This window comes from Stenotrophomonas sp. GW821-FHT02D01 (assembly GCF_059421765.1).
In genome coordinates this window covers 276,518-332,615 of the sequence record NZ_JBWKVP010000002.1, presented here as the reverse complement: position 1 = coordinate 332,615, position 56,098 = coordinate 276,518, and the positions used below count along the sequence as shown (strand labels likewise).

General features: G+C 66.8%; 52 protein-coding genes (2 of these 52 cut by a window edge). 27 read left to right on the top strand and 25 right to left on the bottom strand.

All coding sequences use genetic code 11. The features are described from left to right. The 3 genes from AC07UW_RS06400 to AC07UW_RS06390 all read right to left on the bottom strand — a co-directional run. Positions 1 to 371: the 5' portion of a DUF924 family protein gene (locus AC07UW_RS06400; protein WP_495211664.1), read on the bottom strand. Its footprint begins 169 nt before the window's first position; the window shows 371 of its 540 coding nt (coding positions 1–371); it begins with the start codon at positions 369 to 371; its stop codon lies off the left edge, out of view. A 43-nt stretch (positions 372 to 414) separates the two neighbouring features. After that, positions 415 to 1,191, bottom strand: a complete 777-nt coding sequence (locus AC07UW_RS06395; protein ID WP_025874105.1) for an AMP nucleosidase — start codon at positions 1,189 to 1,191, stop codon at positions 415 to 417. 127 nt (positions 1,192 to 1,318) lie between these two features. Continuing rightward, the gene (locus tag AC07UW_RS06390) at positions 1,319 to 4,960 is read right to left on the bottom strand and encodes an autotransporter domain-containing protein (RefSeq protein ID WP_495211663.1); all 3,642 of its coding nucleotides are present in this window, start codon (positions 4,958 to 4,960) and stop codon (positions 1,319 to 1,321) included. Positions 4,961 to 5,215: 255 nt separating this feature from the next. Between AC07UW_RS06390 and AC07UW_RS06385 the strand changes: the two genes are divergently transcribed. From AC07UW_RS06385 to AC07UW_RS06360, 6 genes are all read left to right on the top strand, one after another. Further along, positions 5,216 to 6,625, top strand: a complete 1,410-nt coding sequence (locus tag AC07UW_RS06385; RefSeq protein ID WP_495211662.1) for an amidohydrolase — start codon at positions 5,216 to 5,218, stop codon at positions 6,623 to 6,625. Next, positions 6,625 to 7,887, top strand: coding sequence for an amidohydrolase family protein (locus AC07UW_RS06380; RefSeq protein ID WP_495211661.1), 1,263 nt, complete (start codon positions 6,625 to 6,627; stop codon positions 7,885 to 7,887). The genes AC07UW_RS06385 and AC07UW_RS06380 overlap by 1 nt, the downstream gene beginning before the upstream one ends. A 19-nt stretch (positions 7,888 to 7,906) precedes the next feature. Then, complete coding sequence (locus tag AC07UW_RS06375; RefSeq protein ID WP_495211660.1) at positions 7,907 to 8,539, top strand: 2-hydroxychromene-2-carboxylate isomerase; 633 nt, start codon at positions 7,907 to 7,909, stop codon at positions 8,537 to 8,539. 95 nt (positions 8,540 to 8,634) lie between these two features. After that, positions 8,635 to 9,576 carry a DegV family protein gene (locus AC07UW_RS06370; RefSeq protein WP_223496515.1) on the top strand — a complete coding sequence of 314 codons (942 nt, stop codon included), beginning with the start codon at positions 8,635 to 8,637 and terminating at the stop codon, positions 9,574 to 9,576. Between the two features lie 78 nt (positions 9,577 to 9,654). Beyond that, positions 9,655 to 9,993 carry a hypothetical protein gene (locus tag AC07UW_RS06365; RefSeq protein ID WP_025874099.1) on the top strand — a complete coding sequence of 113 codons (339 nt, stop codon included), beginning with the start codon at positions 9,655 to 9,657 and terminating at the stop codon, positions 9,991 to 9,993. 171 nt (positions 9,994 to 10,164) lie between these two features. Next, positions 10,165 to 10,563 carry a hypothetical protein gene (locus AC07UW_RS06360; RefSeq protein WP_080149858.1) on the top strand — a complete coding sequence of 133 codons (399 nt, stop codon included), beginning with the start codon at positions 10,165 to 10,167 and terminating at the stop codon, positions 10,561 to 10,563. Positions 10,564 to 10,657: 94 nt separating this feature from the next. On the opposite strand, the gene AC07UW_RS06355 is transcribed toward AC07UW_RS06360, so the two are convergent. The 4 genes from AC07UW_RS06355 to AC07UW_RS06340 all read right to left on the bottom strand — a co-directional run bounded on the left by AC07UW_RS06355 (position 10,658) and on the right by AC07UW_RS06340 (position 15,770). Then, positions 10,658 to 12,067: an efflux transporter outer membrane subunit gene (locus AC07UW_RS06355; RefSeq protein ID WP_495211659.1), complete on the bottom strand. Its 1,410-nt coding sequence runs from the start codon at positions 12,065 to 12,067 to the stop codon at positions 10,658 to 10,660. Beyond that, positions 12,064 to 13,146, bottom strand: coding sequence for an HlyD family secretion protein (locus tag AC07UW_RS06350; protein ID WP_495211658.1), 1,083 nt, complete (start codon positions 13,144 to 13,146; stop codon positions 12,064 to 12,066). Before AC07UW_RS06350 ends, AC07UW_RS06355 begins: the two co-directional genes overlap by 4 nt. A 22-nt stretch (positions 13,147 to 13,168) precedes the next feature. Next, the gene (locus AC07UW_RS06345; RefSeq protein WP_495211657.1) at positions 13,169 to 14,698 is read right to left on the bottom strand and encodes an MFS transporter; all 1,530 of its coding nucleotides are present in this window, start codon (positions 14,696 to 14,698) and stop codon (positions 13,169 to 13,171) included. Positions 14,699 to 14,852: 154 nt separating this feature from the next. Beyond that, positions 14,853 to 15,770 carry a LysR family transcriptional regulator gene (locus AC07UW_RS06340; protein WP_025874094.1) on the bottom strand — a complete coding sequence of 306 codons (918 nt, stop codon included), beginning with the start codon at positions 15,768 to 15,770 and terminating at the stop codon, positions 14,853 to 14,855. Positions 15,771 to 15,911: 141 nt separating this feature from the next. Here AC07UW_RS06340 and AC07UW_RS06335 point away from each other — a divergent pair, with 141 nt between their 5' ends. Further along, entirely contained in the window at positions 15,912 to 16,352 is a 441-nt protein-coding gene (locus AC07UW_RS06335) for a universal stress protein (RefSeq protein WP_495211656.1), read from the top strand. 181 nt (positions 16,353 to 16,533) lie between these two features. On the opposite strand, the gene AC07UW_RS06330 is transcribed toward AC07UW_RS06335, so the two are convergent. Then, a complete protein-coding gene (locus AC07UW_RS06330) occupies positions 16,534 to 17,979 on the bottom strand; it encodes a GGDEF domain-containing protein (protein WP_336032090.1) in 1,446 nt (481 codons plus the stop codon). 227 nt (positions 17,980 to 18,206) lie between these two features. Here AC07UW_RS06330 and AC07UW_RS06325 point away from each other — a divergent pair, with 227 nt between their 5' ends. Next, entirely contained in the window at positions 18,207 to 19,070 is an 864-nt protein-coding gene (locus AC07UW_RS06325) for a PA4780 family RIO1-like protein kinase (protein ID WP_025874091.1), read from the top strand. Between the two features lie 96 nt (positions 19,071 to 19,166). On the opposite strand, the gene fghA is transcribed toward AC07UW_RS06325, so the two are convergent. From fghA to AC07UW_RS06305, 4 genes are all read right to left on the bottom strand, one after another. Continuing rightward, positions 19,167 to 19,997 carry an S-formylglutathione hydrolase gene (gene fghA, locus AC07UW_RS06320; RefSeq protein WP_495211655.1) on the bottom strand — a complete coding sequence of 277 codons (831 nt, stop codon included), beginning with the start codon at positions 19,995 to 19,997 and terminating at the stop codon, positions 19,167 to 19,169. 50 nt (positions 19,998 to 20,047) lie between these two features. Then, positions 20,048 to 21,157 carry an S-(hydroxymethyl)glutathione dehydrogenase/class III alcohol dehydrogenase gene (locus AC07UW_RS06315; protein WP_495211654.1) on the bottom strand — a complete coding sequence of 370 codons (1,110 nt, stop codon included), beginning with the start codon at positions 21,155 to 21,157 and terminating at the stop codon, positions 20,048 to 20,050. A 63-nt stretch (positions 21,158 to 21,220) separates the two neighbouring features. Continuing rightward, the gene (frmR, locus tag AC07UW_RS06310; RefSeq protein ID WP_005411009.1) at positions 21,221 to 21,496 is read right to left on the bottom strand and encodes a formaldehyde-responsive transcriptional repressor FrmR; all 276 of its coding nucleotides are present in this window, start codon (positions 21,494 to 21,496) and stop codon (positions 21,221 to 21,223) included. Positions 21,497 to 21,552: 56 nt separating this feature from the next. Beyond that, entirely contained in the window at positions 21,553 to 22,461 is a 909-nt protein-coding gene (locus AC07UW_RS06305) for a LysR family transcriptional regulator (protein ID WP_495211653.1), read from the bottom strand. Between the two features lie 130 nt (positions 22,462 to 22,591). Between AC07UW_RS06305 and AC07UW_RS06300 the strand changes: the two genes are divergently transcribed. Continuing rightward, complete coding sequence (locus tag AC07UW_RS06300) at positions 22,592 to 23,695, top strand: alkene reductase (RefSeq protein WP_495211652.1); 1,104 nt, start codon at positions 22,592 to 22,594, stop codon at positions 23,693 to 23,695. A gap of 108 nt (positions 23,696 to 23,803) precedes the next feature. Further along, positions 23,804 to 24,220: a VOC family protein gene (locus AC07UW_RS06295; protein WP_495211651.1), complete on the top strand. Its 417-nt coding sequence runs from the start codon at positions 23,804 to 23,806 to the stop codon at positions 24,218 to 24,220. Between the two features lie 9 nt (positions 24,221 to 24,229). Here the strand turns inward: AC07UW_RS06295 and AC07UW_RS06290 are convergent, their stop codons facing one another. Further along, positions 24,230 to 24,925 (bottom strand): DAPG hydrolase family protein, encoded by a 696-nt coding sequence (locus AC07UW_RS06290; protein ID WP_495211650.1) that lies wholly within the window; start codon positions 24,923 to 24,925, stop codon positions 24,230 to 24,232. A gap of 75 nt (positions 24,926 to 25,000) precedes the next feature. On the opposite strand from AC07UW_RS06290, the gene AC07UW_RS06285 reads away from it, so the two are divergent. After that, positions 25,001 to 25,663: a TetR/AcrR family transcriptional regulator gene (locus tag AC07UW_RS06285; protein ID WP_425541357.1), complete on the top strand. Its 663-nt coding sequence runs from the start codon at positions 25,001 to 25,003 to the stop codon at positions 25,661 to 25,663. A 110-nt stretch (positions 25,664 to 25,773) separates the two neighbouring features. Here AC07UW_RS06285 and AC07UW_RS06280 read toward each other — a convergent pair whose 3' ends face one another. Then, entirely contained in the window at positions 25,774 to 26,658 is an 885-nt protein-coding gene (locus tag AC07UW_RS06280; RefSeq protein WP_100462607.1) for a LysR family transcriptional regulator, read from the bottom strand. 107 nt (positions 26,659 to 26,765) lie between these two features. On the opposite strand from AC07UW_RS06280, the gene AC07UW_RS06275 reads away from it, so the two are divergent. Beyond that, positions 26,766 to 27,824, top strand: a complete 1,059-nt coding sequence (locus AC07UW_RS06275; RefSeq protein ID WP_223496540.1) for an NAD(P)-dependent alcohol dehydrogenase — start codon at positions 26,766 to 26,768, stop codon at positions 27,822 to 27,824. A gap of 119 nt (positions 27,825 to 27,943) precedes the next feature. On the opposite strand, the gene AC07UW_RS06270 is transcribed toward AC07UW_RS06275, so the two are convergent. Further along, positions 27,944 to 29,308, bottom strand: a complete 1,365-nt coding sequence (locus AC07UW_RS06270) for a glutamate--cysteine ligase (RefSeq protein ID WP_229290252.1) — start codon at positions 29,306 to 29,308, stop codon at positions 27,944 to 27,946. 152 nt (positions 29,309 to 29,460) lie between these two features. Here AC07UW_RS06270 and AC07UW_RS06265 point away from each other — a divergent pair, with 152 nt between their 5' ends. The 3 genes from AC07UW_RS06265 (at position 29,461) to AC07UW_RS06255 (ending at position 32,640) form a co-directional block, all read left to right on the top strand. Beyond that, positions 29,461 to 30,165, top strand: coding sequence for a VIT1/CCC1 transporter family protein (locus AC07UW_RS06265; RefSeq protein ID WP_033831997.1), 705 nt, complete (start codon positions 29,461 to 29,463; stop codon positions 30,163 to 30,165). Further along, on the top strand, positions 30,162 to 30,986 hold the full coding sequence (locus AC07UW_RS06260) for a helix-turn-helix transcriptional regulator (protein WP_495211649.1): 825 nt from the start codon (positions 30,162 to 30,164) through the stop codon (positions 30,984 to 30,986). Before AC07UW_RS06265 ends, AC07UW_RS06260 begins: the two co-directional genes overlap by 4 nt. Positions 30,987 to 31,659: 673 nt before the next feature. Beyond that, positions 31,660 to 32,640 (top strand): MBL fold metallo-hydrolase, encoded by a 981-nt coding sequence (locus AC07UW_RS06255; RefSeq protein WP_223496546.1) that lies wholly within the window; start codon positions 31,660 to 31,662, stop codon positions 32,638 to 32,640. A gap of 69 nt (positions 32,641 to 32,709) precedes the next feature. On the opposite strand, the gene yihA is transcribed toward AC07UW_RS06255, so the two are convergent. Next, positions 32,710 to 33,312, bottom strand: coding sequence for a ribosome biogenesis GTP-binding protein YihA/YsxC (gene yihA, locus AC07UW_RS06250; RefSeq protein WP_025878662.1), 603 nt, complete (start codon positions 33,310 to 33,312; stop codon positions 32,710 to 32,712). Between the two features lie 155 nt (positions 33,313 to 33,467). Here yihA and AC07UW_RS06245 point away from each other — a divergent pair, with 155 nt between their 5' ends. From AC07UW_RS06245 to AC07UW_RS06230, 4 genes are all read left to right on the top strand, one after another. Further along, positions 33,468 to 34,265, top strand: coding sequence for a c-type cytochrome (locus AC07UW_RS06245; RefSeq protein WP_336032146.1), 798 nt, complete (start codon positions 33,468 to 33,470; stop codon positions 34,263 to 34,265). Positions 34,266 to 34,371: 106 nt separating this feature from the next. After that, the gene (locus AC07UW_RS06240) at positions 34,372 to 35,022 is read left to right on the top strand and encodes a thiol:disulfide interchange protein DsbA/DsbL (protein ID WP_093818001.1); all 651 of its coding nucleotides are present in this window, start codon (positions 34,372 to 34,374) and stop codon (positions 35,020 to 35,022) included. Positions 35,023 to 35,128: 106 nt separating this feature from the next. Beyond that, positions 35,129 to 35,944 carry a thiol:disulfide interchange protein DsbA/DsbL gene (locus AC07UW_RS06235; protein WP_336032151.1) on the top strand — a complete coding sequence of 272 codons (816 nt, stop codon included), beginning with the start codon at positions 35,129 to 35,131 and terminating at the stop codon, positions 35,942 to 35,944. Positions 35,945 to 35,966: 22 nt separating this feature from the next. Further along, positions 35,967 to 36,734 (top strand): endonuclease/exonuclease/phosphatase family protein, encoded by a 768-nt coding sequence (locus AC07UW_RS06230; protein ID WP_032952088.1) that lies wholly within the window; start codon positions 35,967 to 35,969, stop codon positions 36,732 to 36,734. A gap of 146 nt (positions 36,735 to 36,880) precedes the next feature. Here AC07UW_RS06230 and AC07UW_RS06225 read toward each other — a convergent pair whose 3' ends face one another. Next, positions 36,881 to 37,756 (bottom strand): EamA family transporter, encoded by an 876-nt coding sequence (locus AC07UW_RS06225; RefSeq protein WP_025878667.1) that lies wholly within the window; start codon positions 37,754 to 37,756, stop codon positions 36,881 to 36,883. A gap of 72 nt (positions 37,757 to 37,828) precedes the next feature. Between AC07UW_RS06225 and AC07UW_RS06220 the strand changes: the two genes are divergently transcribed. The 5 genes from AC07UW_RS06220 (at position 37,829) to AC07UW_RS06200 (ending at position 42,673) form a co-directional block, all read left to right on the top strand. After that, positions 37,829 to 38,302: an Lrp/AsnC family transcriptional regulator gene (locus AC07UW_RS06220; RefSeq protein WP_025878668.1), complete on the top strand. Its 474-nt coding sequence runs from the start codon at positions 37,829 to 37,831 to the stop codon at positions 38,300 to 38,302. 43 nt (positions 38,303 to 38,345) lie between these two features. Next, positions 38,346 to 38,915, top strand: coding sequence for a M23 family metallopeptidase (locus AC07UW_RS06215; RefSeq protein WP_495211648.1), 570 nt, complete (start codon positions 38,346 to 38,348; stop codon positions 38,913 to 38,915). Between the two features lie 182 nt (positions 38,916 to 39,097). Then, entirely contained in the window at positions 39,098 to 41,257 is a 2,160-nt protein-coding gene (gene fhuE / locus AC07UW_RS06210; protein ID WP_495211647.1) for a ferric-rhodotorulic acid/ferric-coprogen receptor FhuE, read from the top strand. A 172-nt stretch (positions 41,258 to 41,429) separates the two neighbouring features. Then, entirely contained in the window at positions 41,430 to 41,921 is a 492-nt protein-coding gene (locus tag AC07UW_RS06205) for a hypothetical protein (protein ID WP_223496554.1), read from the top strand. A gap of 68 nt (positions 41,922 to 41,989) precedes the next feature. Beyond that, a complete protein-coding gene (locus AC07UW_RS06200) occupies positions 41,990 to 42,673 on the top strand; it encodes a hypothetical protein (protein WP_495211646.1) in 684 nt (227 codons plus the stop codon). 94 nt (positions 42,674 to 42,767) lie between these two features. Here AC07UW_RS06200 and AC07UW_RS06195 read toward each other — a convergent pair whose 3' ends face one another. Both AC07UW_RS06195 and AC07UW_RS06190 read right to left on the bottom strand, forming a co-directional pair. Next, positions 42,768 to 45,632: a TonB-dependent receptor plug domain-containing protein gene (locus tag AC07UW_RS06195; protein WP_495211645.1), complete on the bottom strand. Its 2,865-nt coding sequence runs from the start codon at positions 45,630 to 45,632 to the stop codon at positions 42,768 to 42,770. A 258-nt stretch (positions 45,633 to 45,890) separates the two neighbouring features. Further along, a complete protein-coding gene (locus tag AC07UW_RS06190; protein ID WP_495211644.1) occupies positions 45,891 to 46,298 on the bottom strand; it encodes an ExbD/TolR family protein in 408 nt (135 codons plus the stop codon). A gap of 151 nt (positions 46,299 to 46,449) precedes the next feature. Here AC07UW_RS06190 and AC07UW_RS06185 point away from each other — a divergent pair, with 151 nt between their 5' ends. Together AC07UW_RS06185 and AC07UW_RS06180 are read left to right on the top strand one after the other, a co-directional pair. Next, on the top strand, positions 46,450 to 48,435 hold the full coding sequence (locus tag AC07UW_RS06185) for a transglycosylase SLT domain-containing protein (protein WP_495211643.1): 1,986 nt from the start codon (positions 46,450 to 46,452) through the stop codon (positions 48,433 to 48,435). Between the two features lie 110 nt (positions 48,436 to 48,545). Continuing rightward, positions 48,546 to 49,766: a multifunctional CCA addition/repair protein gene (locus tag AC07UW_RS06180; RefSeq protein ID WP_492712229.1), complete on the top strand. Its 1,221-nt coding sequence runs from the start codon at positions 48,546 to 48,548 to the stop codon at positions 49,764 to 49,766. Positions 49,767 to 49,815: 49 nt separating this feature from the next. Here AC07UW_RS06180 and AC07UW_RS06175 read toward each other — a convergent pair whose 3' ends face one another. The 5 genes from AC07UW_RS06175 to AC07UW_RS06155 form a co-directional block, all read right to left on the bottom strand. Further along, positions 49,816 to 50,250: an SseB family protein gene (locus AC07UW_RS06175; RefSeq protein ID WP_059065110.1), complete on the bottom strand. Its 435-nt coding sequence runs from the start codon at positions 50,248 to 50,250 to the stop codon at positions 49,816 to 49,818. Positions 50,251 to 50,337: 87 nt separating this feature from the next. Further along, positions 50,338 to 50,697 carry a helix-turn-helix domain-containing protein gene (locus AC07UW_RS06170; protein WP_033832006.1) on the bottom strand — a complete coding sequence of 120 codons (360 nt, stop codon included), beginning with the start codon at positions 50,695 to 50,697 and terminating at the stop codon, positions 50,338 to 50,340. Next, positions 50,694 to 50,996, bottom strand: a complete 303-nt coding sequence (locus tag AC07UW_RS06165) for a type II toxin-antitoxin system HigB family toxin (protein ID WP_336032178.1) — start codon at positions 50,994 to 50,996, stop codon at positions 50,694 to 50,696. Before AC07UW_RS06165 ends, AC07UW_RS06170 begins: the two co-directional genes overlap by 4 nt. A gap of 50 nt (positions 50,997 to 51,046) precedes the next feature. Beyond that, entirely contained in the window at positions 51,047 to 51,385 is a 339-nt protein-coding gene (locus tag AC07UW_RS06160) for a hypothetical protein (RefSeq protein WP_495211642.1), read from the bottom strand. 3 nt (positions 51,386 to 51,388) lie between these two features. Further along, complete coding sequence (locus AC07UW_RS06155; protein ID WP_495211641.1) at positions 51,389 to 52,429, bottom strand: S41 family peptidase; 1,041 nt, start codon at positions 52,427 to 52,429, stop codon at positions 51,389 to 51,391. Between the two features lie 372 nt (positions 52,430 to 52,801). Here AC07UW_RS06155 and AC07UW_RS06150 point away from each other — a divergent pair, with 372 nt between their 5' ends. Next, positions 52,802 to 53,224, top strand: coding sequence for a hypothetical protein (locus AC07UW_RS06150; RefSeq protein ID WP_495211640.1), 423 nt, complete (start codon positions 52,802 to 52,804; stop codon positions 53,222 to 53,224). Positions 53,225 to 53,361: 137 nt separating this feature from the next. Here the strand turns inward: AC07UW_RS06150 and AC07UW_RS06145 are convergent, their stop codons facing one another. Then, positions 53,362 to 56,098, bottom strand: partial view of an autotransporter family protein gene (locus tag AC07UW_RS06145; RefSeq protein ID WP_495211639.1) — the 3' portion only. The gene runs 314 nt beyond the window's last position; 2,737 of the gene's 3,051 nt are visible here — the last part of the coding sequence; its start codon lies beyond the right edge, outside the window; the stop codon is at positions 53,362 to 53,364.

Sequence of the window (56,098 nt, the reverse complement as noted above, 5' to 3'; positions counted from 1 at the left end):
GAGCGGTCCTGGTCCAGCGGATCTTCGGAGTGCTCGAACGGCAGGTAGATGAAGGCGCGCAGCTTGGGAACCAGCTGCAGGTCCAGCCCCTCCTCGATCGCGCGCGTGGCGTAGTGCCGTGCCAGGCCATCGGTCGCATAGGAATGGGCCGTGCCGCGGAAGCAGTTGCGCGGGAACTGGTCCAGCAGCAGCATCAGCGCCAGCGCGCCATCCGCGCTGCCCAGCCAGTGCTCGCGCGCGCGCGATGCGGCAGCGTGGTGTTCGTCCGCGAACAGCGTACGGAACCGCGCGTCGAACGCATCATCGCGGGCGAACCACTTTTCAGGGCCCGCGTCTTTCCAGAATTCCACCACTTGCGCGGCAACGTCCATCACCTACTCCCCAGGGCCGGCGCGCCGCGCCAGGCCATCATCATCATTCGTCGAAGCGCAGGTGGCGGACCGACTTGCCGTTGCGCCGGATAAGCTTAAGCGCCTCGATGCCGATCTGGATATGGTTTTCCACGAACTGCGAGCTGACCTTGGCGTCGGATGCCTCGGTTTTCACCCCGTCCGGGATCATCGGCTGGTCTGAAACCAGCAGCAGGGCGCCGCTGGGAATATGGTTGGCAAAGCCGGCAGCGAAGATCGTAGCGGTTTCCATGTCGATGGCCATGCAGCGCATCGCCCGCAGCCGCTCCTTGAAGGCCTCGTCGTGCTCCCAGACCCGGCGGTTGGTGGTGTAGACGGTGCCGGTCCAGTAGTCATGGCCAAGATCGCGGATCATGGTCGAGACCGCACGCTGCAGGGCGAAGGCCGGCAAGGCCGGCACTTCCGGCGGCAGGTAGTCGCCCGAGGTTCCCTCGCCGCGGATGGCCGCGATCGGCAGTACCAGGTCGCCCAGCTCGTTCTTGCGCTTCAGCCCGCCGCACTTGCCCAGGAACAGCACCGCCTTGGGCATCACAGCCGACAGCAGATCCATGATGATCGCGGCATTGGGGCTGCCCATGCCGAAGTTGATCATGGTGATGCCGTCGATGGTGGCGCTGGCCATTGGCCGGTCCAGGCCGATCACCGGCGCCCCGGTCAGCGCGGAGAACGTATGCAGGTAGCCCCCGAAGTTGGTCAGCAGGATGTGCTGGCCGAACTGGTCCAGAGGCACGCCGGTATAGCGCGGAAGCCAGTTGTCGACGATGTCCTGCTTGCTCTTCATGGGCGGTCCGGTGCGGCGTGGGGCCGATATTGTAGGCTCCCGCCCGCCCGGCAACACCTGTCCGCGGCAACGAAGAAGGGCGGCCCAGCGGCCGCCCTTCTGGGGATTCCCTTGGGAACCGGATGGCTTAGAAGCGCACCGACCAACGCAGGTTGGCGCCATGGTCGCGGCTTTCATCGCCAAACTGGCCGGTGTAGCCCAGCTCAAGCTGCTGGTTGGCCGTCAACCAGGCCGACAGGCCCAGCTCGGCCACCACCGCGCTGTCGGCGATCGGAGCGCCGCTGACCGCGAAGGTGTCACCGCCGCTGGCAAAGCCCAGCCTGGCCACCGGGTTGCGGTCACCCGATGCGTGGCGATAACCCACTCCGCCGCGCACGTGCAGCCAGCTGTCCTGCTGGAACGAAGCCTTCAGGCCCTTGTCGAAGCGCACGCCGGCAGTAGCCAGGGTGGTGCGGGTATCGTCGACGTTGCCCTGCAGGGCCGCCGCCCCACCGCGCTCATTGATCGACTTCATGTCCACTTCAACACGTGCCACCTGCAGGTACGGCTCCAGGCCTGCCTCGCGGCCGCCGAATCGGTAGCCCGCCTCGATGAAGGCCTGGCGGGTACGCCCGTCGTAGCGCGCGCTCAGCGTATCGCTGTAGCCGGCGAATGCCAGTTCGCGGGTGCTGTCGATGTCGTGCTCGCTCCACGCCAGCCCGCCACGCAGGCCGAAACCGCCCCAGTTGTGGCTGGCGTATGCACCGAAGTGGGTGTTGTCGATCTTCGACTTCGCCCGACGGCCGTCCTGCTGCTTGACGTCGGTACGACCGGTACCGGCCAGCAGGCCCACCTGCCAACCGCCGAACTGGCGGTCCACGCCCACCAGCAGGCCGTTGCTGTTGGCCTCGGTGCGGGCAGTATTGGCATTGCCATCCAGCGTGCCGCTGCCACCGATTGCCTGCACCCACACACCGGTCGCGGCCGCTTCGTCACCGCCCGGAGAGGTCGCACCCGCACGACGCGACAGCGCCGCATCGCGGACGTGGCGGCTGCCTTCGACCAGCGCGACCGAGGTGGCTGCATGCAGTTCACCGCTGAGGCTGTCCAGCGCTGCGCCCACCTGCTGCGGGAACAGCGTGGTCAACGGCTTGGGCAGCCCTTGGTTGATCGCCAGCGTATCGACCACGGTAGCCACGGCATGCTGGTTTGCGGTGTTGGCCGAGCTGGCCAGCGAGTTGCCGCGGGTCACTTCAATGCGTGCGCCGGTGGCGCCGTAGGCCAGGTTGAACTGCATGAACGGCGAGAACGCGCTGAAGTCGGTGATGGCGAACTGTCCGTTCACGCCGCCATCGGCACGGATGAAGTTGAACTGCTCACCCAGGTAGTAGATGCCCGGCTCCGGCAGCGCCACCAAGGTGCCGCCGAGCGTGGCGGTGCCGGTGACATGCAGTTGGTCGCTTCGGCTGCCCGGTGCCACCTCGGCCTGGTACACGCCGGTCTCTGTCTGCACGTAGTCGCCGTTGATGGTCAGCGTGCCGATCGAATTGCCCGGTGCGATGGTGCCCTTGACGATCGTGTAGCCGAGCGTGCCGGTGCCCTTCAGCGTAGCGCCCACTTCCACCGCGGTCATCCCACCGTTCTGGGTACCGTTGAACGACACCACGCCGCCGACGATATCCAGAAGGGTGTTGTCCAGTACGCCGGTGGTGCCCACCCGGGTATTGCCGCCATACATGTAGAAGAGGGTGCTGCTCAGCGTGCCGTCCACCTGCAGCGTGCCGTCGCGCATGTCGATGTTGTCCATGCGGACCTTGCCGGTCTCGGTGATGCTGGCGGTGCCACCGGTCACGTTCAACCAGCGACCATCGACGCTACCGGCAACCACCAGCTTGCCGGCTGACAGATTGATGTCGGTGTTGCTTGCCACGGATCCGGCGTTGAGCCAGGCCTCGCCACCGTCGACACCCAGGAGGGTCGATGCCAGCGAACCGTTCAGCGCCAGGCGACCGCCCGGTACCCACACGCTGGCCAGCGTATTGACGCCGTCAAGTTCCAGCACACCCTCGCGCACCACGGCGCCGTTGAAGCTGTTGTTGCCGCTCAGGCGCAGCCAGCCGATGCCGCTCTTGGTCAGCTTGCCCGGACCGCCAATGTCATTGGTCCAGTCGTCCCACGCGTCGCCTTCCCACACCTTCAGGCCGCCGGCCTTCTGGTTCATCACCACGTTGGTGTCCACGCGCAGCGAGCCGTAACCTTCAATGGCCTTGGCCAGGTTCATCATGCCCCAGCCATACACATCGTCCACGCCAGCGGCGCCGAGGTCGGTGGCGGTGGTGAGCAGCACGTCGCGCACCTGCGCATTGTCCAGGTACGGGAAACGCTCGAACAGCAGGCCCAGCGCGCCGGTGACATGCGGTGCTGCCATCGAGGTGCCGGTCATCAGATCGTAGCTGTAGGTCGGCACGCGCTCGAGCACGTCGAGCAGGACGTTGCCCTGTGAATCCTGAAGCAGCTGTGCATCCAGCGCCGAATCGGCACCGTAGACCGTGGACAGGATGTCGGTGCCCGGGGCGGCCAGGCACCAGTTGGCGCTGTAGCCGCAACGGTTGGAACTGACGTCGAGCATGTACCCGGCGGCACTGTCCTGGCGCACGTTGACCACGCTCAGCCAGTTCTGCTCGATATCGGCAAACAGGCGCGGCAGCGTGGCGTAGATTCCGGCGATCGGCGCGGCTTCCGGCGTGGCTGCGTTGGCGTTGTTGTTGCCCGCGGCCCACACCTGGATCATGCCCTTGCTGCGCGAGCCCTCGGCGAAGATGTCCAGGTACTCGGCGTTGGCGGCATACAGCTGGTCCTGGGTGGCCAGATCGGTGGGCTCGTTGGTCAGCCCCCAGCTGTGGTTGACCGCACGCACGTCCTGGGCGTTCATCTGCGCGTACATGCTCTCGAACGCACTGCCGTCCGGGCCCACGCCGCCCACGGTGACGACGCGGTAGTCGCCGCCGCCCACGTCCGTCCACATCTGGGCGCTGTTGAAGAACAGCTTGGCCGCGGTCAGGTCCGCGCCGAAGGCCACGCCATGGGTACCGTTGCCGTCGCGGTTGGCCGCGATGGTGCCGGCCACGTGGGTGCCATGGGTCTGGAAGGCGATCCCCGCCTGCTGGTAGCGCGGATCAGACTCGATGATGTCGCGGATCGCCTGCGGAACGCTGTCGTCGTAGACAACGTAATCGATCGACACGTCATCGCCGTCGCTGGCGAAGCAGGCATCGGGCCCGTCGATCAGCGTGGTGTTGGTGCAGCGGCTGCCGTCGAGCAACAGATCGGCGATGCGCAGGCTGCGGTGATCCTTGCCGGCGAACTCGTCATGGTCCAGGCCCGAGCCGCTGTCGAACACGCCCAGGCGGATGCCGGCACCGGTCAAGCCACGCGCGTATGCAGCGTCGGCATTGACGGCCTGCAGGCCCCAGTCACGGTTGAATTCGCTGGTGCGCCAGCTGGCACGATCGCCGGCCTTGCCCATCACCGGCGTTTCCGGGGTGGCGGCCGGCGGTGCAACCATTGCAACCGCTGCAACGGGCGCGGCGAAGGCCGACTGCGAAGGCGCAGCGAATGCAGCCTGCAGGCTGCGCTGGTACTGGTAGCGGGACAGATCGTCGGTGTTGCCCTGGGCCAGCGCCGGCAGGGTGGCTGCCATCAGCAGCGAGCCAACAATGGCGGATGCGAGCGGGGAAGGCAGGAAGGAACGACGGAGAGAGGTGGAGCGATACGACGTTGCAGCAGTCATCGGGGATTACGTCCTTGATTCCATGGATTGTTTCAGGTGCTGTTCCCTCATGGAGCTGTGTGGGAACACCTGCGCGGCGAGTCAGCGCGCGCACACCCGCATGTCGCTATCGACGGGTGTCATCGCAACTTAATATATTTTTCACATAAGCACTGTCGGGAAACTCCCCACTTCGCCCCTGCACAAGGTCACTTGGCAAACAGCCGTGCTCCCGGCTAGCGTCGGTGGGTTGAACACGCTGCCAAGGGGATCTGCATGACATCGACGTTGTTGCGCGCCGGGTTGGGTCTGGCGCTGGTATCGCTGAGCACGGCGCCAGCCGTGGGCGCTTCGCGCTTCGTGGCCGATCCCTACCCGAGCACCTACCAGGCGCATCCCGATGGGCCGTTGCTGATCCAGAACGCCACGGTGCTGACCGGCACCGGCCAGCGCCTCGACAACGCCGATGTGCTGCTGCGCGATGGCCGCATCGTCGCCGTCGGCGATGCGCTGCAGGTCGATGCCAGCGTCACCCGCATCAACGCCGACGGCAAATGGGTGACTCCCGGCCTGATCGACGTGCATTCGCACCTGGGCGTCTATCCCAGCCCCGGTGTCGGCGCGCACAGCGACGGCAACGAGATGACCGCACCGGTCACCGCCAACGTCTGGGCCGAGCATTCGGTATGGCCGCAGGACCCCGGTTTCCAGGCGGCACTGGCAGGCGGGGTGACCAGCATGCAGGTGCTGCCCGGCTCAGCCAACCTCGTTGGTGGCCGCGGCGTAACGCTGAAGAACGTGCCTGCCACCACCTACCAGGCGATGAAGTTCCCCGGCGCGCCGTGGGGCCTGAAGATGGCCTGCGGCGAGAACCCCAAGCGCGTCTACGGTGGCGGCAAGGGCGTGGCACCTGCCACCCGGATGGGCAACGTGGCCGGTTACCGCGCAGCCTTCATCGACGCGGCCGACTACATCGCCAAGAACAAACCGAAGCCGACCAAGCGCAAGGGCTGGTTCGGCAGCGACAAGGGCGACAGCGCCGGTGACGCCGGCGGCAAGCGCGACCTCAAGCTGGATACGCTGGCCGGTGCGATCCAGGGCGATATCCGCGTGCACATCCACTGCTATCGCGCCGATGAAATGGCCACCATGCTCGACCTGTCCAAGGAATTCGGCTTCAAGGTGGCCGCCTTCCACCATGGTGTGGAGGCCTACAAACTGGCCGACCGGCTGGCGGCCGAAGGCGTGTGCGGGGCACTGTGGGCCGACTGGTGGGGCTTCAAGATGGAAGCCTTCGACGGCATCGCCGAGAACATCGCGCTGGTCGACCGGCCGAAGAACAGCTGCGCCATCGTCCACTCCGACTCGCCCGAGGGCATCCAGCGCCTGAACCAGGAAGCAGCCAAGGTGATGGCCGCCGCGCGCCGCGCGCACATGCCGGAGATCGCGCCGGAACGCGCGATCACCTGGATGACCGCCAACGCCGCCAAGGCGCTGGGCATCGAGGCGCAGACCGGCACGCTGGAGGCCGGAAAGATGGCCGACGTGGTGATCTGGAACGGCAATCCCTTCAGTTCGTATGCACTGGCCGAACAGGTATTCGTCGATGGCCGCCGTGTGTACGACCGTAGCACCCCACCGGCAACGCCGCGGTCGGATTTCCAGCTTGGACAGGAGTTGCGCTGATGGGCATGGTGAACAAGCGTCGCCGGGCATGGCCCGGCGCGACCTTGGTTGCGCTGTTGGTGATGACAACCGCAGCCTCGGCGCAGGACCTGCTGGTGCGCGGTGCGACCGTCGCTACCGCCAGCGCACGTGGCAACGTGGAGGACGCCGATGTGCTGGTGCAGGGCGGCATCATCCGTGCGGTGGGCCGGGGCCTGTCCGCACCGGCCGGTGTGCCGATGGTCGAAGCCAAGGGCCGCATGCTGACCCCTGCCCTGTTCGGTGGCATCACCGAGATCGGCATCGAGGAAGTATCCGGTGAATCGAGCACGGTCGACAGCGCACTGAAGATCGGCGAGCAGCCGCTGCGCCCGGAGTTCGACGTGACACTGGCCTATAACCCGGCGTCCGTGCTGATTCCGGTGGCGCGCCTGGACGGCATCGGCTTCACTGCGCTGGGCGCGGCCACCGGCGGTGGCTTCGTCGCCGGCCAGGGCGGCGTGGTGCGTTTCGATGGCAGTGCCGACCCGATCGGCCCGCGCGCGCTGTTCCTGCGCCTGGGTGCTGCAGCATCTGAACTGACCGGTCAATCGCGTGCAGCGCAGTGGATGCTGCTGCAGCAGATGGTGGACGAGGCACGCGGCCAGGTCGACGCCGATTCGCCGCATGCGCTGCTGACCCCGGCCGGCCGCCGCACGCTGGCCCGCTATCTGTCCGGGCAGGGCCGCATCGTGGTGGAAGTGGACCGTGCAGCCGACATCCGCCAGCTGCTGCGCTGGGCGGCCCGCGAGAAGGTGAAGATCGCCGTCGCCGGCGGTGCCGAGGCCTGGCAGCTGGCACCGGAACTGGCAGCGGCCAAGGTGCCGGTATTCGTCGACGCGCTGGGCAACCTGCCGACGACCTTCGACCAGATCGGCGCCACCCTGGAGAACGCCGCGCGGCTGCAGCGCGCGGGCGTACCGGTGGCCTTCGCTCAGCGCGATGACGCCTCGCACAACGCGCGCAAGATGCGCCAGCTGGCCGGCAACGCGGTGGCCAATGGCCTGCCCTGGGCCGACGGACTGGCCGGGCTGACCCGGGTACCGGCCGAGGTGCTGGGCGTGGCCGACCAGATCGGCAGCATCGAGCCGGGCAAGCGCGCCGACCTGGTGCTGTGGGAAGGCGATCCGCTGGATGTGGCGCACTATGCCGAGCAGGTCTGGCTGGGCGGCCGGGCGATGCCGATGCTCTCGCGCCAGACCGAACTGCGCGACCGCTACCTGCAGCGCAACGCGCAGCCCTGACCGTTACGAGGAGCCATCGATGCCTACCCTGCGCTGGTATTTCGACTTCGTCTCGCCCTACTCCTACCTGCACTGGCAGAAGGTGAAACGGCTGCCGCAGTTCGGGCGCATGCAACCGGTGCCCATCGCCTTTGGTGCGGTGCTGCACCATCTGGGCAACCTGGGCCCGGCGGAGATTCCGGCCAAGCGCCGCTTCATGTACCGCCAGCTGCTGTGGACTGCGCAGGCCGAGGGCACCCCTCTGCGCTTCCCGCCCGGGCACCCGTTCAATCCGCTGGCGGCCCTGCGCCTGTGCCTGGCCGCCGGTGCCAGCACTGCGGCGGTGGACGCGCTTTTCGACTGGATCTGGCGCGACGGCAACGCCGGCGACTCGGCCGAGACCCTTCGCGAACCCGCCGCCCGGCTGGGTATCAGCGACGTAGAGGCAGCCATTGGCGGGCCGGCCATCAAGGAGCAGTTGCGTCGCAACACCGAGGCGGCGATCGAGGCCGGGGTGTTCGGCGTGCCGACCCTGGCCATCGACGACGAACTGTTCTGGGGCAACGATACCCACCCACTGATGGCGGCGGTGCTGGACGACCCCAGCCTGCTGGACCGGCCGGACTGGCAGCACGCCGTGGCCCTGCCGATGGCGGTGCAGCGCAGTCGCTGAACAGGCAGTGGCGCATTTCCCTCGCGCGCCCGATCCCGTTTTGAGATAGTTTTCACATTTCCGAACCTACAACCGCCCTGGAGGGGGAGCCGCGGATGCGCATCGGAATCGTCGTCGACTCTGCCTGCGACCTGCCGCAGGACTTCATTGCCGAGCACAACATCGTGCTGCTGCCGATCACCGTGCGGATCGGCGAGGCCGTACTCGCCGACCATCGCGACGAGCAGGCAACGCTCAGCTTCCTGCACGCGCACGTCGCCGAGCACGGCGCCGAAGCGGAGACCATCCCCTTCAGCGTCAACCAGATCCGCGACCTGTTCCTGCAGCGCTTGGTGATCGACTACGACCATGTGTTCTGCATGACCATCACCAAGACCCGCAGCCCGATCCACGACAACGCGCTGCAGGCCAGCTTCGCCATCCTCAACGACTACAAGCCGGTGCGGCAGGCGGCAGGCTTCAACTCGCCGTTCGCGCTGCGCGTGCTGGATACCCAGAACCTGTTCGCCGCACAGGCGGTGACGGCGGTGGAAGCAGTGCGCCTGCGCGCCAGTGATGCCAGCGTGCAGCAGATACGCGAGCGTCTGGAAGAACTGGCCGGCAACGTGCACGGCTACATGGTCACCCGCGACCTGTACTACATGCGTGCCCGCGCCCGGCACAAGGGCGACCGCAGCGTTGGGCTGCTCAGCGCAGCACTGGGCAGTGCGCTGGACATCAAGCCAGTGCTGCATGGCTATCGCGGCGAGACTGGGCCGGTGGCGAAGATCAAGGGTTTCGACAACGCCGTGCTGAAGCTGTTCGGCGTGGTCGGCCAGCGCGTACGCGCCGGCCTGATGACGCCGACCGTGTGCGTCAGCTACGGCGGCGAACTGGACGAGCTGCGCGCCCTGCCCGGCTATGCGCAGATGAAGGAGGTCTGCGCCGGCCATGGCGTGACCGTGTACGAATCGGTGATGAGCCTGACCGGCATGGTCAACGTCGGCAAGGGCGCGGTCACCGTGGGCTTCGCCGATGGGCCCCATCGGTTTGAATGAAGGCAAACCGTGCTCTGGAATCTGCACATCGATTCCACCGCGCCTATGCCAGCCTAGCCGCACCTCAAGGAGATCAACATGCCTGCGCAGTACCACATCAGCCTGCCCGAACCGTCCAAGGCCCGCGGCAACGACCCCGACCTGTCTTTCCATTCGCAGGGCGCTGCCGGCTTCGCCGAAGAACTGCAGAACGCGCTGCGCAATGGCAGCCTGTTCGAGCGTTGGCGCGACAAGCAGCCGGACCCGGATGCGGTGGAGCCGCAGTGGGGCGCGACCGATCCGGAGGCCACCGTGACCGGTGAGCAGAAGGACCTGCGCATCAATCTGGTGGCCACCACCCGCATCGACAGTGACGTATTCAAGCAGCGCCTGCGCCTGCTGGCCGGGCACCACTGGGAACTGCGCGACGTGCGTTGAGTTCCGGCTCTGGTAGGCGCCAACCCTGGTTGGCGCTTTCCTGAAGGCTGCCAACCAAGGTTGGCATCTACCGGCTTCACCTTGCCGAGCTGCCGGCCAGCGGCCGGCACTACCCGGCATCTGAGTGTGCTGGTATCGTGCCGCCGCCAACGGTGACCGCACGGATTGCACATGGACCCCAAGCTGAAAGCGCTCATCGAGCAGACCAACCTGTCGGACCTGCTGCCGTCGGCGACTCAGGACATGGACCTGCAGCAACCGGTAGCGCCGCCGGAACCCGCAAAACCGCAGCCCGCCCGTTCCACCAACGATGCACTGCAGGTGCATTTCGGTGGTACCGACATGGTCGGCAAGCTCGCCAATGCGCCCACCAGTGGACGGATAAAGACCTTCGCCATGATCCTGCTGGGCGGGCCGACCATCGTGTTCGGCCTGCTTCTGCTGGGCATGGTCTGGACCGAGCCGGGCAAGTCAGTGTTCGCGCTGGTCTACGGCACGGTCATCGCAGCGGTGTTGATCGGTATCTGGCCTTATCTGCTGTTCCGCAAACGCGAAAAGCCGGCGGCCTGACGCGGGCTGCCTGCCAGGATAGTGCCGGCCGCTGGCCGGCAACTCATGCATACGGCATCTGCCGGCCAGCGGCCGGCACTACCCATCCTGCGCCTTACCAACCGCCACCCAGTGCGCGATACAGCTCTACGCGTGCAATCGCGGTGGTCGCCTGGCTGTTGGCCAGCGCGGCCTGGTTGTCCAGCGCGATGCGCTGGGTGCTCAACACATCCAGCATGTCGACCACGCCGGCCTGGTACTGCCGACGTGCCGCACCCAGCGCCGTCTCGCTCTCATCCACCGCCACGTGCAGCTGCGCGGCACGCTGCTGTTCGGCGGCATAGCCGTCGATGGCATCGTCCACTTCATGCCAGGCCTGCAGCACGGTACGGCGGAACTGCAGCGCCGCCTGTTGCTGCTGAAGCCTGCTCAGCGCCAGGTTGGCCTTCAGGCGTCCGCCCTGGAAGATCGGCAGGCTGATCGACGGGCCGATACTGAAGCGATGCGCGTTCCAGCCATCCAGATCATCCAGCTGCCTGGCCTGGAAACCGGCATCACCATTCAAGGTGATGCGCGGCAGGAAGCTGGCCTTGGCCACGCCAATTCCCGCCGTGGCAGCATGCAGTGCAGCCTCGGCGCGGCGGACATCCGGGCGACGCTCGGCCAGTTCACTGGGCACGCCCACGGCCACGGCCGGCAACGCGGGCCAATCGCGGCGCGCGCTCCGCAGCTGCGCATCCAGCGCCTGCGGCGGCTGTGCCAGCAGGAACGCGAGTGCATTGCACAGCTGCGATTCACGGTGCCGCAGCGGTGCGATGCGGGCCTGTAGCGATGCCACCTGCGCCGCCGCGCTGGAGACCTGCAACGTGCTGGCCACGCCCTGGCGCTGGCGCGCTTCGGTCAGCCGCTTGATGTCGTGGGCGATGCTGAGGTTGTCCTCGGTGATGGCCAGCAGCTGGCGCGTCGCGCGCAACTGCAGGTAATCACGCGCGGTCTCGGCCAGCAGCGCAATGCGCGCCGCGTGTGCATCTTCCTCAGCCATCTGCACACGTGCGTCGGCCGCTTCCACCTGACGGCGTACGCGTCCCCATAGATCCAGCTCCCAGCTCATGCCGATGCCGGACTGGAACAGCCCATAGTCATCGCGACCGCCATTACCGGACGGATCGTTCAGGCCTACCTCGCTGTTGCGCGCGCGTACGCCACTGGCAGTGGCGCTGACGCTGGGCAGCCGGTCGGCAGCGGTGATGCCACGCGCAGCGCGGCTCTGCTGCACCCGGTTGGCCGCCAGCTGCAGATCGAGATTGGCCTGCAGTACCCGCGTCGTCAGTTGTCCCAGCAGCGGATCATCGAAACCGGACCACCAGCTGGCGTCGTCATCCAGCGCAGCTGAAGCCACCGCTTCGCCCTGCCACTGCGTGGGCAATTCAGCCTGCGGGCGCACGAAGTCCGGGCCCAGCGTGCAGGCGGTCAGCGCCGTGCACAGTGCCGCTGCAGCCAGTACACGGGGAAATACACGGCTCATGCGCCCTCCCCGCCCTTGCGATGCCGCTCGCGCTGCGCGCTCTGCACCCGCTGAGGGCTCTGCAGATCCACGCGGGCTTCCACCGACATGCCGGCCCGCAGCTGGCCCAGTAGTGCCTGCTCCGGCTCCAGCACGATCTTCACCGGAATGCGCTGCACCACCTTGGTGAAGTTGCCGGTCGCGTTTTCCGGTGCAATCGCGGCGAACGTCACGCCAGTGGCCGGGGCGATGCTGTCGATATGGCCACGCAACGGTGTGCCGGGGAACACGTCCACCGTCAGCTCAACCTGTTGCCCTGGCTGCATGCGGGTCATCTGCGTTTCCTGGAAGTTGGCGACCACGAATGCCTGCTGCAGCGGCACCACCGCGGCCACCGGCGTGCCCGGGGTCAGGTACGCACCGACGCGCACTGCACGGCGTCCGACCATGCCGTCGATCGGCGCACGCAGCTCGGTGTGCGACAGATCCAGTTCGGCGCGCGCCTGCGCCGCTTCTGCGCGTTGCACCGCTGCCTGCGCCGCCTGCACGCCGGCAATGAGGATGTCGGTGCGCTGGCGTGCGGTCGACAGTGCGGCCTGCCCCTGTTGCAGATGCGCACTGGCCACGGCCTGCTTCGACTGCGCCTGCTGTGCGTTCTGCACCGTACCGGCACCGTCGCGGGCCAGCTCGCGGTATCGCTGCTGGTCGGCGCTGGCCAGGGTCAGTTCGGAACGACTGACATCCACGCTCGCCCTGGCCTGTTCGATCAGCGAGCCCTGCTGTGCCAGCGCTGCTTGAGCGTTGCTGAGCTGCGCACGCGCATTGGCCAGGTCGGCGCGGGCGGCCTGCAACGCGACCTGGTAGTCGCGGTCATCGATGCGGGCCAGCACGTCACCCGCCTTCACCGCCTGGTTGTCTTCCACGTTCACCGCGCTGACGAAGCCAGCGATCTTCGGTGCGACCACGGTGTAATCAGCAACCACATAGGCGTTGTTGGTGGTCTGGTGGCGGCCATCGCGCAGCAACAGCCAGGCAGCACCGGCCAGAAGCAGCACGCCCAGGCCGAGGCCGGCGTTGAGATACGTTCGATTGATTGTCATGAGGGGATTCCTGCGAAGGGGATCAGGCCACGGCACGTGGCGGATGGATGCGGGTGGGCATCCAGGCAATGAGCGGAATGAAGGCCAGCGCAACCAACGCGACCAACAGGTAGAGATCGGCCGAGGTCAACGCCTGCACCTGCGCATGCAGGCGCGTGCCCAGTTGCAGCCCTTCGGCCAGCCACGGCTGTTCGCCGAGGCGGTCGACCAGCACGGTGGAATGGAAATGGCGGCGTCCCTGGGCGACCGCTTCAAGCACGCCGCTGGCCAGTACCGCGGCAAAGCCCTTCACCGTGTTGAACCACGCCGATGCGAAGGGGCCGTCCTGTGGCGCCAGGCCACCGGTGGCCAGCATCAGCAGCGGCAGCACCGCCATCGGCTGGGCAAACACCTGCAGCAGTTGTACCCACAGGAAGTTGTCGCGGATCCAGTTCACATCCAGATGTGCGCCCAGCCAGCAGGCCAGCGCCAGCATCGCCAGGCCGGTGGCCTGCACCCAACGGCAATCGATCGCGCGGATGTTCAGCAATGCGGCGACCAACGGCAGCGCGATGACCTGCGGCAATGCCACCCACAGCAGCATCGGCGCAGTCTGCTGCGGCCGATAGCCCTGCACGCTGGCGAGGAAACCGGACGGAATGGAGATCACCGCCAGCAGCACGAACAGCACGCCACCGAGGGTGATCAGCGAGTAGCTGAGGTTGCGGTTGGCCAGCAGTTGCAGCTTGAAGAACGGCAGTGGATGGAACCACTCGTTGATCATGAACAGCACCAGCAACCCGGTACCGCCACCCAGCAACAGCGTGATCAATGACGAGTCGAACCAGTTCAAGCGCGGGCCCTGCACCAGGCCCAGTACCAGCAGCACCAGCGCCGGCAGGCCGAGCATCAGGCCGACGCCGTCGAACTGTGCGAAGCGCTCCAGCCGCAGGGGATCCTGTGGCAGGCCCCAGCCGACCATCGCCATCGCCGCCAGGCAATACGGCACGATCTGCCAGAACGCCCAGTGCCAGCCCACCTGCTCCACCCAGAATGCGGCCAGCGGAGTGCCCATGCTCGGCCCGAAGGTGGCGGTCAGTGCGTAGGCGGCCAAGCCGTACAGCTTGATGCCCGGCGGCAGGAAGCGCAGCGCCACGCTCATCAGCAGCGGCGGCAGCGCGCCCCCACACAGGCCCTGCAATGCGCGCAGCAGCAGAAAGGTCTGCAGGTTGGGGGCGAGCGGGCACAGCACGCCCAGCACCATGAACCCGCCGATCATCGCCAACGCAAAGCGGCGCAGCGAGAAGGTGGCGGCGCACCACGGTGCGAATGCCATCGCGCTGACCGACATGGCGCTGTACAGCGCCACGATCCAGCTGCCGTCATCGACGCTGAAACCCATCGCACCGCGGATGTCGGCCAGCGCGACCTTGGTGACGTTCTCGTTGAAGCCCGACACCAGCACCGCCAGCAGTACACCGCACAGCCCAACCAGGATGTGCCGGTCGAGCCCGGGTGCAGCGACGGGCCGGGGCGCTGCCGGCGCCGGCAGTACGGCGGCGGGCGTGCTCACTGCCAGCTGCCGATCCGTGCAGTGCACGGCATATGAGGAGTCATTGGATTGCGCTCAGTGAAACTATCGGGAGCGCAGTCTAGAAAGGCCGTTGCCTGCGAAAAATGGCGTGCCCGGCATCGCAGGCGTGCGTCCGGCGCACGCCCGCGGGCAATCAGTGGTGGGCCGCCTCGACCGAATCGCACATGCCCTTGATCGCCCGCCGCAGCCACTGGTGGGCCGGGTCGTTGTCCATGCGTGGGTGCCAGGCCTGCACCAGCGCTACGGTCCGCACCGGCACCGGCAGCGGGAACATCCGCAGCGGCAGGCCCATGCGGGTGATGCGGTCGAGCATCACGCTCGGCATCTGCGGCAGCACAAGGTCCGAATCGGCGGCAGCAAAGATCGCGCCGTGGAAGGTAGGGATGACCACCGCCACCCGTCGTTGCAGGCCGAGCGCTGCCAGCTCTTCGTCGATCGGGCCGTGCGCAAGCCCGCGCCGGGACACGGCGATATGGTCGCAGGCGGCGAAGCGCTCGACACTGATGTCGCCGTCGAACAACGGATGATCCTCGCGTGCGGCGCCCAGCAGCGAGGTGGTGAACAGGTGCTGCACCTTGGTTTCCGGGCTGTGCTTGCCGGCCGTGCTGATGTACAGGTCGATCCGCCCCTGCACCATCGCATCGTCATCGGTATCGCCTTCGGGCACGAAGCGCAGCATGCAGCGCGGTGCCTGCTGGCGGAACACGTCGCGCAGGCGGCCGCCATAGCTGCCGATGAACACATCGTTGGCCCGCACGCTGAACGTTCGTTCCAGGGTGGCCATGTCGACCTCGCGGCCCGCATTGAACACGCGGTGTGCCTGCTCGATCACATCGCGCACCTGCTCACGCAGTTCCAGCGCGCGTGGCGTGGGGGCAAGCCCACGGCCGGCGCGCACCAGCACCGGATCGCCCAGGGCCACCCGTACCCGGCCCAGGGTACGGCTCATCGCCGGCGCACTGAGATTCATCCGCCGCGCGGCCGCCGCCACGCTGCATTCGTCGATCAGCACATCCAGTGCCAGCAACAGGTTCAGGTCCGGCAAGGGCATGGCAGTCTCCCGCAAATGGGATGACTCTACTGCAATCCAGATCATCCAGAATTGCGTTGTGCGCACGCATTGACTGCGGCGCACGGCATGGGTGCGCGCGACGACATCAGCGACCATCAGCGCCCTGCAAAGGAGCTTTCCATGTTCAACACCCTGCTGGTCGCGCTTGATGGCGGCCCCCAGCACGACCGCGTGCTGGATCTGGCCGCCGCCATGGCCGGCCCCCGCAGCCGCCTGCACCTGCTGTGCGTGCTTGACCCCGAATTCGCACTGGCCGCTGGTGCCACCGATGCCGACCGCCGTGAGTATCCCGCCGCCGCCCGGCAGCAGGCGCATGCCGAAGCGGTACTGGCCGACGCCCTGGCTGAGCTGCGCGAGCGCGGCGTGGACGCCATCGCACAGCTGCCTTCCGGCGATCCTGGCGAAGTGATCAGCGCGCAGGCGCGTCGCCTGCAGTGCGACCTGATCGTCATCGGCCACCGTCATCTGTCACGCCTGCAGCGCCTGTTCGAGCCCTCGGTCGGGCAATGGACGATCGACCATGCGCCCTGCCCGGTGCTGGTGGAAACCCGCAGCAGTTGACCGGCGCTGCGGGGTAGATGCCAACCTTGGTTGGCGCTCTGCGAAAGGCTGCCAACCAAGGTTGGCGACTACCGGTTTCCTGCCGCTCTGGTAGATGCCAACCTTGGTTGGCAACTACCGGTTTCCTGCCCGCTCTGGTAGACGCCAACCTTGGTTGGCAGCTACCGGGCCCGCGAACGGGTCAGCAGTCGATCCGGCCTTCTTCGCCGCTTTCATCATCCAGCACCCGCGCGTGCAGCGTGACCCGGTTGCGGCCCGCACGCTTGGCCGCGTACAGGCCCGCATCGGCATCGGCCAGCAACTGTTCGGCGGTGGCCAGCGCTGGCGGATGCAGGTAGCCCACACCCACGCTGATGCTGACCGAGCCTTCCGGCAGCGGCAGCGCTTCCACCGCCTCGCGCAGGCGCTCGGCCAGCGCCAGCACACCCGACAACGGACTGCCGGGCACGATCACCGCGAACTCCTCACCGCCATAGCGCGCCACGCTGTCGGCCGCGCGCCCTGCGGTGGCTTGCAGCACCGCAGCCACCGCCTGCAGGCAGCGGTCGCCGGCGGGATGACCGTGCTGATCGTTGAATGCCTTGAAATGGTCGATATCCACCAGCAGCAACGCCATTTCGCTGCCGCTGCGACGCGCACGGTTCCATTCGGCCAGCAACAGCGTATCGAACTGACGGCGATTGGCTACGCCGGTCAGGCCATCCTGCCGCGCCAGCTGATCCAGGCCAGCCTGTCGTTCCAGCAGGTCGATCTGCAGCAGGGTGCTGCGCAGGCCGAAGCCCAGTGTCGCCACCACGAAACCGGTCACCGCCAAGGGCCGCGCGTGGTCCACCACCAGGGTGCCGACCACCAGCAGCAACAGGGGCAGGATGATCGGTCCACCCGCCTGCACCAATCGCAGCAGGCGGGGATGCAGCACGAAGCCCGGCGCAGGTGCCTGGCGCAGCGCCAGTAGGGCCAGCAGCAGGAACGGCAGATCGATCAACAGATCGTTGTAGGCGCCGAACGACTGCTCGGCGGTGTAGTGATTGATGTAGAACGCCAGCAGCAGATAGGACAGTGCATACAGCGCCAGGGCGCGGTAGAAGCTGCGTCGTTCAGGTGCATCGCCAGCGACCCAGCGCACCACCGCGAAGCCGGCGATGCACAGGTTCTGGATGTCGAACATGCGCTGCATGTGGGCCATCGCCTGGCCATCGATATCGATGCGGTCGGCGAAGGACTGGGTATGCACGAAGAACAGCACGCCCAGCAGGGCGGCCATCACGCCGTCGATCAGACTGATCATCCGGCGTTCGCGACGGGCGCGGGCCAGGATGAACACCAGCGGCACGCCGTACAGCACATACAACAGCAGGCTGGCGCGCGGGGTGATGTCGGCCCGCCCAGCCCCCAGCGCGTCGGCCATGTTGAAGGCCATGCCACCGGCCCAGAGCAGCAGCGCCACTGCAGTGGCCCGCCAGCCCAGTGCAGCGCGGTCGCGCTGGCCACGCCACAGGCAGGCCGCGGCAGCCAGCAGAGGCGCTGCGGTCAGGAACACGAACGATCCCTCTCCGGCCGTACCCGGCCAGAACGCCACGACCAGACCGTGGCAGACCACGAACAGCAGCGCCAACGCAACCGGCATGCATCCCCCATCGGCAAGGCCGTATGGCCGCACGATAGCGCGCGGCGCCGCCACGGTGGCGTGATCCACTTTGGAAAATCCGCGACGGTGGCAGCCGTCTCGTGGGACGGTTGCCCAGCGACGCTCGCGGGCCAGCCGGGAAGCCGCTGGGCAGCCGCGATCTGTAAAATGCGCAGATTCCTACCCATTCTGGCCAGCGCGTCCGCGCCGGCCGCCCCAGAGATCCCGTGAAAACCCCTGAAGGACTGCGCGCCCTGATCGACGACGGCGTGATCGATGAAGTGCTACGCCCGCTCAAGAGCGGCAAGGAAGCGGCCGTGTACGTGGTACGCAGCGGCAACGAGGTGCGCTGCGCGAAGGTCTACAAGGACATGGCCCAGCGCAGCTTCCAGCAGCGCGTGCAGTACCAGGAAGGTCGCAAGGTGCGCGGCAGCCGCGAGGCGCGTGCGGTGGGCAAGGCCAGCAAATACGGCCGCAAGCAGCAGGAAACGGCCTGGAAGAACACCGAGGTGGACGCGCTGTACCAGCTGCGCGATGCCGGCGTGCGCGTGCCCGAGCCGTACGGTTACTACCACGGCGTGCTGGTGATGGAGCTGGTCACCGATGCCGACGGTTTCTCCGCCGCGCGCCTGGGCGAGGTGGAGCTGGAGCCCGAGCAGGCCCGCCAGTTCCACCAGACCCTGGTCCGCCAGGTGGTGCGCATGCTGTGCTGCGGCCTGATCCATGGCGATCTCTCGCCGTACAACGTGCTGGTCGGTCCCGATGGCCCGGTGGTGATCGATTTCCCTCAGGTGGTCAGTGCGGGCGGCAACAACGCCGCGCGCAGCATGCTGCTGCGGGATGTCAACAACCTCACCGCCTACCTGGGCCGTTTCGCGCCCGAACTGCTGGACAGCTGGTATGGCGAGGAAATGTGGGCGCTGTTCGAGGCGGGCAGCCTGCTGCCGGACAGTGAGCTCACCGGCACCTTCGTGCACGATGAATCCACCGTCGACCTGGACAGCGTGCGCCACGCCATCAACGATGCGCGCGAACAAGCCTTGATCCGCCAGCAGGGCCGTGAAGCGGCGGAAGAAGAAGACGACGTGTAAGCGCCACGCCATGCGTGGCGGCTGGCCGCCGTAGCGTCGAGCTTGCTCGACTGTTCTCAAGGCAATGCCGGCCAGCGGCCGGCACTACCGTCAGGGTCAGGCGTGCAGCGCCCGGGCGTGGTGGGCGATGTGCTCGCCGATGAAGCTGGCGATGAAGTAGTAGCTGTGGTCGTAGCCGGGCTGCAGGCGCAAGCTCAGCGGATGGCCGACGGCCTCGCAGGCCTGCTGCAAGCGCTGCGGCTGCAGCTGGGTCTGCAGGAACTCATCCCCCTCGCCCTGGTCAACCAGCAGCGGCAAGCGCTCGCCGGCGTGGGCCACAAGTTCGCAGGCATCCCACTGCGCCCAGTCTGCCGGGTTGTCACCGAGGTAGGCGGCGAATGCCTTCTGCCCCCACGGCACGTGGCTGGGTGCCACGATCGGCGAGAACGCCGACACGCTGCGGTAGCGGCCGGGGTTGCGCAGCGCGATCACCAGCGCGCCATGGCCGCCCATCGAATGGCCACTGATGCCTCGTGCGTCGGTGGCCGGGAAACCCGCCTCGATCAACGCCGGCAGCTCGTGAGCGACGTAGTCGTGCATGCGGTAGTGCTTGGCCCACGGCGCACGGCTGGCGTTGAGATAGAAACCCGCGCCCTTGCCCAGGTCATAGCCCTCGGCATCGGCCACGTCATCGCCGCGTGGGCTGGTGTCCGGGGCGACGATGATCACGCCGTGCTCGGCCGCATAGCGCTGCGCGCCGGCCTTGGTGATGAAGTTCTGCTCGGTGCAGGTCAGTCCGCTCAGCCAGTACAGCACCGGCAGCTTCCGCGTTTCCGCCTGCGGCGGCAGGTACACGGCGAACTGCATGTCGCAGCCCAGCGTGGTCGAATGATGGCGGTAGACATCCTGCCAACCGCCGGCACAGGCGCGGTGTTCGATACGTTCCATGAGGTTTCCTCCCGAGGGACGGCAGGCAAGCGCCTGCCGCCCGGCGCGGCTCAGTAGTGGACGACCGAACGGATCGACTTGCCTTCATGCATCAGGTCGAAGGCGTCGTTGATCTTGTCCAGGTCCATGGTGTGGGTGACGAACGGGGCCAGCTCGATATCGCCCCTCATCGCGTCTTCGACCATGCCCGGCAGCTGGCTGCGGCCCTTCACGCCACCAAACGCGGTGCCCATCCACTTGCGGCCGGTGACCAGCTGGAACGGGCGGGTGGAGATTTCCTGCCCGGCACCGGCCACGCCGATCACCACGCTCTGGCCCCAGCCACGGTGGGCGCATTCCAGCGCCGCACGCATCACGTTGACGTTGCCGATGCACTCGAAGCTGTGGTCCACGCCCCAGGTGGTCATTTCAACGATGACCTGTTGGATCGGCTTGTCATGATCCTTCGGGTTGATGCAGTCGGTGGCACCGAATTCGCGGGCCAGCTCGAACTTGGACGGGTTGGTGTCCACCGCGATGATGCGCCCGGCCTTGGCCTGGCGCGCACCCTGGATGACCGCAAGGCCGATGCCGCCCAGGCCGAACACGGCCACGCTGTCGCCTTCCTGCACCTTGGCGGTGTTGTGCACCGCGCCGATGCCGGTGGTCACGCCGCAGCCGAGCAGGCAGACATGCTCCGGGTTCGCTTCCGGGTTGATCTTCGCCAGCGACACCTCGGCAACGACGGTGTATTCGCTGAAGGTCGAGCAGCCCATGTAGTGAAAGATCGGCTCGCCGTTGTAGCTGAAGCGACTGGTGCCATCGGGCATCACGCCCTTGCCCTGGGTGGCACGCACCGACACGCACAGATTGGTCTTGCCGCTCTTGCAGAACAGGCATTCGCCGCACTCGGCGGTGTACAGCGGAATCACGTGGTCGCCCGGCTTGACGCTGGTCACGCCCTCGCCCACCTCCACCACGATGCCGGCGCCTTCATGGCCCAGCACCACCGGGAACAGGCCTTCCGGATCATCGCCGGACAGGGTGAACGCATCGGTGTGGCAGACACCGGTGTGGGTGATCTTGACCAGCACTTCGCCCGCCTTCGGCGGGGCGACGTCGATCTCGACGATCTGCAGCGGCTGGCCGGGACCAAAGGCGACGGCGGCACGGGATTTCATGATGGCACTCTCCAGAAAGGGCTTGCGGAAAACAGGATGCGCGGCGCTGTGTCGCGCCGTCGTTCATTTCAGGTACGAGCGGATCAATGCGCTCATGTCGCGCACGCGTTCGGCGCGTTGTTCATCGGAGGCGGCGGGCTGGCCGAACTCCTCGCGCAGGTGCGCTTCCATCACTTCGGACATCAGGCCGTTGACCGCGCCACGGATGGCGGCGATCTGCTGCAGCACCGGCCCGCAGTCGGCGCCGGCTTCCAGCGCGCGGTCCAGCGCATCGCACTGGCCGCGGATGCGGCGCACGCGGGCCAGAACCTTCTTTTTCTCTTCGGGAGAGTGCGGCATGGTGGACCGGCCTCGAAACTATACTGGGGGATAGTATACAGGAGCCGGTCCGGAGCTCAATCAAAGGCCCCCTCTGCGGCCAGCCGGGTCAGCTCTTCCACCACGTAACGCACCTTCGGCCGCAGATGCCGCGTCTGCGGCCACAGCGCGTGGATGTCCACATGGTGCTGCGTGCAGCGGTCCAGTACCGATTGCAACGCACCGGATTCCAGGTGATGGCGCACCAGTGACATCGGCATCTGGCAGATCCCCAACCCGGCGATGGCCCCCTCGATCACCGCATCGCCATCGTTGAGCTGATGGGTGGCACTGGGGATGAAGCTGCCGTTGGTGCCCTCGCTGCCGATCCGCCACGCCACCGACTGGCCATGACGGAAGCCGACCACGCTGCGATGGTCGCGCAGTTCGTCCAGCGTCTGCGGCACACCATAGGCCTGCAGGTATGCCGGCGACGCGCAGGTCACCAGGCGCTGGCTGGCCAGCTTGCGCGCGACCAGATGCTCGGCGTGATGCAGGCCGCCAAAGCGGATCAGCAGATCGATGCCTTCTTCCACCGGGTCAACGAAGTGATCGGTGAAGGTCATCGTCAACTGCAGGTCCGGGTGTTCATTGCACATGCGCAGCAGCACCGGCAGCACCACCAGCCGCCCGAATGAAGACGGCATGTCGATGCGCAGGCGACCGCTCGGCAGATGTGCAGCCGAGCCCAGGCAGGCTTCGGCCGCCGCGATTTCATCCAGGGCCGCGGCGCAGGAGGCGTAGTACGCCTCGCCGTCGGTGGTCAGCGCGATGCGCCGGGTGGTGCGATGGAACAAGCGCACGCCCAGCCGCGCTTCCAGCCGGGCGATGGCCTTGCCGACCGCCGAGCGGGAGATGCCCAGCGCGTCGGCGGCCTCGGTGAAGGTGGCCGAGCGCGCCGTGGTGACGAAGGTCACCAGGCCATTCAAGGATTCAACAGGCAGCATCGGCAGGCTCGCTTATTGGGGACAGATTGTCCCGCTTAACGGGAAATCTACCGCCTTTATGCGCCTGCATGTCAACTCCATCATGGTGCTGTCGCGCCGTTGGCGCCCTCCCACCTCCGAGATGAGTGACATGACCGCCGCCCTGTTCCGCCCCTTCGACCTCACTGGACTGCCCCTGCACAACCGCATCGTGATGGCGCCGATGACCCGCGCCCGCAACCCCGGCGCCGTCGCCAATGCACTCACCGCCCAGTATTACCGGCAGCGCGCCAGTGCCGGCCTGATCATCAGTGAAGGCACCCCGGTCTCACCGCAGGGCCAGGGCTACATCGACGTGCCGGGCATCTGGTCGGCCGAGCAGGTGGCCGGTTGGAAGCTCGTCACCGACGCCGTACACGCTGCGCAGGGCGCGATCTTCGCCCAGCTGTGGCACGTCGGGCGCATGTCACACAGCTCGCTGCAGCCCGATGGCGGCCAGCCGGTGAGCGCTGGCACGCGGCCGGTGGCGAGCGATCCGAAGAACACCTCGTTCGTGTACCTGGACGACGGCAGCCGTGGCCATGCCGATCCGACGCCGCCACGTGCACTCAGCACGGAAGAAGTGCCGGGCATCGTCGCCAACTTCGTGCAGGGTGCCGACAACGCGATCGCCGCCGGCTTCGATGGCATCGAACTGCATGCGGCAAACGGCTATCTGTTCGAGCAGTTCCTCAACCCGGTCACCAATGACCGGCAGGACGTGTACGGCGGTTCGCTGCGCAACCGCGCGCGGCTGATCCTGGACACCGTGGATGCGATGGCCTCGCGCATCGGTGCGCACCGCGTCGGCGTGCGCCTTGCGCCTAACAGCCAGGTCTTCGACATGCCCGCCTATGCAGAAAACGAAGCCAGCTATCTGTACCTGGCCGAGGAACTGGGCAAGCGCGGACTGGCCTATGTGCATCTGAACGATAACCACCTGCACGGCGCACCGGCTATCGGCGAAGCCTTCCTCAAGGCCTTCAAGCAGGCCTACGGCGGCACGGTGATCCTGGCCGGCGGCATGACGCGCGACCGCGCCCTGCGGCTGGTCGAGGAAGGCATCATCGATCTGGCCGCCTTCGGCCAACCGTTCATCGCCAACCCGGATCTGGTCGAGCGCCTGCAGCGCGATGTTGCACTGGCCACGCCCGACCGCAACACCTATTACGGCGGCGGCAGCGAGGGCTATCTCGACTACCCGCTGGCACAGTAGATCCACGTCACGCGTGGATACGTTGCAGCGGCAGCCGCCGCTGTGCCGCGCCTTGATCCTGCCGGGCCACAAGCGCATCGTGGCCTGGCCCGACCTCGGTCCTGCCCCATGAACGCCTCCGCCGCCTCCTTCATCGTCAACCTCGACGTCCCTGACATCAGCGCCGCCGAAGCCTTCTACACCCGGGCCTTCGGCCTGCACAGCGGCCGTCGCCTCGGCCCCGGTGCGCTGGAACTGTTCGGTGGCCCCACACCGCTGTACCTGCTGCAGAACGATGCCGGCAGCGCAGCGACCGAAGACGGCGATGTGCGCGATTACGAGCGCCACTGGACGCCCGTGCATCTGGACTGGGTGGTCGCTGACATCGACGCGGCGCTTGCCCGCGCGGTTGCGGCCGGAGCCGCGCTCGAACATCCCATCCGCGAACGCCGCTGGGGAACGATCGCCGTGCTGTCCGATCCGTTCGGCCACGGCTTCTGCCTGATCCAGTTCAGCGATGCAGGCTATGACACCCTGCTGGAGTAGCGCGCGAATTCACCACGGCAATTGCACCTCCTCGTCATTCGCGCGTTCCCCGTAGTACAGCGACGGCAGCAGGCGCGACAGGAAACTGAACTCGGTATAGCAGTGCTTGAGCAGGCCCAGGCCGACCGCATCGCTGGCATCGCGCTGCGGATCTTCGCTGTCCAGGCCAAGCACGAAGCGGCTGCGAAGCACGCAGCCGAACGACGTGTCGCGCGCGACATGCAGCATCTGGCCGTCGCAGGGATCACCGTGCGCATCCAGACGAACGTGGTCACCAAAACCGATGCGTGCGGCAATAACCGCCGAGACATCGCCTGCACCCTGCGCCGCCTGCAGACGCTCAGGTGTCAGCAACGTGCGCGGATCGTGGAACTTCAGGCGCGCCGCCACCGGCGGGATGTCGGCCAGCGATTCGACGGCATGGATGCTGGCGCCATGGTAGCTGCGCCCACGCTGCCAGGCCTCGTCCCAGCCACGGTGCTCGACGTGGTCCAGCGGGTGCCACCAGCGGATGTGCTGGGTGGTCTCGAAGAAGGTGAACCACCAGTCCAGCATGCGGCCTTTGCAGCCATGCAGGTCGGTGCGCACCGCCACCAGCAAGGTGCCGTCGGCGCGGCGCTGGACGCCGGTTTCCAGGTGCATCGGTGAGGGATCAAGCAGGTCGTGGTGGTCCAGCCAGGCATGCGCGTTGGCAACGGTATCCATGGTGTGTCCTTGGGGATTTGAGGACCCGACAATACGGAAACGCTATTCGTTTCGCAATTATCGAAATGCGTTAGAATGTTTGCAATGACCGCTATCGCCCCGCCCGATTCGATCGCTCCTCCCCGTCGCCGCGGCCGTCCTGCACGGCCAGAGGCCGACGTTCGCCATGCCGTGCTGCAGGCGACGCTGGATCTGCTGCTGGCGCAGGGCTATGAAGCGACCACCATCGAAGCGGTCGCCGCGCATGCCGGCGTGGCAAAGAAGACGGTGTACCGGCATGCCGGCAACCGCGACGAGCTGGTGGGCTTGGCGGTGCGCGAGTGGACCGATGGCTTCGCACCGCAGTTGCAGCGTGATGCCCGCCACGCCGATGACGTGCTGCCGCTGCTGCACGACATACTGCAGGCGGTGTGCGCGCAGGCATTGTCAGCGCAGGCGGTGCGGGTGTTCCGCCTGTTGACGACCGACTTCCCAGGCAAGGAAGCGCTGCTGCGGGCCTATCTGGACAATGGCATCGGCCGCGGCCGTGCGCTGCTGGCGGACTGGCTGCGGCGGCAGCAGCAGCGTGGCCTGCTGCGCGCCGGTGATCCAGAACGGATGGCGCGTCTGGTGCTGTCCATGGCCGTGGCCGAACCCCTGCGCGAACGCGCCATTGGTGTAGTTGCCGAAGACGCATCAGTGGATGCGCACCTGCGTGACTGCCTGCACCTGATGGAACCGATGCTGCAGGCTGCGTAGCAGGTGCCAATCCACGCATGGCGTGGACCTACTGATCCGCTTCAAGCAACGCGCGGAGGGTGTCGTTCCGCAGTAGATCCACGCCACGCGTGGATGCGATCCACCGCGATTCATTCGCGCAACATATCCACGAACGCACGCAGCGCACCGGGCATCTGCCGCTGTTTCGGGTAGTACAGCGCAAACCCGGCGAAGGGCTCGCTCCAATCTTCCAGCACCGCCACCAGTCGGCCGTCGTCCAGATACGGTCGCGCGGTGTCTTCCAGCACATAGGCCAGGCCGATGCCATCGAGCACCGCGCCAACCACGGTGCCCTGCTCGCACAACGTCAGCCGACCCGGTACGTCGATCTCCAGGGTCTGGCCCTCGCGCTCGAACTGCCACTTGTACAGATGGCCGCTGGCGAAGCGGAAGCGCACGCACTCATGCGCGGCCAGGTCGCGCGGATGCTGCGGTGCCGGCCGGCGCCGAAGGTACTCGGGTGAACCGACGATCAACCCGCGCAGCGGCGGCCCCATCGGCACCGCCACCATGTCCTCGGGCACGAACTCGTGCAGGCGCACGCCAGCGTCGTAGCCCTCCGCGACGATATCGACCAGACCATCGTTCTCGGTCAGCTCCACCCGTACGTCCGGATGCGCGTGCAGGAACCGCGCCAGCCGCGGCCCCAACTGGGTCGCCACCGCCGCCCGCGTCGCATTGATCCGCAGCAGGCCGGCCGGCACTGCGCGGAAGTGGTTCATTTCCTCCAGCGCGTCATGTACCTGCCCCAGCGCCGGCTGCAGGCGCTCCAGCAGGCGCTGCCCGGCCTCGGTCAGGGCCACGCTGCGGGTGGTACGGTGGAACAGGCCCACCCCCAGCCGTTCCTCCAGCGCGCGGATCGCATAGCTCACCGCCGAGGTCGACAGGGCCAGCTCGGCACCGGCCCGGCGGAAGCTGCGGTGGCGGGCGACCGCGGCGAACGCGGCCAGGTGGGACAGATTGTCAGTGGCCATGATTGTGCAGTCTGCCTTGATGAATCATGCCGATATATCCGCTTCTTACCCTGAGGTACGGAGCGTATTGTAAAACGCCTTTCGACAAACCCTGCCAAGGATTCCCCATGTCCCTCGCCCGTGGTTACGCCGCCCACACCCATACCGACCCGCTGGTGCCCTTCGAATTCGAGCGCCGCGCGGTTGGCCCGAACGATGTGCGCATCGAGATCCTGTACAGCGGCATCTGCCATTCCGACCTGCACCAGGCCCGCGACGACTGGGGTGGCTCGATCTATCCGATGGTGCCGGGCCACGAGATCATCGGCCGGGTCACCGAAGTCGGCAGCGAGGTCACCCGCTTCAAGGTCGGCGACCACGCCGGTGTCGGCTGCATGGTCGATTCCTGCCGCCATTGCGACGCCTGCCAGCACGACCTGGAGCAGTACTGCGCCGAAGGTGCGACCTGGACCTACAACGGCCGCGAGCGTGAAAGCGGCGCACCGACCTACGGCGGCTATTCCGACCACGTGGTGGTCGAGCAGCGTTTCGTGGTCAAGGTCTCCGAAACGCTGGACCTGAAGGCAGCCGCGCCGCTGCTGTGCGCCGGCATCACCACCTGGTCGCCGCTGCGCCACTGGAAGGTCGGCCCGGGCCAGAAGGTCGGCGTGATCGGTCTGGGTGGCCTCGGCCACATGGGCGTGAAGTTCGCCAAGGCGCTCGGCGCGCACGTGGTGATGATCACCACCACCCCGGAAAAGGGCGCCGATGCCAAGCGCCTGGGCGCTGACGAAGTGCTGGTCTCGCGCGATGCCGAGCAGATGAAGGCGCATGCCGGCAGCTTCGACTTCCTGCTCAACACCATCCCGGTCGGCCATGACACCAACCCGTACATGGGCCTGCTCAAGCGCGAAGCGACCATGTGCCTGGTCGGTGTGCTGACCGAACTGGACCCGCCGTTGACCGGTGGCAGCGTGATCTTTGGTCGCAGGAACCTGACCGGCTCGGCGATCGGCGGCATGGCCGAAACCCAGGAGATGATGGACTTCTGCGCCGAGCACGGCATCGTCAGCGACGTAGAGATGATCGACATCAAGAACGTCAACGAAGCCTGGGAGCGCATGGCGAAGAACGATGTGCGCTACCGCTTCGTGATCGACATGGCGACGATCAAGAACGCGGCCTGATCCAAGGCGGTTGTGAAAACGAAAAACCCCGGCAATGCCGGGGTTTTTTTGGCAGTGCCGGCCGCTGGCCGGCAACCCCGTACATCTGCCGGCCAGCGGCCGGCACTACCGCAAAGTGGTCAGTAAGCGAACTCGCGGAACACCGGATCCACGTCGCCGTGCCAACGGCCATGGAACAGCGCCAGCTTGCGCTCGGCCGGGGTCAGGCCGGACTCGACGATTTCCTGCAGCACGTCCAGGAACTTGCTTTCATCCTGGCCATCGGCATTGCGCGCCGCACGGCGCTTGAGCCCATCCACCGAAATCTTCACCGCCTCGCGGGCGAGGTCGCGCACGGTACCGTTGCGGAACGGCAGGCCCATCGCGTGCTTGGGCACCCCATCACGCAGCGCATGGCGCTCGGCCAGGCTGAAGTCACGCACCAGATCCCACGCTGCATCCAGCGCCGTGTCGTCGTACAGCAGGCCCACCCAGAAGGCCGGCAGCGCACACAGGCGGCTCCACGGGCCACCATCGGCACCGCGCATTTCCAGGTACTTCTTCAGCCGCACTTCCGGGAACGCGGTCGTGGTGTGGTCCGACCAGTCGCGCAACGTCGGCAGCTGGCCCGGCAGCACCGGCAGCTTGCCCTGCATGAAGTCGCGGAAGCTCTGCCCGCTGGCGTCGTGGTAGATGCCATCGCGGTAGGAGAAATACATCGGCACATCGAGCAGGTAGTCGACATAGCGCTCGTAACCGAAGCCGTCCTCGAACACGAAGTCGAGCATGCCGGTACGGTCGGCATCGGTATCGGTCCAGATGTGCGAGCGGTAGCTGAGGTAGCCGTTCGGCTTGCCTTCGGTGAACGGCGAGTCGGCGAACAGTGCGGTGGCGATCGGCTGCAGCGCCAACGACACGCGGAACTTCTTCACCATGTCCGCTTCGCTGGCGTAATCCAGGTTCACCTGCACAGTGCAGGTGCGGGTCATCATGTCCAGGCCCAGCGAACCGACCTTGGGCATGTACGAGCGCATGATCTTGTAGCGGCCCTTGGGCATCCACGGCATTTCATCGCGCGTCCACTTCGGCTGGAAGCCCATGCCGAGGAAACCCAGCTGCAGTTCGCCGGCCACCTGCGCCACTTCATTGAGGTGAGTACCGGTTTCCACGCAGGTCTGATGGATGGTTTCCAGCGCCGCACCGGACAGCTCCAGCTGGCCCGCCGGCTCCAGGGTCACCGAGGCGCCATCACGCAGCAGGGCGATGGTGTTGCCGTTCTCCTGCACCGGCGTCCAGCCGAAGCGGACCAGGCCGTTGAGCAGGGCCTCGATGCCGCGCTCGCCATCGAAGGTCGGCGGACGCAGGTCATCCAGGCGGAACCCGAACTTCTCGTGCTCGGTACCGATGCGCCACTGCGAACGGGGCTTCTCGCCGGAGGCGATCTCCGCCACCAGTTGCGAGCGGTCGGTAATGGGCGTATCGGCGACGTGGCTGGGGCTCGACAAGGGGGTGGCTCGCTGGACGGTGGCAGGGGATGTGGGGCTGGGAGCCTTGCATCGCAAGGGCGCACTATAGCGTGGCGGCTCGTTACGTCATGCGACGGTGACGGGTTTCAGCATCCTACCGACACCCTCTTGACCCTCGTACACTCAGGGCCATGAGCCGCCATTCACGACATCCCGAGCTGCACCGTGCCGATCGCGTCGGCTGGCTGCGGGCCGCCGTACTGGGCGCCAACGATGGCATCGTCTCGGTCGCCGGCCTGGTGGTCGGCGTGGCCGCCAGCGGCGCCTCGGCCAGCACGATCCTGGCCACCGGCGTGGCCGGCACCGTGGCCGGCGCGATGTCGATGGCCGCCGGCGAGTATGTGTCGGTACAGACCCAGGCCGATACCGAAAATGCCGATCTGGCAATGGAGAAGCGCGAGCTGCACGAAGACCCGCACAGCGAACTGGACGAGTTGACCGCGATCTACCGCCATCGCGGGCTGGAGCCGGCGTTGGCGCGCCAGGTTGCCGAACAGCTGACCGCCCACGACGCGCTGGGTGCCCACGCGCGGGACGAACTGGGCATCACCGAGGAACTGCGCGCGCGGCCGTTGCAGGCCGCATTGGCGTCGGCTGCCGCCTTCACCTGTGGCGCCGCGCTGCCGGTGCTGACCGCACTGCTGACGCCGGTACAGAACGTCGCCACGGCCACCACGGTCAGCACGCTGGCCGGCCTGTGCCTGACCGGCGCGATGGCGGCACGCGCCGGCGGCGCATCACCCACGCGCGGCGCCCTGCGCGTGATGTTCTGGGGTGCACTGGCGATGGCCGCCGCGGCCGCGGTCGGTCGCCTGCTGGGCGCGCACGTCATATGACCGGCATGCCCCCCACCGCCATGGCACTACTGGCGGAGATGGCCAGCCTGGCCGGCTGCGAACGCGCTGAGGGCTATGCCTGCATCACCGCCCGCCGCGAACACGGCGCCAGTTCGGTGGAGATTCCCCAACCACAGTTCGCCATCCTGCTGGAAGGCCGCAAGCAGGTGCGTACCGCACACCAGTCGCTGACCTTCGTGCCCGGCGACATCCTGCTGATCACCCAGCGGTGCCGCATCGACGTGGTCAACACACCTGACCCGCAGACCGGCCGCTACCTCAGCGCGATCGTACCGCTGTGCACAGAGGTGTTGGGGGCTGCGCGCACGCTGTGGAGCGAAGCCTTGCCGACGGCCGGACCGGCGTTGGCACGGCAGGCGCTGGGCGATCACGCCACGACGCTGCGCAGCTGGCGGCAATCGTTGCAGGATGGCCACTACAGCGAAGCGCGGTTGGCGCTGGCCACGCTGGTGCTGGCGTGGTGCCGGCAGGGCCACGGCAACCTGCTGTTGCCGCACGCACCGACGCTGGGCGAGCAGATCCGCGACCGCATCGCCGCCGAACCGGCCCGCGACTGGCAGTCGCGCGACGTTGAAGCGCACTTCGCGCTGAGTGGCGCGACCCTGCGGCGGCGGTTGGCCGCTGAAGCCACCAGCCTGCGCCAGCTGCTGACCGAAGCGCGCCTGGCCCATGGCATGCAGCTGCTGTACACCACCGACCTGCCGTTGAAGACCGTGGCAGCACGCGCGGGGTATCGTTCCGCAGCGAGTTTCAGCAAGCGCTTCGCCGAGCAGTACGGGCTGGCTCCCACAGATATTTGAGGGTTCTTCAGCAGGGCTGCGCCCTGCACCCACAGAGGCAACGGCAACAGCCGAAGCAACAGCAACAGCGTGCATTCCGTGGGATGGCGGGGCGGTGTCGGATTGCGGGGACGCCGTAAACCCATCCATGGGGGCTTGGCCGCGGCATCCATGCCGCGGACACCCCGCAATCCGACACCGCCCCACCTCTGACAGATTCCGGTGGCCAGTAGATCCACGCCATGCGTGGATGATTTCCTCCAATTTCATTCGATTCATTTCGATGATTCCGAATTGAATTCGAAGAGCATCCACGCATGGCGTGGATCTACGTGTCGACCAAGGTCGACACCCACCAAAAGCAGGTCATGCCATTCCAACAGATCGCGGGAATCTGTCGAAGGCGGGGTGGGTCCGGTTGCGGGGGCGTGAGCCGCATGGATGCGGCGACCGAGCTTACATGGACGTACTTGCAGCGCCCCCCGCAACCGGACCCACCCCGCCATCCCACAGGAAACCAGCTTCTGCTGTTGCTTCGGCCGTTGCTGTTGCTGTTGCCTCTGCGGGTGCAGGGCGCAGCCCTGCCGATAACCCCCATTGAGCATTCCGCGCAGTGCTTTGAGCGCCGCACGCACGCACAACACGGCACGCTGTGCGCAACGGGCCTACCCATCACTCACCGAGAAGAACCGCCATGACCCTGCGTCATCTGCCATTGCACGCCGCCCTGCTGCTGGCCCTGTCCTCCCTGCCGCTGCCTGCGCTAGCCGAAGCCACCTCGCCCGCCCCCACCCAGCAGGTACCGGGCGTGCAACACCAGCGCATCGGTGCGCTGCAGGTCACGGCCCTGTTCGACGGCGTGGTTGCGCTCGGCCGGCAGGAAGTGGTCGACGTGCCGCCAACGCTGGTCAGCCGCCTGCTCGAAGGCCGCTATGTGCCCGAAGACAAGAAGGGCCTGCAGACCGCGATCAACGCCTTCCTGGTGCGCCAGGGCAAGCACCTGACCCTGGTCGATGCCGGCACCGCGCAGTGCTTCGGCCCTGACCAGGGCCAGGTGCTGGGCAACCTGCGTGCGGCCGGCGTAGACCCGGCCGAGATCGATGAGGTGCTGCTTACCCATGCCCATCCCGATCATCTGTGCGGGATCCTCAATGCACAGGGCAAGCCGGCCTATCCGAATGCGACGGTGTGGCTGTCCAAGGCCGATGCCCGCTACTGGCTCGACCCGGCCAGCGAAGCCACGGCACCGCAGGGCGTGCGCTTTGCCTTCGCGCTGGCACGCAACGCGATCGCGCCGTACCAGGCCGCCGGTCGCCTGCACACCTTCCAGCCTGGCGATGCCCTGCCGGGCCACGCGGTGGCGATGGATACCCACGGCCACACGCCGGGGCATGTGTCCTACCGCTTCGACAGCCAGGGCCAGTCACTGCTGGTGTGGGGCGATGTGCTGCATTTCCATGCGGTGCAGTTCGCACACCCGGAAGCAGCATTCGAGGCCGATTCGGATCGCACGGCGGCTACGGCCAGCCGTCGCAGCCTGTTGCAGGAAGCCACCGCCAAGGGATGGTGGGTTGCCGGCGCGCACCTGCCCTTCCCCGGGCTGGGGCACGTGCGCAGCGAAGGCAAGGCCTATGCCTGGGTACCGGCGGAGTTCTCGCCGTTGCCGAAGGAATGAGTGAGCGAGGTTGCCGGCCAGCGGCCGGCACTACCTAACAACGCCCGGCTGCGAGCCGGGCGGCGGGGCCTATTCCAGCCCCAGCCAGCCGCCGATGATGCCGCGGGCTTCATCCACGCCGGTACGGGCCGAGCCGGAGAACACCTGCACACTCACCGTATCGCCGAACGACGAATGCAGTTCCTTGCGGACCTTCTGCAGGGTCTGCATCTGCTGGCTGCGGCTGAGCTTGTCGGCCTTGGTCAGCAGCGCATGCGCCGGCAGGCCACGCTGCACGGCGTAGGCCAGCATCTGCCGGTCGTAGTCCTTCAGCGGATGGCGGATGTCCATCACCACCACCAGGCCCTTCAAGGCCTCGCGGGTGCGGAAGTAGCGGTCGATGAAGGCCTGCCAGTGCGCCTGCAGGTCCAGCGGCACCTTGGCGTAGCCGTAACCGGGCAGATCGACCAGATGGGCGTCCGGGGTAACCTGGAAGAACACCAGCTGCTGGGTCCGGCCAGGCGTCTTGGAGACCCGGGCCAGGCTGTTCTGGCGGGTCAGCGCATTGAGCGCGCTGGACTTGCCGGCGTTGGAGCGACCTGCAAAGGCCACTTCAGAACCTTCATCGGGCGGCAGCTGCCCCATGTTGTGGGCAGAGAGGTGGTATTGGGCGCGTTCGATGAGCAATGACATGCGCATAGGATCGCATGTTGCGGCGCCGCGCGCCCGGCCCGGGGCCTTCCAGCGGGAAAATGCTGCACTGCTGCGTTGACCGTGCAAGGAAACGGCGTTGATAATCCGGGCGATGCCGGCCGCCGCCGCCCGGCCGGTCCATACGGAGCTTCAGCATGCGCCACGCTCGCGTTCTTGCCGTATCCGCCATTGCTACTGCCGTTGTTGCCGCTGCTGCCTTTGCGCAGACCACGCTGACCCCGCTGCCCGACAACGGCCCGATCAAGACCGCCTCGCTCGAGGTGGATTTCAGCAAGACCACCTGGGGCGACGCCAAGGCCGGCCAGACCAAGGCCACCGCGTGTGCCGCCTGCCATGGTGCCGATGGCAATTCCACGGTGGAGATGTATCCCAGCATCGCCGGCCAGAGCGAGCGCTACGTCGCCCAGCAGATGGCCCTGATCGCCAATGGCCAGCGCAGTTCCGGCGCCGCCGTGGCGATGGTGCCCTTCGTGCAGAACCTCACCCCGCAGGACATGCGCGATATCGGCGCGTTCTTCGCTACGCAGAAGGCCAACGCCGGCATCGCCGACGACACGCCGGTGGCCGAGGGCCCATACAAGGGCATGAAGTTCTACCAGATCGGCCAGCAGCTTTACCGCGGCGGCGATGCCCAGCGCGGGCTGCCGGCCTGCATGGCCTGTCACGGCCCCAGCGGCGCCGGCAACCCCGGCCCGGCCTACCCGCACATCGGCGGCCAGCACGCCAGCTATGTCGCCCGGCGCCTGCAGGAGTACCAGGCCGGACAGACCAACGAGACCGACAAGGCGCACTTCCAGATCATGGCCACGGTGGCGCAGAAGCTGACCGAGCAGGAGGTGCAGGCCCTTTCCAGCTACCTGCAGGGCCTGCACAACAAGGCCGACGATCTCGCCGCCGAAGGCGCTTCGACGCGACCGGCTGCCGCCCCCTGACCGCCACTGGTCGGCGCCGGTCGCCACGACGGCCCGTCGCTGCGGTATGTTTCCTTCACGCCGGCGGCTGCGCCGGCGTTGTCATTTTCAACGGAGATGCGTGTCGATGAGGTTGATTCCCCGCCTTCTGCTGTCCCTGCTGGTGCTGCTGCCGTTGGCGGCCTGCGCCGCCACCCCCGCCAACGCCCCGCTGGTCGAAGGCAAAGACTACGAGCGCATCGCCCAGCCTGGCCCGTTCCAGCCGCTGGCCGGCAAGATCGAGGTGGTCGAGGTGTTCGGCTACACCTGCCCGCACTGCGCCCATTTCGAACCGCAGCTGGCCGCCTGGGCCGCCAAGCTGCCGGCCGACGTGCGCTTCACCCCGGTCCCGGCCGCCTTCGGCGGTGCCTGGGATGCCTGGGCACTGGCCTACTACGCCGCCGACGAAGTGGGCGTGGCCAAGCGCAGCCACGCCGCTGTGTTCAAGGCCCTGCACGATGACGGCACGCTGCCGATGCAGAACGTCTCGGCCGATGAGCTCGCCAGCTTCTACAAGGCCTACGGTGTGACGCCGGAGCGCTACACGCAGGCCCTGCGCGGTGAGGCGGTACAGAAGAAGGTCGATGCCGCCCGTGCCTTCGCCCAGCGCACCCAGGTGCCTGGCACCCCGGCCATCATCATCAATGGCCAGTACCTGGTCCGTGGCAAGAGCTTCGACGACCAACTGCGCATCGCCTCGGCGCTGATCGCCCAGGCCCGCGCCGCCCGCGGCCGCTGAACCAACACACACCATCGACACGGCGCTGTCGCCGCCGCATGTCATCATTTCCCTCTGGCCGGCGCCTGTCGCCGGCCCCACCTTTCCAGATGCTGGAGACGTTTCCATGAAGACCCGTTTCGCCGCCCTCGCCCTCGCAGCGCTGCTGCCGATCCTGGCGGCCTGCAAGGCCGACGATGGCACCGCCAACACCTCCGCCCCGGCAGAACCGGCGGCGACCCCGGCCACCACCGAACCGGCAGCGCCGGCCGCAGGCAGCGAAGCCGCTGCCCCGGTTGCCGAAGGTGACAAGACCGCTGCCAGCGCCGCGCCGGCCCCGACCACCGCCGCGCTGACCGGCCCGGCCCCGGTGGAAGGCGCCGACTACCAGCTGATCCCGAACGGCCAGCCGTTCCAGCCGGCCGCCGGCAAGGTCGAAGTGGTCGAGATCTTCGGTTACGTCTGCCCGGCCTGCGCGGCGTTCCAGCCGCTGGTCAGCCCGTGGAAGGCCGGCCTGCCGAGCGATGTGAACTTCGTCTACGTGCCGGCCATGTTCGGCGGCACCTGGGACAACTACGCCCGTGCCTTCTACGCCGCACAGACCCTGGGCGTGCAGGAGAAAACCCACGAAGCGCTGTACTCGGCCATCCACTCGCAGAAGACCCTGAAGGGCGAGCGCGGTGCCGATTCGGTCGATGACATCGCCAAGTTCTATGGTGCCTACGGCGTGGATCCGAAGCAGTTCGCCGCCACCATGGGCAGCTTCGCGGTCAATGCCAAGACCAACTCGGCCAAGCAGTTCGCCCAGCGCAGCCAGATCAGCGGCACCCCGTCGATCATCGTCAACGGCAAGTACCTGGTGAAGGGCAAGAGCTTCCCGGACATGCTGCGCATTGCCGACCACCTGATCGCCCGCGAACGCGGTGCGGCCCAGGCTCACTGATCAAAGAGACGTTTTCCCGGCCGTGACTTCCCCCACAACACGGACCCTGCGCTTGCTGACGGCCAACATCCAGGCCGGCTCAAGTACCCGCCGCTACAGCGACTATGTGACCCGCAGCTGGTCACATGCGCTGCCGGCGGGTCGCAAGCGCAGCAGCCTTGACGCGATTGCCACTTTGGCGCGCGGTCATGACATCGTCGGCCTGCAGGAGGCCGACCCGGGCAGCCTGCGCTCGGGCTTCACCAACCAGACCCATTACCTGGCCCAGCGCGCCGGCTTCAATTACTGGAGCCACCAGCCGAACCGGCGCATGGGCGGCGTCGCCTCCAGCGCCAACGGTCTGCTGAGCAAGCTGGAACCGGTGGAAGTGCAGGACCATGCCCTGCCCGGCCGTATCGGCGGGCGCGGCGTGCTGCTGGCCAAGTTCGGCGACGGTCGCGATGGCCTGGCCGTTGCGGTGGCCCATCTGTCGCTGGGCGCAGGCTCGCGGATGGCCCAGCTTGGTTTCATCGCCGAGCTGTTGTCGGACCACCCCAATGCGGTGCTGATGGGCGACTTCAACTGCCTGGCCGAACGTCCGGAAATGCAGGTGCTGTACCAGAAGACCCGGCTGCAGCCGCCCGGCTGCATCGTGCCGACCTTCCCCAGCTGGCGCCCCGACCGCGCCATCGACCACATCCTGGTCAGCAGCGGCCTGCAGACCCGCACCGTGGAAGCGGTCCCGGCTGCGTTCTCCGACCATCTTGCCCTGGCGATGGCGATCGACGTCCCGGCCGACGCCCTGCGCTGACGCTTCTGGTAGGTGCCAACCCCGTTGGCAGGCTGCCCTGGTGGGTGCGGACCGTTGGTCCGCACGCTGCCCTGGTGGGTGCGAACCGTTGCTCCTGTGGGTGCGGACCGTTGGTCCGCACGCTCTCCGCCGGGCATGGCCCGGCGCTACCCCGCCTGCGCCACCGGCACCTTCAACCGCCTTGCCGTCATCGTGCTGCCCACCGAAGCCAGCACCGTGCAGCCGATGGCCAGCCACTGCAGACCATGCAGGTGCTCGTGCAGCAGCAGCATCGCCCACAGTGCGGCCACCGCCGGTTCCATGCTGATCAGGATGCCGAAGGTCTCTTTGGGCAGGCGCTTGAGCGCCATCATTTCCAGTGACATCGGGATCGCGCTGGACACCAGCGCCACCACCAGCCCGGCCAGCAGGATCTTCGGCTCCAGCAACGCCGCGCCGGCATGCACCACGCCCACCGGCACCACCACCAGCGACGCGGCCAGGAGCCCCAGCGACACCGAATGCCCAGCGTGCAGGTGGCCGGCGCGCTTGCCGAACACGATGTACAGGCCCCAGCACGCTGCTGCCCCCATGGCGTACAGCACGCCCACCGGGTCCAGTGCCGGGCCGCCACCGATCGGCAGCAGCAACAGCAGCCCGACCGCTGCGCAACCCACCCACAGGAAATCGATCGGACGCCGCGACGACAGCATCGCCACCGTCAACGGGCCGGTGAATTCGATGGCCACCGCGATGCCGAACGGGATCGTGCGCAAGGCCATGTAGAACAACAGGTTCATCAGGCCCAGGGTGAGGCCGTAGCGCAGGATGGTGACCGCATCCACGCGGCTGGTCTTCCAACGCCATGGCCGCCAGAACAGCAGCAGCAACAACGCCGAAAAGCCCACGCGCAGCGCGCTGGTGCCCTGCGCGCCGATCAACGGAAACAGCTGCTTGGCGTAGGAGGTACCAATGGCCAGTGCGGTGACCGAGCCGAGCACCGCCAGCGCCGGCAACATCGGCGCGATTCGAGAAGTCTGCATGCCGCCAGTCTATTGCGTCGGCGGCGAGCACTTGGCTCAATTGACGGCCCGTCCGTGCAACTTCTGCTCACCATGGCCACCGCCCCCGTGCTGGACAGCTTCGACCGCGCCATCCTCGCCCTCCTGCAGCAGGACAACACCCTGCCGCAGCGGCAGATCGCCGAAGCCGTGCACCTGTCTACGCCGGCGGTGCAGCGGCGGATCAGGCGCCTGCAGGACAGCGGCGTGATCGCCGCCAATGTGGCGGTGATCGACGCCGCGAAAATCGGTCGGCCGCTGACCATCATCGTCGAGGTGCGCGTGGTCAGCGAACAGCGCGAGAAGGTCGCCCCGTTCCGCCGCCGCGTGCAGGACGACCCTGCCGTGCAGCAGTGTTACTCGATCACCGGCGACGGCGATTTCCTGCTGCTGCTCTCGGCGGCATCGATGGAGGAATACGAGGCGATCACCGAGCGCTTGTTCGGTGGTGATGACAACATCGAGCGCTTCCGCACGTCGGTAGCGCTGGGCACGTTGAAGCGTGGTTTCGACGTGCCGCTGACATGACGCAGATGCAGTCGAGCGTGTCCTGCTCCTACACTGCCAACGCATGAACACCGCTTCCCCTTCCAATGCCAGACGCCTGCGCCGCTGGCTGCTGCGTGGCGCCCTCCTGCTGATCGTGGTCATCGCGGCGATGGCCTTCTGGAACAGCCCGTGGGCTGCCGCACCGAAGATGCTGTGGACACTCTCGCGCATGCCACCGGCCACGCAACTGCCGGTGCCGGTGGACGGCGTGCGGCCCCGGCAGATCGCCGATACCTTCGGCGCACCGCGCGGGCGCGACCGCACGCACGCGGGTATCGACATCTTCGGCAAACGCGGCACGCCGGTGCGCAGCGCTACCCCCGGCGTTGTCGCCGACATCCGCGACAGCGGACTCGGTGGCCGTCAGGTCTGGGTGATCGGGCCGGGACGCGAGCGCTACTACTACGCGCACCTGGAAGACTGGGCCGATGGCCTGGGGCGCGGCCAGGTGGTGCAACCCGGCGACCTGCTCGGCCATGTTGGCGACAGCGGCAACGCCAAGGGCACGCCGCCCCATCTGCATTGGGGCATCTACGGCGCCGACGGCGCGCGGGACCCGCTGCCGCTGCTGCAACCGCAGGGCACCCGCTGACGGCAACCGAGCCGAGCCTCGAGGCCGCACGCGTTTGTTCATGATTTGTAAATAGGAATAGTTCGTATTACCATTTCTTTCGTTTCCGGTGGTGCCAGGACGGCCTGCCCGCCCTTCCCCTACCCGTAGCGCCTCGACTCCTGGATGACGGCCGAACGCGCGTGCCCGTTGCAGGAATCCGCATGATCCGTCCCGCCTTCCGTACCCCGCAGCCGCAGCGGCTGTCCGTTGCCGTGCTCGTCGCGCTCTGCGCCGTAGCACCCACCGCTTTCGCCGAAACCGCCACCGACCCGACCACCCTCGACAAGGTCGTAGTGAAGGGCGAGCGCGCCGAAGGCTACTCGGTGCGCCGTACCTCGGCCGGCACCCGTTTCGACCTGGCGCCGCGCGAAATCCCGCAGTCGGTCAGCATCATCAGCCACCAGCGCATCGAAGATCAGCAGCTGGACGACATCATCGACGTGCTGGGCAACACCACCGGCGTCACCAGCACCCAGTCCGACAGCGAGCGCACCGAGTTCTATGCGCGCGGCTTCTACATCGATGCGTACCAGTTTGATGGCCTGCCCACGCAGATGGTGCAGAACTGGAGCTACGGTGACTCCGGCCTGGACCTGGCCCTGTATGACCGCGTGGAAGTGGTGCGCGGCGCCACCGGCCTGCTCAGCGGCGCCGGCAATCCTTCCGCCTCGGTGAACCTGATCCGCAAGCACGCCGACAGCGCCGAACTGACCGGCAGCGTGTCGGTGAACGTCGGCAGCTGGGGCCGCACTCGCACCACCGTGGACGTGGGCAGCGCGCTCAACGCCAGCGGCACCGTGCGCGGCCGTGTGATCGGCAGCTACCTGGACACCGACGGCCAGATGGATCGCTACAACCAGCGCAAGACGCTGGGCTATGCGGTCATCGATGCCGACCTGACGCCGGACACCCAGCTCAGCGTGGGCTACGACTACCAGCAGAAGCGCGCCAACGGCGCTACCTGGGGCGGCTTCCCGATGCTGTATTCCGATGGCTCGCCCACCGGCTACGACGAATCGTTCAACGCGAGCCCGAAGTGGACCTACTGGGACACCACCAGCAAGCGCGCCTTCGCCACCCTGCAGCACGCCTTCAGCAACGGCTGGAAGTTCAAGGTCGGTGCCACCCACGATGAGACCCGGGCCGACGACAAGCTGTTCTACCCGGCCTACAACGACTGGACCACCGGCGCGTCTAACTTCGACAAGACCACCGGCGCCGGCATCTCGCCGTCAGCGGGCTTCTACAACACCGAGCGCAAGGTCACCGGCGTTGATGGCTACGTTGACGGTCCGTTCCAGCTGTTCGGCCGCGAGCACCAGTTCATGGCCGGCCTGAGCTACAACAAGCGCGAGTACGCCAATTACGGCGACTACCAGGTCGGCGGCGCCGGCCAGACCTGGAACCCGTTCACCAGCTACCTGAACTGGACCGGCAACATCAGCGAGCCGAACTGGAACCCGCTGGCGCTTGCCAGCGAGGGCACCATCACCCAGAAGGCCGGCTATGCCGCCGCACGCCTGTCGCTGGCCGATCCGTTGAAGCTGATCATCGGCGCGCGCTACACCGACTGGAAGAGCGAGGGCGAAGGCGCGGATCGCCAGCACAAGGTGACCACGCCGTATGCCGGCCTCGTGTTCGACATCAACGACACCTACTCGGCGTACACCAGCTACACCGAGATCTTCCAGCCGCAGACGCTGAAGGACCGCAACGGCAGCTATCTGGACCCGGTGGATGGCAAAAGCTACGAAGTGGGCGTCAAGGGCGCCTGGTTCGACAACCGCCTGAATGCTTCGCTGGCGGTGTTCCGCATCGAACAGGACAACGTCGGCCAGATCACTGGCGAGCCGGTGCCCGGCAGCCAGAACGAATTCGCCTATCGCGCCGCACGCGGCACGGTGAGCCGTGGCTTCGAGTTCGAGCTCAACGGCGAACTGGCACCGGGCTGGAACGCCACGTTCGGCGCCTCCCGTTACGTGGCCAAGGATGCCAACGACGCCGACATCAACACCAACCTGCCACAGACCGCGCTGAAGCTGTTCACCAGCTACACCCCGCAGTCGCTGCAGGAACTGACCGTCGGTGGCGGAGCCAACTGGCAGAACCGCATCTACTACCCGGTACCGGCCTACGGCCGCATCGAGCAGAGCGGCTATGCGCTGGTCAGCGCCTTCGTGCGCTACCGCATCTCGCCGGAGTTCAGCGTGCAGGCCAACCTCAACAACCTGCTGGACAAGAAGTACCTGTCGCAGATCAACGGCTACGGCGCGTATGGCGATGGCCGCAATGGTTCGCTGACCTTTACCTGGTCGTTCTGACGACCCGCTGAGGTCGGAAGGACCGGCACTGGCCGGTCCTTCCCTTGCCCCTCCCCGTTTGCGCGGACGAGCACTATCGCGGCAACACCGAAGCTCTTAAGCTTGCTGCCAGCCGGCTGCAGGATCGCGCCGGCCCCAGGGAAGTCGAACTCGACCAGGCAGGGAGTGAGCGATGAAGAAGTGGATTCTGATCGTTGCCGTACTGACAGTGAGTGGCTGTGAAACCCTGAAGCCCAGGACCGTGTCATCGGCTGAAACGGGCGCGGCATCGCGACTGGAGTTCCAGTCCGGCCCGGACAGCGCCGCGGCAGCCGCGAAGGCAGCCATTGCCGAACAGAAGTGGAAGCTGCTTTACAGCGGCACGGAAAGGCCGAAAGGCGACCACGGCTTCCAGAGCAACAACCACCTCGGTGGCGAAACCGACGACCAGCTTGCCTGGAGCAAGTCCGCTCAGGCCGGCCTGAAGCCAACCGCCTATCTGCAGGCAAAGACACCCACCAGCGCCTTCAGCTGGGGCGCGGAACTGTTCGTCGTTGTCTATGCCACCGAGACCGGCGGCAGCGCCATTGCCATTTCGGCCTCGACCAGCCAGGCCCTCGAAAAGGAAAAGCTGGACAGTTACATCCGCCAGCTCGGCAGCGCCATCGACCAGCGTCTGGACTGACTACCCTGAGCCAGCGCTGCGCGCACCTGGGCCTGGCCGACACTGACGTTCAACAGGAGATCTGCACGATGAAACTGCGCATTTATGTTTCAGTGGCGATGACAATGGCGGGCATGAGCGGTTTTTCCGCTCATGCGGTGGATGCCGCCGCAGTCGCTCCCCACCGGCAGGACCTGAAGACCTTCTTCCAGTCCGAACAAATCGACTACATGACCGGGCAATGCCTGCAGCATTCGCCTGAGCTGGGCAGGCAGATGCAATCGGCTGCACAGCAATGGCGCCACGACAACGCCGCCGCCACCCAGCGCGGCAGCGACGCCGCACTGAAACTCTACCCGCAACTGGGCGAAGACATCGCCACCCAGCGCAGCCGCGTTCGCGAGCAGTCCGCCAAACAGACGGAAGCGGAGCTGGCCGCTGATCCACGAACAGCCTGCCGGCAGGCACTCAACGGCATCCGCTTCAATGTGCCACTCGAGATGCAGGGGCCGACGTTGACCAGCCCCGTGCTGCGCGCCGACATCTTCAAGCAGGCCTCTTCCGGTGCGGCCATCCTGCTCGAATGCACCGCACTGCAGAGCATCCAGACCGAAGTGGTCAGCGATGGTGGCAGCGGCTCGCAGCGCCGTATCGAGGAGCGCTGGTCGTTCAAGGGCTGCGACAGAACCATCGCCGCGGCGGTCCACTATGCACCGGCCGAGGGCGGCACATCACTCGTTGTCAGTTTCCCTGGAACAGGCGCCAGGCACTGAACCACGCAGGCGCAGCCTCGATGACGCCGGGCATGGCCCGGCGCTGCCACAGCAACAGCAGCGCCGGAATCACTCCGGCGCCGCCGTCCTCACATCAGAAACGCAGGTCCGCGCGCAGGTACCAGTAACGGCCACGCGGAATGTCGTAGGTCGAGGCGTCATAGCCGTTCAACGAGCATGACAGGCAGATCGGCGGATCCTTGTCGAACACGTTGTTCAAACCGGCCGTCAGCTGCAGCCCCTTCATCCAGTCGATCTTGTAGCCCACCTGCGCATCATGGAACGTGGTGGCCGACAGCGTGTTGGTACCGGCGGCCTGGTTGCTGCACACCGGGAACGCCACGGCGTCACCGCAGTCTTCGGTCAGTTCGGAAATGTGGCGTACCGTCCAGTTGGCGCTCCAGTTGTCCAGCGTCCAGCCGATGCTGGCGTTGCTGGTCCATTCCGGAATCGAACTGTCAGCCACTTCCACGCCGGGCTTCTGTGGCTGCCGCTGGCCGGCCGCACCGGTGGCCTCATAGCGACCGACGAAGGTGTTCTTCCAGCCCAGCTTGAACTGCCCGATCGAGCTCTGCGGCAGGGTCCAGAACAGGTCCACATCCCAGCCGTCGGTCTTGATCGAACCCAGGTTGGTCAGGCGGTTGTTGAAGCTGCTGACCGCACCGGTGCTGGCGCGGGTAATGCCGTCGCAGTAGATCGGGTCCAGGGTATCCACGCACAGGTCCAGCTGGGTCTGCGCGTTGATCGCCTGAATCGCGCCATCGATGTTGTGGCGGTAGAACGTCACTTCCACGTCGAAGCGCTCCGACCACGATGCATCGTTGCCGAACCAGGGGCTCCACACGAAACCGGCACTGAAGCTGCGCGACTGCTCCGGCTCCAACTCGCGGTTGCCGCCGGTGGTCACCGAGATCTGCGAGTTGGCCTGCTGGAAGCCGGTCGGCACGCCCAGCGATGCGCAGTTGGCCGCACTGCCACGCGGCGGTGTGCCACCCAGGCCCACCGAGCAGGGATCGAACAACTGCAGATCGGCGCGCGCGGCCGAGCCGTACAGCTCACCGATCGACGGTGCGCGGAAGCCTTCGGCATAGGTGGTACGCAGCACGAAGTCATCGGTCACCTGCCAGCGCAGGCCGTACTTGGGCGTGAACTCGCCACCGAAGGTGGAGTAATCCGAGTAGCGGCCAGCCAGGCTCAGGTCCAGCTTCTTGCCCAGTGCCGAGTCGGCGAAGATCGGCACGCTCAGCTCCAGGTACGCTTCGTTGACGTCGTAGGAGCCGGACGTCGGCTGCGACGGTACGCCGTTGTAGTGGCCGATCACCGTCAGCGGGTCAGGCTGGTACGAACCTTTGTACTTGCGGTGTTCGAGGCCGGTGGCGAAGGACACCGGGCCGGCCGGCAGGGTGAACAGATCGCTGGACAGGTTGGCGGTGAACAGGCTCAGCTCGTTCTGGCTGCGGTCGCGCACCACCGGCTGGATCCAGCGCAGCATGTCCGGGGTGATCGAACCGGCGCCACCGAAAATGTTCAGCGGTACGCAGCCCGGCGTGGCCGCGCACACCGCAGGATCGCCCAGCGCCATGTTGACGTTGTAGATGTTGTAGCTGCCGTAGTTGGTCTGCTCGGCCTTGTTCTTGCTGTACATGCCGTTGACGTCCCAGTACCAGCTGCGGTCAGCGGCCTGGAAGTTGCCGACCAGACCGGTGGCGAAGTACGTGGTGTCCACCTGCTGTTCGAATACGCGCGCGCCGCCTTCCACCGGACGGCGGCCGATCAGGCTCATGTTGCCCGACGACACCAGGTCGAAGCCGAACGGGTTGTACGGGTTCAGTGCCGAGACCACGATGTTGTCGGCCAGCGGATTGCCGGTGGCACCGTCAGGGCCGAAGAACAGCGGTTCCGGGCCGGCCTGGTTGGTCGACTCGCGGCGGTTGCCCAGTGCCTTGACGTACCACTGCACGTTGTCGGTGATGTCGAACCGGAACTGGCCGAACAGGCCCTTACGCTCCGACGGTGTCAGCACCATGTTGTATTCGGCGAAGTTGAAGCGGTCGGCGCTGGTGAAGCAGTGGTAGTCGTCGGTGCGGTTGCAGCCGGCGCTGCCGTCGTAACGCGGGCTGCTCACGCCGGTGTTGGGCACGATGTCCTGTTCGGCACCGGTGTTGGGATCGACGAAGGCGAAGCGCCCCTGCGGAATGCCGCCGCTGCCGAAGGCCAGGCCGGTGCCGGGAATCGGGAAGCGCGACTGCTCGCGGTCCTTCGCATACACCGGGTCCTGCTTGGTCCAGCTTGCCCCCAGGAACAGGCTGTAACGGTCGCCGCTCTTGCCCCAGGCCAGGTCCACGCCCTTCTGCGTGCCATCGCCCTTGCCATACTGGCCGTAGTTCATCGTCACCTGGCCGCCATCGAAATCGCGGCGGGTGATGATGTTGACCACACCTGCGATGGCATCGGAGCCGTACAGCGACGATGCGCCGTCTTCCAGCACTTCGATGCGCTCAACGATCGCCAGCGGGATGGTGTTGAGGTCGGTGGCCGAGCCCACGCCCGAGGCCGAGGATTCATTGACCCAGCGGATGCCATCGATCAGCACCAGTACACGCTTGGCACCGAGATGGCGAAGGTCCACCTGCGCCGAACCCGCGCCGACGCCGCTGCCGTCGGGTGGGAAACCGAAGTTGCCCGACGAATTGAACTTGGCATTGAGCGCCGAGCCCGAGCCGGTGAGCTGTTGCAGCACTTCACCGATCGAGGTCAGGCCGGTGCGTTCGATGTCGGCGCGGTTGAGCGTCTGGACCGGCACTTGGCCTTCCACTTCAGCGCGCTTGATGCGGGTACCTGTGACTTCGACGCGATCCAGGTCGGTGGTGGCCGATTGGGCAGCAGCCCCCAACGGGGCCAGTGCGGTCACGCACAGCGCGACGGCAACCGCCAAGGGGCGGTGATGCAGGTAATTCATTCGCTCTCTCTCCAAAGGAATGTCGGGACATGGACTGCCGCGCTCCCCCCTGCATGGCGGCAGCGTCTCCTTTGTAAACAAGCGGTAAACATCGCGGCGTGATGCCCGACACTCTTTCACGCGAATTTGACGATTCTGAAAGCAGATAACGCCAATTGCCTACGTATTCACCGAAGGCTGTGATCATCATCGGCGCCCTTGTGAGCGCCTGCTGGCCAGGTGCGGCCCTCCCTCAGGAAGGCCGCACCGGTGATCCGCTCACTGCACGAACGCGATGCGTTGCATGCCGGTGGCTTCGGCGGCGGCCAGGATCTTGGCCATGCCGTCATACTGGGCCGACGGATCGGTGCTGATGCGCAGCTCCGGCAGGTTCCCGGCATGCTCGCTGGCCTGCGCCTGCAGGCGCGACTGCAGATCGCTGATGGCCATCGGCTGTCCGTCCCAGCTCAACTGGCTGGACGCATCGAGGCGCAGCTCGATCGGCGGCGGCGGTTCGGGGCGATCCACCACGCGATCGGTGGCCTGCGGCAACTGCACGTTGATCGGCCGCGACAACATCGGCGCGGTCACGATGAAGATGATCAACAACACCAGCATTACATCCACCAGTGGCGTGACGTTGATGTCCGCCAGTGGGCCGCTTCTTCCTGCGCTACTGAATGCCATGTGCCGCTCCCTGCAGCAGGGCCGGTCGCCCCAGCCCAAACCTACGCCGGACAACCGCCTTCGCGGCAGTGCGGATCCCACCATCATTCAGCTGTCGTTGCCGTCTTCGGCCGTGTACACAATGCGAAACTGAATTCAGCCACTGCCCGCTATGCTGGTCGTCATGACCCGACGATCTTCGACCGCCCTGTCCCTGCTCCCGCTGGCCACCACGCTGCTGATCGGCTGCGCGAGTGCCCAGTCCCTCGATGCCCAGAACGCCCAGCTGAAGGCCGCCATCGCCGCCGCCGAACGTGGCCAGTTCGATCCCGGCCAGGCCGCCGCGCTCAGCCGCCATCCCGCGTATGGCTGGCTGGAGTTCGCCAACCTGCGGCGCAACATCGACACCGTCGATACGGCGCAGGCACAGGCCTTCCTCAAGCGCTACCAGGGCCAGGCCGTGGCCAACAGCTTCCGCAGCGCCTGGCTGCCCTCTGTCGCGCGCCGCCAGGACTGGCCGACGCTGCTGGCCAACTGGGCTCCCACCGACAACCTCGGCCTGCGCTGTGCGCAGCTGACAGCGCGCCAGGCCACCGGCAAGCTGGACCCGCAGTGGATCGGTGAAGCCCAGGATCTGTGGCGCAAGAACGGCAAGTCGTTGCCCGATGCCTGCGACGCCGTGTTCGCCGTGCTGCAAGCGCAGGGTGGCATGAGCGATGCGCTGCGCTGGGAACGCATCGATGCCGCTGCCGATGCACAGCAGCCGGCGGTGATGCGTTCGGCCGCGCGCGGCCTGCCGGCCAGTGACCTGGCCTTGGCCAACACCTACGCCGCCTTCGTCGACAAGCCCAATGCCAGCGCCCTGAACTGGCCGCGCAACGAGCGCAGCCGGCGCATCGCCACCGACGGCCTGGCCAAGCTGGCCAAGGCCGACCCGGATGCTACCGAACAGCAGCTGCCGCAGTACGCGCAGGCGCTGGGCCTGAGCGCCGAACAGCAGGGCCAGGTGCGTTACCAGATCGCCCTGTGGACGGTGGCGTCCTACCTGCCCGACTCGGCTCGCCGTTTGAATGCCGTGCCCGATGCGGCCTATGACGAACGCCTGCACGAATGGCGCGCGCGCGAAGCGATGTCGCGCGGCGATTGGCCGGCGACGCTGGCGGCGATCCGCAAGATGGGCCCGACCCAGCGCAACGATTCGCGCTGGCGCTATTTTGAAGGCCGCATGCTGGAAAAGACCGGCCAGGCACAGCAGGCGCAGCCGCTGTTCCGCGAAGCCGCGCGCGCACCAACCTTCCATGGCTTCCTGGCCGCGGACAAGCTGCAACAGCCCTACACGCTGTGCCCGTGGAGGCCCAACGACAGCGCACAGGCGCAGGCCGCAGTGGCCCGCGATCCGGCCATCCAGCGGGCGATGGCGCTGTACCAGATCGACCGCGCCGGTTGGGCGGTGGCCGAATGGAACAATGCGCTGTCGCGCTTCGATGACACCCAGCGTCGCCTCGCCGTGCGCGTGGCGCAGGAGAACGGTTGGTTCGACCGCGCGGTGTTCGCGCTCGGCAAGCAGCCGCAGGAGCAACGCCTTTACGACCTGCGCTTCCCGCTGCACCACGACGCCACGATCCGCCGTGAATCGGCACGTAATGCCATCGACCCGGCCTGGGTGGCCGCCGAGATCCGCGCCGAGAGCACCTTCACCCCGCGCGCGCGTTCGCCCGCCAACGCCATGGGCCTGATGCAGGTACTGCCGGCGACCGGCGCCGGCGTGGCCAGGTCCATCGGCCTGACCGGCTACGGCGGCGCTGACAGCCTGTACGACCCGGACACCAACATCGCCATCGGCACCGCGTACCTGCGGCAGTTGATGAACAAGTACGACGGCCTGCCCTACGTGACCATCGCCGCCTACAACGCGGGCCCGACGCCGACCGCACGCTGGCAGACCCAGCGCCCGGGCTTCGATCCGGACCTGTGGATCGAGACCATCAGCTACAAGGAAACGCGCGAGTATGTCGCCCGCGTGCTGGCCTTCAGCGTGATCTACGACTGGCGACTCAATGGCGACGCATTGCCGCTGAGCGACCGCCTGATGGGCCGCCTGGTGGACAAGCGCAAAGCCTTCACCTGCGCCGCCAACGCCGACCAGGGCGGCGATTGATAGCAGCACGGTAGTGCCGGCCGCTGGCCGGCATCTGCAGGAATCCGGCGAGTGCCGGCCAGCGGCCGGCACTACCGGTACATCCATGCCCAGCATGCGATCATCCGCCCATGAAGATCTATCTTGTCGGCGGCGCCGTGCGCGACCGCCTGTTGCAGCGCCCTGCCGGCGACCGTGACTGGGTCGTCGTCGGCGCCACGCCCGCGCAGATGGAAGCGCAGGGCTACACCGCCGTCGGCCGTGATTTTCCCGTCTTCCTGCACCCGAAGACCGGCGAGGAATACGCGCTGGCCCGCACCGAACGCAAATCCGGCCGTGGCTACCGCGGCTTCGTGGTCGATGCCGATCCGGCGGTGACGCTGGAAGAAGACCTGCAGCGCCGCGACTTCACCATCAACGCCATCGCCTGCGATGAAGACAGCGGCGCGCTGGTCGATCCCTATGGCGGCGCGCGCGACATCGAGCAGCGCGTGCTGCGCCATGTCGGCCCCGCATTCGTTGAAGACCCGCTACGCGTGCTGCGTGCGGCGCGCTTCATGGCCCGCTTCGCCTCGCTCGGTTTTACCGTCGCGCCGGAAACCATGGCGCTGATGCGCGAGGTGGCCGCCAGTGGCGAGCTCGACGCGCTGGTGCCGGAACGTGTGTGGCAGGAACTGCGCAAGGCACTGGTGTGCGAGCGCCCATCGGCGTTCCTGCGCACCCTGCACGACGCGCACGCGCTTGGCCCGATACTGCCAGAGCTGGAAGCGCTGTACGGTGTACCGCAGCGTGCGGAATTCCATCCGGAAGTCGACACCGGCATTCACCAGGAAATGGTCAGCGACATGGCGGCGACGCTGGCGCCCGGTGATGACCTGGTCGGCTTCGCCGCACTGACCCACGACCTCGGCAAGGGCCTGACCCCGGCCGAGGAATGGCCGCGTCACATCATGCACGAGCAGCGCGGCATCAAACCGCTGAAAGCACTGTGCGCGCGCCTGAAGATTCCGACCGAGCACCAGCAGTTGGCCGAGGCCGTCTGCCGCGAGCATCTGAACGTGCATCGCATCGACGAACTGCGCGATGCCACCGTGCTGGAACTGCTGGGCCGCTGCGATGCGTTGCGCCGGCCGGAGCGGGTGGCACGCATCGCGCTGTGCTGCGAGGCCGACAAGCGCGGCCGGCTCGGTTTCGAGGACAGCGACTACCCGCAGGGCGAGACGCTGAAGCGCCTGCACCGGGCGGCGCTGTCAGTGCAGGCGCGTGACCTGGACACCACACACCTCAAAGGCCCGGCCATTGGTGAGGCGCTGGCCAAGGCGCGGGTGAAGGCGATCACCGCCGCCCGCTGATGCACCTGGTAGTGCCGGCCGCTGGCCGGCAACCACAGCGTCCGCTTTGTCAGTGCGCCATTCCACGGGTGATCGCCGCAGCGCGCTCTTTCAGCTGCGCCACGGCATCGGGGATCATCTCCATGCCCACGTCCAGGCCGGGGTTCAGCACCAGGCCGACGCCCTCGCCGATGCCCGACAGCAGTGCATGCACCGCGATGGGCATGGCGTGGGCGAACTGCGGCAGCTGCTCGTGCCAGATCTCCGCGCGCTCGGGCGCGGTGAACACCGCAAACATCGGCTCGCCGCTTTCGCTGGTCAACACCAGCGGCGAAATGCTCTCGTCCCAGGCGCCGTCTTCACCGATGGCCTTGTCCAGCAGCACGAACACCGGCGCGGTCAGCAGGCCGTCAAGGAACTGCGAGGCCGTGAGGGTTCCATCCTGGGCCTGCAACAGGCGCACTTCCAGGTCGTTGGCGGGTTCGAACGGCGTTTCGTGGTCCATGGTCGGTTCCGGTACGTGGTTGCTGGCTGCAACTTTAGCAGGACCGGCATCAGGCTACGTGCACCTCGTTCCGCAGCGGAATGGACCTCAGCGGCCGATCAGGCTTTCCGCCGGAATGCCCAGGTTTCGGTGCAGATTGCGGATCATCTCCAAGGTCAATCCACGCTTGCGATTCAATACCTCGTACACGCGGTTGAGCTGACCAATGGAGGGCACCAGATCCTTCACGGTCAGACCGCCCTGCTCCATGCGGAAGCGGATCGCTTCGATCGGGTCAGGCAGCTCGATCGGGTAGTGCTTCGCCTCGTAGGCCTCCACCAAGGTGGCGAGAATCTCGAAACGATCTCCCTCTTCGCTATCCAACGCAGGTTCGTTCTCGAAATAGGCCTCCAGCTCGCGCAATGCGTTCTGATAGTCGACTTCTGTGCGAACAGGACGAATGTTCATTTTTCCTCCACGGTCGCTACGTCAATCCGGTCGTATTCGGCATGGTTGCCGATGAACTTGATGTAGACCATCTGACGCTGATAAGTAACGTCGACAACCAACCTGTGGCTGTTGCCTTTGATGTTGAAAACCACGCGACTGCTACCGACGAAACTCGCACTCGCATAGCAACTGCGGATGTCATGCGGACTGGCCCAAGCGGCGCGCCTCACTTCGTCATGCCAGGCCTTCAGCGGTTGCTCGCACTCTGGGAACCTTTCCCAGTAACGCCTGAGCGTAGCCAGCGCGAAAACTCTCACCGCCCCATCCTAGTCCCAAATTGGGACTTATGCAAATCATCCATCATTGCTCAGCCTCCACCGTGTCCCATCCGCCACATCCACCCCGCCACCGCCAGCCCGGCCACTACCACCAGCATCACCGGCAGGCCGAAGCGGTGCCGGAACGGGATCGGTACCCCGCCCAGCTGCTGGTCCATGCTTTCCGTATCCAGCACCCAGCCGTGCTCGCAGCCGGTGCAGGCCAGCTCGTAGCGGCGCTGGTAGACGAAGCCGAACAGCAGGTCGATGCGCGCCATCCTGTAGCGCAGCTGCGGGGCGAATTCGGTTTCGGTCTGGCAGCACAGGCAGTGGTGCGATTCGGTGGGGCCGACAATCAGCACCCGTTCGTGTTGGCAGATCAGCAGCATGGTTCAGCCTTTCCTGCAGGCGGGCTGGGCCAGCAGCCAGGCCTCAGCCGCCGCCACCGTGGCGTCATCGCCAGCGGTGGCCTGGTCCGGCACGATCTTCCGCCCGTCGCCATTTCCATTGCGATCGCGCATGACGCTGGTGGTCAACACCAACGCACTGCCATCCACCAGCCGGCGCACCACGTTGGCCGTCGATACACCGGCCGTGGGCTGTCCGAAACTGCGGGTCTGCGCGCGGCCTCGGAACGCCAGTACGGTCGCTTCGCCGGAACTGGCGGTGCGCGGGCCGGTCAACACCGCCACCGGCGCGCCAACCTGGCGGGGCAAATAGCCGGGCTGGCCGAAATCCAGGCGCGTCGCCTCGCCCATGCGCACGCCACTGGCAGTGGTCTGCCAGCGTACCGGACCGTCGGCGGTCTCGAATGAGCCCACGTCCTCGATACCCATCGCCGAAGTGCGCAGCAGCGGCGCAACGCCCAGCAGCATCGGCCACATGTTGCCGCCGGTGTTGTCGCGCAGGTCGACGATCCAGCCACAGCGAGGCGTGCTGTCCTTTTCACGGATGATGTTCTGCCAACGCACCGCACGCTGGATGTTCTGTTGCTGCAGCTGCTGCGGCGGCGCACCGGGGTCTGCCGCATAGCCCTCGATCAACACTTGGCCGATACGCGGGTCACGTGCGCGAGTGGCGTCGCTTTCGCTGCGGGCAGCGGCGGTGGCGTTTTCGCGGGCGAAACGCTCCACACGTTGCTGCTGTCGTTGCGGGGTCATCCAGCTGCCGTGACCGCCTGAACTGCGACCAATGGCCTCGGCCAGGACGGTCCGGACCTTGGCCGGATCGCCCTGCGCATCCTTCAGCCGCGTGCGCATGGCAGGCCAATCGACCCTGCCTCGGTACAGCGCCTCGCGTTCAAGCATGTCCAGCAGCTGTGCCTGTGCGGCGGGTGATGGAATCTCGATGGCGTCGGCCGCAGTGGCAGCGGTCGTTGCCAGCAGCGCGGCGATGAGAAGGGCACGTCCCGGCAATCCTTTGCTGTTCCGCATCGACATCTCCCTGTCGTTGAATAAAGGCGAAGCATAGCGCCTTGGCCGCCGCGCGGCGTGTCGCATCAGGCACATCTGGATCGGACTGCGATTTACAACTTTGCCCATGTCGACACGATGGCAAACGCGCGAAGGTCACTGTGCCAGCGCCACCTGCGCTGGCCGGGATTGGCGTCCTGAATCAAACATTCAAGCGATCGCGTTGCCGCTTCAACGGCAATCACGACAATGCACCTGCTCGCCCATGGTGGGCGGTGCGTGGGGATCCTCGCGATCCGTCGGCTTTTTCGCTTGGATTTTGACCGGCACGCCAACCCGCACCGCCCGCCACCTTGCATTCCGCAGGTGGCCCAGCCCTGTGAGGTTGTTGCCATGACCACGCTCTACCCCACCTATCCGCGCCTGCACACATTGCTGGGCGATGCCATGCCCGACCTGCAGCTGCCCAACGCCACCGCCGAGGCGCTGGAAGACGCGCTGACCGAAGCCGATGAAGCTGCTCCCACGCCCGCCTTCTTCAAGCGGCTGCGCGAGGTCACGCGCTGCCACGCCGCTGACGGCGAGCCGTGGACGGAGCTGCGCATCACGCCGGCGCGTGCGCGCGATCTGGCCTGCACCACGCGCTGCCTGCTGGCGTTGTCGGCGCTGGGGGGTGTGCTGCTGGCGACGCAGGCGGCGCGTGAACTGGACGACGCGGAGGCGCAGTGCCCGCCACAGACCGAGGAAGGGCTACTGCATGCGGTACAGCTGCTGGCCGAACACGCGGGCGCGTTGCTGGGGCGTTCGCCGTTGTGATGTGGCGGCGTTGGGATTGCTTGACTGGTGGCAAGGCGTGTCGACCGAGGTCGACACCTACCAGAGCGGGTCATGACGCCGGTGGGATTCGTGCCGACCTAGGTCGGCACCCACCAAAGCGGCCAAAGCGAAGGGCGCTACCAATCCGCGCGCAGGCCGATGTTGCCTTCGATGATGCGGCGCTTGCCGTTGTCGCTGCCACCAACCTCGCGGGTGTAGTCGGCCACGGCATACGCGCTGATCGTGCGGTTGAAACGTCCGACCACGCCGACACCGGCTTCCAGTGCGCGCGAGCGCTGCGAATTGATGATCGCGTCGCTGTCGAACAGGATGCGGTCCTCTCCCGAACGGCCATGCCAGTAATTCAACTTGAAGTACGGCTGCCAGCCGTTGTCGGCCAACTGGTAATCGCCCGCCAGGCGCAGGCCGACGCGGCCGGTCCAGGCGTTGTCGTTATCGAAGGAAACGGTGGACACCAGATCACGCTGGTCATCCAGTGAACTGCGCTGCCAGATCACCTGCAGCTGCGGCTCCAGCCACCACGATGACTGCCCGAACTGCAGCAGTGGCTTGCCCGCTTCCAGCGAGAGCGTGGTGCCATCGCCCTTGAGGTCGATGCCCAGCCCGCGCGAGGAGCGCGTGCGGCCGTCGTAGCGGCTCTGCATCGCCACTGCGTCGATGTAGCCGCCGCTGCTGTCGGTCAACGTCCAGTACAGGCCCACGTGTTTGTCGTCCAACCGGCTCTGGCCGACCAACACGTTGTCCCAGCCGACGGCCAGGCCGGTGATCCTGCCATCGGCGCGGGTACGGCCGACGAACACGCCGATCTGGTTGCGGTGGCTGTCACCGCTGGCGGCCCACACATCCAAGCCTGCCTGCACGCCCATCACGTCACCATCGAAGCCGGGCCGTGCATCGCCTTTCCAGTGGATCTCGCTGCTCTGCCCCACCAGCCGTCCCCATGCTGTGCGGAAGGCGCCCTGGTTGTACAGCAGGCGCTGTTCGCCTTGGCGCTCATGGAAGGTCCCCAAGCTGGCCAGCGAGGTCTCGCGCAGCAGCGGTGGTACCACGGCGTAGGCCGCAGTCTCCAGGCGGTACAGCGGCACCAGGCCGTTCTCGTCCGGTGCGGCAGGTCTTGCCCCCGCAGTGGGCGGCGGCGAACCGGTACCGGGCAGGCTGCCACCGGCCACCGGCACGTCTGGCACGGGTGGATCGCTGGGCGGCGCTACGGGCGCAGGTTCCGGCGGCGGTGGCGGCGGTGCGGCTTCGCCTGCGGTCAGGTCCGGATCGGTGGCACCCTCTGGCGGCGGCGGGGGTGCCGGGGGAATCGGCGGCGGTGGCGCCACCGGTGGCGTCGGCGGTGGCGGTGGCGGTGGCAGTACTTCGCCGCCGCCGTTCGGTGCGGGGGCCGGCCCGGCCGCCAATGTCGAACGCAGATACCAGTTCTCGCCGGTGCCAGCGCTGACGCCGCCCTTGAACAGGAAATACTCGTAGGCACCGGCCGAGACCGGTGCGAACAACGAGAACGCGCCTGGCGCGGTGGTTGCGCCGTTCAGCGCCTGCACCACCAGGATACCGTCGACCAGCGTGGCCGCTCCTCCGCCACCGGTGTTGATGATGCCCAGGCCGGTGCTGCCGGTGGCGGTGCCGCCATCAAAGACCAGGCGGTCACTGGCTGAGTCGTCTGCACCCAGCACGGTCTGCAGGTACACGCCACCGCCGTCGCCGCGGTAGTTGCCACGGATGGTGAAGGCATCGCCGGCGCCGCTGTTGTTGGTCAGATCAATGCGTCCGGCGTTGACCATGTTCACCAGCGCAGCTGCCGCGAACGGACGGATCGCATGGTTGCCGCCACCGCCGAACAGCGTGCTGGTCTCGTCCACGTTCAAGCTGCCGGTGCCGGTGGCACTGTCGCCCAGCACCAGGTCGCCATCGAAGGTGAGCTCGGTGCTGCTGGCCAGGCTGATCGCTTCCCAGTTCTGGAAGCGCCCGACGCCAGCGGTCTTGACGTTGTTGAAGCTGAGGCGATCGGTGCCGGTGCCACCATCGAACAGCGGTACAGCGCCGAGGTTGGCCTGGTTGAGATTGCCCAGGGTCGCGACGTCATCGTCGGGGCCCATGTCGATGGCGCCGTAGACAATGCCGCCGCCATTCCAGTTGAAGGTGTCGTTGCCGGTGCTCAGCAGCACCTGGCCACGCACCGTGCCACCGGTGATGGTGACGCTGTCGGCACCGCCACTGACGCTGATGTTGCCGCCGATGTAGGCGTCGTTGGAGATGATGATGGTGTCGGTGTCGAAGCCGGTGACCACGTTGCCGTCGACGGTGCCGCCGGACATGTCCCACAGGTTCTTGTCCAGTTTCATGTTGACTCGGCCGATACGACCACCGGTCATCCACGCCTGGTCGCCATCTTCGAACGCGCCGACGATGCGGCCACCGCTCATGCGGAAGGTGTCGATGTTGTCGCCCTGCTGCAGGGCGCCGATGGTGCCGCCGGTCATGACGAAATCATCGCGGCCACTGCCCTGCGTCACCAGCCCGGTGATGGTGCCGGCGTTGATGGTCAGCTGGTCATCGCCATTGCCCTGGTCGAGGCTGTCGATGGTGCCGCCGCTGAGCAGCAGCACGTCGTTGCCATCGCCCTGCTGCACGCCGCCGCTGATGCTGCCGGCCAGCATCTGCAGACGATCATTGCCGGCACCGAACTGCACGCCGCTGCTGCCACTGATGGTGCCGCGGTTGACCAGCTCGCTGTCGCCGGCACCGCTGAACTGCAGTGCGATACCGCTGCCGGAACTGATGCTGCCGGTGTTGTCGACGCGGCTGCCACCGCCAAGCTGTACCGCGGTACCGCTCGCCGAGCTGATGGCG

Bases quoted from the DNA above. Each gene is read 5' to 3' on its own strand.
- AC07UW_RS06395 (WP_025874105.1), bottom strand. From the start codon at position 1,191: ATGAAGAGCAAGCAGGACATCGTCGACAACTGGCTTCCGCGCTATACC.
- AC07UW_RS06390 (WP_495211663.1), bottom strand. From the start codon at position 4,960: ATGACTGCTGCAACGTCGTATCGCTCCACCTCTCTCCGTCGTTCCTTC.
- AC07UW_RS06385 (WP_495211662.1), top strand. From the start codon at position 5,216: ATGACATCGACGTTGTTGCGCGCCGGGTTGGGTCTGGCGCTGGTATCG.
- AC07UW_RS06380 (WP_495211661.1), top strand. From the start codon at position 6,625: ATGGGCATGGTGAACAAGCGTCGCCGGGCATGGCCCGGCGCGACCTTG.
- AC07UW_RS06375 (WP_495211660.1), top strand. From the start codon at position 7,907: ATGCCTACCCTGCGCTGGTATTTCGACTTCGTCTCGCCCTACTCCTAC.
- AC07UW_RS06370 (WP_223496515.1), top strand. From the start codon at position 8,635: ATGCGCATCGGAATCGTCGTCGACTCTGCCTGCGACCTGCCGCAGGAC.
- AC07UW_RS06365 (WP_025874099.1), top strand. From the start codon at position 9,655: ATGCCTGCGCAGTACCACATCAGCCTGCCCGAACCGTCCAAGGCCCGC.
- AC07UW_RS06360 (WP_080149858.1), top strand. From the start codon at position 10,165: ATGGACCCCAAGCTGAAAGCGCTCATCGAGCAGACCAACCTGTCGGAC.
- AC07UW_RS06355 (WP_495211659.1), bottom strand. From the start codon at position 12,067: ATGAGCCGTGTATTTCCCCGTGTACTGGCTGCAGCGGCACTGTGCACG.
- AC07UW_RS06350 (WP_495211658.1), bottom strand. From the start codon at position 13,146: ATGACAATCAATCGAACGTATCTCAACGCCGGCCTCGGCCTGGGCGTG.
- AC07UW_RS06340 (WP_025874094.1), bottom strand. From the start codon at position 15,770: ATGCCCTTGCCGGACCTGAACCTGTTGCTGGCACTGGATGTGCTGATC.
- AC07UW_RS06335 (WP_495211656.1), top strand. From the start codon at position 15,912: ATGTTCAACACCCTGCTGGTCGCGCTTGATGGCGGCCCCCAGCACGAC.
- AC07UW_RS06330 (WP_336032090.1), bottom strand. From the start codon at position 17,979: ATGCCGGTTGCGTTGGCGCTGCTGTTCGTGGTCTGCCACGGTCTGGTC.
- fghA (WP_495211655.1), bottom strand. From the start codon at position 19,997: ATGGAACGTATCGAACACCGCGCCTGTGCCGGCGGTTGGCAGGATGTC.
- AC07UW_RS06315 (WP_495211654.1), bottom strand. From the start codon at position 21,157: ATGAAATCCCGTGCCGCCGTCGCCTTTGGTCCCGGCCAGCCGCTGCAG.
- frmR (WP_005411009.1), bottom strand. From the start codon at position 21,496: ATGCCGCACTCTCCCGAAGAGAAAAAGAAGGTTCTGGCCCGCGTGCGC.
- AC07UW_RS06305 (WP_495211653.1), bottom strand. From the start codon at position 22,461: ATGCTGCCTGTTGAATCCTTGAATGGCCTGGTGACCTTCGTCACCACG.
- AC07UW_RS06300 (WP_495211652.1), top strand. From the start codon at position 22,592: ATGACCGCCGCCCTGTTCCGCCCCTTCGACCTCACTGGACTGCCCCTG.
- AC07UW_RS06295 (WP_495211651.1), top strand. From the start codon at position 23,804: ATGAACGCCTCCGCCGCCTCCTTCATCGTCAACCTCGACGTCCCTGAC.
- AC07UW_RS06290 (WP_495211650.1), bottom strand. From the start codon at position 24,925: ATGGATACCGTTGCCAACGCGCATGCCTGGCTGGACCACCACGACCTG.
- AC07UW_RS06285 (WP_425541357.1), top strand. From the start codon at position 25,001: ATGTTTGCAATGACCGCTATCGCCCCGCCCGATTCGATCGCTCCTCCC.
- AC07UW_RS06280 (WP_100462607.1), bottom strand. From the start codon at position 26,658: ATGGCCACTGACAATCTGTCCCACCTGGCCGCGTTCGCCGCGGTCGCC.
- AC07UW_RS06275 (WP_223496540.1), top strand. From the start codon at position 26,766: ATGTCCCTCGCCCGTGGTTACGCCGCCCACACCCATACCGACCCGCTG.
- AC07UW_RS06265 (WP_033831997.1), top strand. From the start codon at position 29,461: ATGAGCCGCCATTCACGACATCCCGAGCTGCACCGTGCCGATCGCGTC.
- AC07UW_RS06260 (WP_495211649.1), top strand. From the start codon at position 30,162: ATGACCGGCATGCCCCCCACCGCCATGGCACTACTGGCGGAGATGGCC.
- AC07UW_RS06255 (WP_223496546.1), top strand. From the start codon at position 31,660: ATGACCCTGCGTCATCTGCCATTGCACGCCGCCCTGCTGCTGGCCCTG.
- yihA (WP_025878662.1), bottom strand. From the start codon at position 33,312: ATGTCATTGCTCATCGAACGCGCCCAATACCACCTCTCTGCCCACAAC.
- AC07UW_RS06245 (WP_336032146.1), top strand. From the start codon at position 33,468: ATGCGCCACGCTCGCGTTCTTGCCGTATCCGCCATTGCTACTGCCGTT.
- AC07UW_RS06240 (WP_093818001.1), top strand. From the start codon at position 34,372: ATGAGGTTGATTCCCCGCCTTCTGCTGTCCCTGCTGGTGCTGCTGCCG.
- AC07UW_RS06235 (WP_336032151.1), top strand. From the start codon at position 35,129: ATGAAGACCCGTTTCGCCGCCCTCGCCCTCGCAGCGCTGCTGCCGATC.
- AC07UW_RS06225 (WP_025878667.1), bottom strand. From the start codon at position 37,756: ATGCAGACTTCTCGAATCGCGCCGATGTTGCCGGCGCTGGCGGTGCTC.
- AC07UW_RS06220 (WP_025878668.1), top strand. From the start codon at position 37,829: ATGGCCACCGCCCCCGTGCTGGACAGCTTCGACCGCGCCATCCTCGCC.
- AC07UW_RS06215 (WP_495211648.1), top strand. From the start codon at position 38,346: ATGAACACCGCTTCCCCTTCCAATGCCAGACGCCTGCGCCGCTGGCTG.
- fhuE (WP_495211647.1), top strand. From the start codon at position 39,098: ATGATCCGTCCCGCCTTCCGTACCCCGCAGCCGCAGCGGCTGTCCGTT.
- AC07UW_RS06205 (WP_223496554.1), top strand. From the start codon at position 41,430: ATGAAGAAGTGGATTCTGATCGTTGCCGTACTGACAGTGAGTGGCTGT.
- AC07UW_RS06200 (WP_495211646.1), top strand. From the start codon at position 41,990: ATGAAACTGCGCATTTATGTTTCAGTGGCGATGACAATGGCGGGCATG.
- AC07UW_RS06195 (WP_495211645.1), bottom strand. From the start codon at position 45,632: ATGAATTACCTGCATCACCGCCCCTTGGCGGTTGCCGTCGCGCTGTGC.
- AC07UW_RS06190 (WP_495211644.1), bottom strand. From the start codon at position 46,298: ATGGCATTCAGTAGCGCAGGAAGAAGCGGCCCACTGGCGGACATCAAC.
- AC07UW_RS06185 (WP_495211643.1), top strand. From the start codon at position 46,450: ATGCTGGTCGTCATGACCCGACGATCTTCGACCGCCCTGTCCCTGCTC.
- AC07UW_RS06180 (WP_492712229.1), top strand. From the start codon at position 48,546: ATGAAGATCTATCTTGTCGGCGGCGCCGTGCGCGACCGCCTGTTGCAG.
- AC07UW_RS06175 (WP_059065110.1), bottom strand. From the start codon at position 50,250: ATGGACCACGAAACGCCGTTCGAACCCGCCAACGACCTGGAAGTGCGC.
- AC07UW_RS06170 (WP_033832006.1), bottom strand. From the start codon at position 50,697: ATGAACATTCGTCCTGTTCGCACAGAAGTCGACTATCAGAACGCATTG.
- AC07UW_RS06160 (WP_495211642.1), bottom strand. From the start codon at position 51,385: ATGCTGCTGATCTGCCAACACGAACGGGTGCTGATTGTCGGCCCCACC.
- AC07UW_RS06155 (WP_495211641.1), bottom strand. From the start codon at position 52,429: ATGCGGAACAGCAAAGGATTGCCGGGACGTGCCCTTCTCATCGCCGCG.
- AC07UW_RS06150 (WP_495211640.1), top strand. From the start codon at position 52,802: ATGACCACGCTCTACCCCACCTATCCGCGCCTGCACACATTGCTGGGC.